Here is a 55,811-nt window from a genome sequence, read left to right on the forward strand (position 1 = left end):
ATCGTCCGATAGTGCACGCAGAGTGGTCTGCTTGTCTGCCGCAGCAACGCGCGTATCTCGGCGCGCCACAAAAGTTTCGACTGGCTATCACTCGACGTGCAGTACATCTCCTCGTCACCGTCCCCGCGATCCACGCGGAGGAACGACCATAGCCGGCTGCGGGCCTCGCTCTCTTCGTCCGGTGACTCGTGCCATAGCAGACCGTCGGCTGCCGTATCGAGTGGCCATGTAATCGACATGAAACTGGCCTCCTTGCACGTTGGGGCTAGCGCGCCGTGGTACACCTCGTTGAAAATCGCAACGGCCGCGCTCACCGGACAATCGTTTTTCGAAGGCCCGGTTTGGCCGGTTTCGCCGTGCCTGGCGGGATAGAAAAGGGGATACGTCCACGCGATCCGGTCCACCGAATGGGCAGAAAATTCAACACCAACGCGCGTTAAAGACTTCAACTCGGCATCGTCGTCGAGCGGCACGTTCGTTACCAGCGTGTTGTCGTCATCCCGGCGAGCAGCCAGAAACACTTTGATGCCGTGTGATGTAAGCCACGTGATAGCCTTTTTGAAATCCGCGAAATCTTGCGTGTCGTTGGCGTAATGACACGACTCGGCTTTGGCCTGCTCCAGCCCGCCTAGCCCAACGTCCTTACCGCAACTGCTGTATTCCTCATTCCTGGACTGCGAGAGAATCACGTCGATGAAAAGACCGCGCGGCGGATTGTCCTTGAAATAACTCAGGAGCCAGGTATAAAAAGGGTAACGGGCGGGCCAGCCTTCGCCGTGCGCCATGAGCGCTTCACGGTCGATGACGAGCACCGTGATCTCCCTTTCATTCCACTTGGCCCAATCCGCGGCCACGTTATTTCTACGATCGGAATCAAAAAGATAGCCTGAGAACGGCGCCGCGTAGCGTGCCATGGTCTGTGCGCCCATTTCCTCAATTAAACGTGACGGCACCACGACGGCAAGCAGGAGACCTAACACAACGGATAGCGCCGCGCGCCCAAACAAATGTATCCAGTCGATTCCCTCCCGCTTCTTGTCTTTCGGATCAGGATCGTTCTCGTGCGTCGCCATCGTCCGGCCCGAAGTGTCATTGAAACGAAACAACAAAAAGGAGTCTAGAAAACCATTAACCCTTCCGTTAGTTTATTTTTCACCGGGTAAACGCGAGGCGACGCGGTCATTCGTTTCTTTAGCCTCAATTTCTTACGTATGAACAAAGGCGGACGCGAGACGTGCTTATAATTTTTTTCGTCTGGATGACTAAGATTTTGCCATTTCTTCAAGGCGGCTTTGGAAAGTCCCACTCAGGGAACTTCAGCCGTTATTTAGCAGTTCGCCGCCATCGCGCGCATTGCACAGCTATGCGAACGCCGCCCGGAACTTTCGCTCCGCGTGAATTCGACTTTCGGGAATGGATTAAGACCTGGCGGATAACGACTATTGATGAGTCGCGATCCGCTTTACGCGGCAAGAGATGGCGCCAGGCCCAGAAGAAATTGTCCGTTGGGCCCGACCGGGAATGCGTCATGCCAACAACGCCAACTGCTCAAAACGCTCACGGCAACGCAATCGGCACTGGCCTTGTCAGCAGATCCACATAAAGACCAAAAAACCGGTTGTTATCAAACTGGGTGACATAAGTGATCTTCTGCGGCGAAGCTCCTGCCGCCGGCTGGTCCGGATATACCTTCACATGCCCCTGATCTTCACCGCTCGTCGTATCGATATCCAGATACGCACTCTTTGTTTGCGTAGCGTAAGCGGGATCAAGAAAATACGCGATCGTCAACGTATCGAACAGATCGGTATTACTTGCGAACGCCCCGGCATTGGCAATCCCATACGCCTTCGTCACCGCCGTCTGCTTGCTCGGATTATTGACGATCTGGTCATACACGCTTTGTGTCAGCGGCACCGTATTCGTCACATCGAGCGGAATCACGGCCTGTGGAATCGACGTCTGCAATACCGTGCGCACAGCCAGCGGATCAAACCACCAGTTGAGTTCTCCCACGGCATTCGCATTGCCCGGCACCGCCATTGCGCCGCCCATGTAGACGATCCGCTTGATCAGCGGCACGATCTCCGGCGCCTTCATGATCGCCGTGGCAAGGTTAGTGGGCGGCCCGACCTCCAGAATAGTGACCTGGTTCGGATAGCGCTTGATGGTCTGAATCATGAAATCCGCCGCGCCCTGTGCCTGCAGTTTCGTCGACGCCGCGAACCCGTCCGGCGGCGCAACGAGTTGAGACTGCTGAGTCGGCTCGGGCCGGCTCCACGCGCCGAAGTAGCCGTTCGGATTGGCGGCCTGCTGCGCGCGAATACTCGCTACGTCGTATTGCAACGGATAACGGGCGCCGCCGTACACACCCACGACGTTCTGCACGCCCATCCGCTCCACTGCCTTGAGCGCATCGGACTCTTCCTGCAGCAACCAGTCGTTGCCGGTAACGACGGTGAGGCCGAGCAGATTGACCTTGCCCTGCCCCATCAACTGCGTGGTCATGGCGAAAAGCTGGCCGTCGTCGCCCATCGTGTTGAAGTCTGAATCGATGATGACCTTCGGCGCATTGGCGAGAGGATCAGTGGTCGATATGCTGCCTCCGCACGCAGCCAGTCCCAGCGACATCATCAGCATGCCTACGTATTGTGATTTCATGTTCGTCCATTGGAGAGCGTGATTAACAAGGGAACACCATCGTGAGATGGTGCCGATAAATCAACGTCGAGCCACCAAAAGTGGCAATCCGGAGCGCCTCATGTCACAAACGGCATCCGTGTCAGGCTGCGCTGTCGACTTCCGCACGTGTCGGTATCGAAGGCTGCGCACCCGCGCGCGTCACGGAAATCGACGCCGCGCGTTGCGCGAGGCTGATCGCGCTTTCCAGCGGCTGCCGTGAGGCGAGTTGCGCGGCAAAGACGCCGATAAAAGTGTCGCCGGCCGCCGTCGTATCGACCGCTTGCACCTGCGGCGCGGGGAAATGCATGCCCTCGCCGCCTTCCACCAGCAGATACGCGCCCTGCGCGCCGAGCGTGACGATCACATTGCGCGCCCCGCCCTGTTGCAACTCCGTCGCCGCGCGTCGCGCGCCGCTTTGCGATTCGACCGGCAGGCCGGCCAGAATGGCCGCCTCGACCTCGTTGGGCACGAGATAGTCGACCAGCGGCAGCCATTCCGCCGGCAACGGCCCCGTCGCCGGCGCCGGGTTCAGCACGGTGATCTTGCCGAGCCGTCGAGCGAGCGCGAGCGTTGCGTGAACAGAATCCCACGGCGTTTCCAGTTGGCACACCACGACATCGCAAGCCTTGACGGCAGCTTCATGGCGAGCCACGCTTTCCGGCGTGAGTTCGCCGTTGCTGCCGGCGACCACGACAATCGTGTTCTGCCCGTCATCGGACACCGTCACCATGGCGACACCGGTCGGCTGGCCCGGGTGGATCTCCACGCCGCTGCAGTCGATCCCTTCAGCTTCCAGATCCTTGACCCGCTGCGCACCGTTCGCGTCTTTGCCGACGCATCCGACCATGGCCACCTGCGCGCCGATGCGCGCGGCCGCAACCGCCTGGTTGCCGCCCTTGCCGCCGGCGACCTGCGAGAACTCATGTCCGCCAATCGTCTCACCGGGGCGCGGCAAATGCGGCGCGCGCGCGACGAGATCCGTATTGATGCTGCCCACTACCAGCACCCGGCCTTGCTTCGTTTCTTTTGACACTTTAATTTTCTCCTGTCGACCAGAGTTAGCGCTTTAGCGCTTACTCTGGTCCCATGCAACGCGGTCGACCAGAGTTAGCGCTTTAGCGCTTACTCTGGTCCCATGCAACGCGGTCGACCAGAGTTGGCGCTTCAGCGCTTACTCTGGTCCCATGCAACGCGGTCGACCAGAGTTAGTGCTTTAGCACTTACTCCGGCCCCATGCAAAGCAGTCGACCAGAGTTAGCCCTTCAGCACTTCCTCCGGTCCCATGCAAAGCTGCTGACCATCCACGCGACGTTCACAATTACCCGGCGCGACGACGCCGGCTTCGATAAGTATCCAGCACGACAGCCACGACAATCACCGCTCCCGTGATGATGCGCTTGGTCGGCTCGGTCGCGCCGATCTGCGCAAGACCGGCAGCCAGCACGGAAATGATCAACACGCCGAAGAATGTGCTCGTCACCGAACCGCGCCCGCCCATCAGACTCGTTCCGCCGATCACCACCGCCGCGATCACCTGCAATTCAATACCCTGCCCGGCATTCGGATCCGCGGCCTCGAGCCGTGAAATCTGAAACAGCGAAGCCAGGCCGGCGAGCAGTCCCATCATCGCGAACACCGCGATCTTGTAAGGCCGCGGATTGACGCCCGCGAGCCGCACCGCTTCCTCGTTCGTGCCGATACCGACCAGATAGCGTCCGAAGACGGTACGCGTCAACACGAACTGCGCGGCGACCATCACCACAATGGCGATGATGAAAGCCGGCGAGATGCCGAACGCCACCGGGTTGGAGAGAAAATCGAAGGCATCGCCGATATAAGCCGTGCGCGAGTTGGTCAACTGATACGCGAGACCGCGCGCGGCTTCCAGCACGCCGAGCGACACGATGAACGACGGAATCCGCCACGCCACGGTGATCGCGCCGGTCACACAGCCGGTCAGCGTCGCGCCCGCCATACCGAGCAAGGCCGCGGGCAGCGCCGGCCAATGCCATTGCAGGGCCGCGACGCTCGTGAGCGCCGCACCGAGCGCCAGCACCGAGCCGACCGACAGATCGATGCCGGCAATGATCAGCACGAACGTCATGCCGATCGACATGACGACGAGATCGGGAATCTGGTTGGCGATCGTGCTGAACGTGTCGTAGGTCAGAAAGTGCGAACTCAGCAGCGAGAACAGCACGATCATCCCGAGGAGCGCGCCGAGCAATCCAAGGTAGTTCGACAATCCGAGTCGCGTGCCAAGTGGCTTTGCGTTTTTGGGTGGTTCGTTCTGCAGTGTAGGCAGACTGGTTTCAACGGTCATGCTCAATACTCCACTAATTTACTTTCGTCGGGCGCCTTCGCGTCGGGTTCGATCGGCTCGTGCAACATGTCATCGCGCTTGGCGTAGCCTGCGAATGCCGCCGCCAGCAGCGCGTCCTGAGTCCAGTTGCCGCGCTCGAACAGGCCCGTCATGTGTCCCGCCGACATCACCGCGATCCGGTCGCAAATCGCCATCAATTCGCGCAGGTCGCTCGATACCACCACCAGCGCCCGGCCTTCGCGGGCCAACGCGCCCATCAATGCATAGATATCGAACTTCGCGCCGACGTCGATGCCGCGCGTCGGCTCATCGAACAGCAGCACCGTGCAATCGCGCGCAAGCCACCGGCCGATCACCACCTTCTGCTGATTGCCGCCCGACAACTCGGACACCGGCTGCGACGGCCCGGAACTGCGAATGCGCATCGCGTCGATCTGCTGGTGCGCCAAAGCCGCTTCGCGACGGCCGTCCACCACGCCCTTGCTCGACACCGAACGCAAGTGGCCCAGCGAAATGTTGGCGGCAATCGGCTGGGTCAACAACAGGCCCTCGCCTTTGCGATCTTCCGTGATCAGCGCGATGCCGTGCTTCACGGCGTCAGACGGCGAAGCGATCGCCACAGGCTCAAGCGCGCCGCCTTCGCGACCAATCGACACCGTGCCCGCGTCCGCGCGGTCCGCGCCATAGATGAGCCGCATCAACTCCGTGCGCCCGGCGCCGATCAGTCCGCTGATGCCAAAAATCTCGCCGGCCTTGACCTCGAAGGACACGTCGCGCACCACCGGCTCGCGCGTCATGCCGCTGACCTTGAAGGCCACCTCGCCGATGCGCCGCTCGCCGAGATCGATCCTGTCGCCGATATCGCGGCCGACCATCAGGGTCACGAGACGGTCGGTGGTGAGATTGGCCATCTCGTCGACATGCACCAGCCGGCCGTCGCGCAACACGGCAGCGCGTCTCGCAATACGCTTCAACTCTTCCAACCGGTGCGAGATGTACACCAGCGCGACGCCGCGCGCCTTCAACCGCTCGACCTGCTCGAACAGCAGATCGACTTCGCGGCCGGTCAGCATCGCGGTGGGTTCGTCGAGAATCAGCACGCGGCAATCGCCGATCAGATTGCGCGCGATCTCGACCATCTGTTGATGCCCGATGCCGAGCGTGCCGACCAGCGTGTCGGGATCAATTGCGTCGAGGCCGACTTGCGCCATGGCATGCCGTGCATCCTCGCGCAGCTTGGCGCGGTCGATCCAGCCGAACATGCCGCGCCGCGGCAGACGGTTCAGAAAAAGGTTCTCGGCCACTGAGAGCGTGGGCAGCAGGTTCAGCTCCTGCATGACCATGCGCACGCCGAGCGCCTCGGCGTCCTTGCGGCTGGCCGGCGTATAGGCCACGCCGCCCAGGGTCATCGAACCCGCGGTCGGCGTGACGAGGCCGCCGATAATCTTGGATAAGGTGCTCTTGCCCGCGCCGTTTTCGCCGGTCAGCGCCAGCACTTCGCCCGCGTGCAATTCGAGCGAAACATCGGCGAGCACGGGCTCGACGTAGGTCTTGCCGACGCCGTGCACGCGCAGCACGGGGGCGGCGTCAGCAAGGGATGAAATTGGAGTGGACATCAGATTGATTCAGGCTGGACAGAAATCAGACGGCGTGGCCCCTTAACGGAGCGGGCCACACCTTGCACCTGTCTTACTTGGTGACCAGATCGACCGGCGTTTCGACGACGCCGGACAATTCAGACTGCTTCTTGTGTTCGGAAAGCGCCTTCAAAGCCGTGTCGATGCCGAACACTGCCTGCTTGGCGGCGTATTGATTAGCGGTGGCGAGCACGCGGCCGTCCTTGAGCATCGGCTTGATCGCGTTAATGTCGTCATAGCCGACCACCTGCACCTTGCCCGCCTTGCCGGCCGCGCGCACGGCCGACACGGCGCCGATCGCCATGTTGTCGTTGCCGCACAGCAAGGCCTTGACGTCCGGATTCGCGTTGAGGATCTGGCTCGCGACGGCGTTGCCCTTGTCGATTTCCCACTCGCCGGATTGCAGCGCGACGACCTTCATGCCGCCCGACTGCATGGCCTGCTTGAAGCCCGCCGTACGTTGCTGCGCGTTAGTCGTGGTCGTGACACCTTCGATAATGCCGACGTTGTCGCCCGCCTTCAGGTGCTTGGCCAGGTAGTCGCCGACCTTCTGTGCGCCCTTTGCGTTATCCGGCCCGACGAACGGGATGTTCAGGTCTTTCGACTTGAGCACGTCGTTGTCCAGCTTGTTGTCGATATTGACCACGATGATGCCGGCATCGACCGCTTTCTTCAGGACCGGCACCAGCGCCTTGGAGTCAGCCGGCGCGATCACCAGCGCGTCGACCTTCGAAACGATCATCTGTTCGACGATGCGGATCTGGTTCGCGGTGTCAGTCTCGTCCTTGATGCCGTTGGTGACGAGATCGAACTTCGCCGGATTCTGCTTCTGATAATCCTTGGCGCCCGTTTCCATGGTCAGGAAGAACTCGTTGGCGAGCGACTTCATTACCAGCGCGACTTTCGGTTTATGGGCGGCCTGAGCAAAGGCTGCCGGCATCGGCAAAATCGATACAGCGAGGAAAGCTGCGCCGGCTGCGATGGCGCGACGGCGCGCCGGTAGAAAATGGCGAATCATTGATGTCTCCGTATCGCTCGTTCGGTCTACTGAGAGCCGTTGAGTCGTGTGATGGGTAGGAACGCCGCACTTGCCGCCACTGGCTGACCCATCAGGGTCGTCCCGTATGCTGGGCAAGTATGGCCAGCTCCAATCCTATCCTCGCGAACTGCGTTATGCTATGTCAAATTTCAAAACTTATCGTTTCAAAAATGGAACACGTGGATTGGGACGACTTGCGCATTCTGGTGGCGATCGCCCGCGAAGGCACCATGCGCTCGGCCGCCGCGGCGTGCGACCTGAGCGCGCCGACCCTGTCGCGCCGCCTGACCGAGCTTGAGCGGCGGCTGGGCGAGCCGTTGATCGACCGCGTGCCGTCGGGTTGTACCGTGACGGCGTTCGGCGCCAAGGTGCTGGCCTGGGCGGAGCAGATGGAGGACCTGGCGCACCAGATCGAACGCGCCGCGGACGTGAACGGCGGCGCACCCGCGCATGGCACGGTGCGGATCAACGCCGTCGAATGGCCGTCGTACATTCTGCTGAAGCTGCTCGGCTCGTTTCAGGACCGGCTGCCCGGACTCGCGATCGAAGTCCTGACTTCGCGGCGTCCTTATAGCCTTGCGCGGCGCGAGGCGGACATCGCTTTGTGGTCCGAGTGCCCCGAAGAGGGTGACCTCTATGTTCGCCGGATCGGCAGGATCCGCTTCGGGCTGTTCGGCTCGCGCGACTACTATCTGCGCCACAAGGCCGCGATCGTGAAGAAGGAGTGGGACAAGCTCTCGTTCGTCGGCTACGACGACCGTCAACCCGATCACCCGGCGACGCAATGGCTGAAGGCCCTGCCCGGCGCTCCGGCGCCGTCGCTGCGCAGCAGCTACGGCATGGGTGTGTTCGACGGCGTGCTGGGCGGCTCAGGACTCGGCATACTCGCCCAGCTAGCCGGCGACACGACCAGCGATCTCGTCTGCGTGGAGAAGCACATCAAGGCGCTCGATCAGGACGTGTGGATGGTGCTGCATCCGGCGCTGCGCGACAGTGAGCGTATCCGGACCGTGGCGAACCTGATTGCCGAGATTTTCCGCTGACGCCGCATGACGAACGAACGCTGACGTATCGGCCGGTGACGGCTAACCTGCGCGAAACTGAGCGCGATCGCATCTCGTAGTACGGCGACGCCGATTGATGCAACAGGAGTCGCGGAAGTCACGGAGCTGCCTCGCCGTTGCGTGTCGAAAGGCACGCTCCCGAGCGGCGAGCGGAGAAGCCCATCCGAACCTGCGTATGTCGCACACAGCAACAACGATTTCGCGGATGATGGAACCCGCCGCATCCAGCATCCATCGCATGCACAACGTCCAGCACGCCGGCGATCCGCGCCCGGCGGACACCGAAACCGACTTCCCGGTCGTGGACCTCGAGGTCGCATAACCAGCACGGGCAGCTCAGGCTCGTCCGTTTTCAGGAGATACGCCATGTCCCGCACCGTCGCCGAGAAGCGCGCCGCGTTCAAAGCCCTGCACACGTCCGGTTGTTTCGTCCTGCCCAATCCATGGGATGCCGGCAGCGCGCGCTATCTGCATTCGCTCGGCTTCCAGGCGCTTGCCACGACCAGTTCCGGCTTTGCCTGGTCCACCGGACACGCCGACAACAGCTTGCCGCGCGACGCGATCCTCGCGCATCTGCGCAAGATCGTCGAAGCGACCGACCTGCCCGTCAACGCGGACTTCGAGAACGGCTTCGGCAGCACGCCGAACGAGGTCGCGGAAAGTGTCAGGCTCGCCATCGAAACCGGCGTGGCCGGCCTGTCGATCGAAGACGCCACGGGCGACGCAGCCGCGCCGCTTTTCTCCATCGAAGTCGCCGTCGAACGGATCAGCGCCGCGCGCCGCGCCATCGACGAAAACGGCGGCGATACGCTGCTGGTCGGCCGCGCGGAGAACTTCTTCGCCGGCTCGCCCGATCTCGACGACGCGATTGCGCGACTCAAGGCCTATTCGGAGGCCGGCGCCGACTGTCTGTACGCGCCGGGCATTCAGACGCGCGAACAGATCGAGGCGGTGGTCGCCGCCGTGGCGCCGAAGCCCGTCAATCTGCTGATCGGTTCCACGTCGGCGTTCACGCTGCAGGACGTGGCCGCGCTCGGCGTGCGGCGCATCAGCGTCGGCGGCGCGCTGGCCCGCGCGGCGTGGGGCGGTTTCATGCAGGCCGCGCAGTCGCTCGCTCAGGGCCGCTTCGACGGCTTCGCCGGCGCGGCGCCGGGCTCGCAACTCAACAAGCTGTTTGAGAACCGCAGGTGAGTTGAGGTGTCGTGAGGTGGCGAAAAGGGCATGCGGGCGATCGACAACGCGGCGGCCCGCACCGGGCTGCGACGCCGCCATGGTTCGCTGACGAACGTACGCAGTTCGCGTAGCCATGAGAGACTGATGTCTAGCGTGCGTTGAGTCTGCCGACGCCCGCAGCTCGGGCATGTCAGCTATGGAACTTCGTCCTTTCAGAGTGCTTGCCGCACTCCTCGTCTCAAGCGTCGGCTTCTGCCCGGTGGCATCGCACGCCTACGCGCTCGACGCACAATTCGACTGCCAGGCGCGTCCCCACGCGTTCATTACGGAACTCATCGACGACAAGTACATCGAGTCCAATCCCATGCGGGTCGATAAGAACTCCGTCAACGCGTTTCGTCCCGTGCACGGCAGCGACATGACCGTGTTCGGTTTTCGCGTGTACGCCGTGCTCGGCTATGAGCCGGACGACGGGATGTTCAAGAAAGGCCGCGGCCAGGCGCTCGCGGGCCCGTTATACGGCGTCGTGTTGTCCGCGCCGAGCGAGTCGGTCGAAACACGCGTGCGCGCGTCCGGAAGCACCGCCAAGGTGCACTCGGTCATTCCACTGCTGCTGACCGCGGTAATTTGCACCAATTGACGGTAGACAGGCGGCCGAGCGCTGTGGTGCTATGCTTTTCGCTCCTCATCGCCCACGTCGCCAAGGTCTTCACGCCGATGCCCTCGTCCGTCCGCAACTCGCTCATCTGGATCTTCGACGCGTTCGAGCGCGATCCGACTTACATCAGCAAGCGGATGTTCGGCAGCGACGCCGCTTATATCGATGGGCTTTTATGCCTGATTGCGGCGGATCGCGACAAGCCGTGGAATGGACTGCTGGTGTGCACGTCGCACGAGCGTCACGCCGCGCTCATTGATGAGATGCCGGCTTTGCGGCCGCATCCGGTGCTCGGCAAATGGCTCTACATAACGCAGGACGATCCTGCATTCGAAACCGTCGCCGAACAATTGACGGCGCTGGTGCTCGCCCGCGATTCACGTATAGGCGTCGAGCCGAAGCCGCGTGCACGCGGCAAGAAATCCAAGCTGCCGAAAGCGTAGCGCGTCACACCGTTCGATTGGACAGCTCACGCGCGCGGCCGCGACGGCGAGATTCTTGTTCTGATCGAGCGCCCGTTGGATCAGGCCATCGAGCACTGGATCATGTAACTGGCTCCGCCATTGCACGGCGCCCTGATCGACCACTTCAGTGGCAGAATCAGCGGCACCGCAGCATGGTTCGGGAGACTTCGTCATGGGCTACGAAACGCACGTCGAACATCAGGCCGGCGCAACCAGCGGATCGGACACCGCACCGGACATTCCCGGCCAGATCGTGCTGGTCTTTCAGGGCGGCGGCGCCCTCGGCGCTTACCAGGCGGGCGTGTACCAAGCCCTTCATGACGGCAAAGTCGAGCCTCACTGGGTTATCGGCACTTCGATCGGCGCGATAAACGGCGCGATCATCGCCGGCAATCTGCCTGAGAACCGCATGGCGCGCTTAACTCAGTTCTGGAACGGCGTGGCACGTCAGGGCATCGGAGCGGCGGACTGGCTGCCGGGACTCGCGAACTGGCTGCGTGATTTCACCACGGTCACTCAAGGCGTGCCGTCGTTTTTCACGCCACGGCTGCAGTCGTGGGCGGGCCTTCAGACACGCGTTCGCTCCGATCAGGCCGCGTTCTATTCGACCGGACCGCTGCGCGAAACCCTGGCTTCGCTAGTCGATTTCGACTACCTGAACCAGAAGAGGACGCGGCTGACCGTCGGCACGGTCAATGTCCGCAGTGGACGCATGCGCTACTTCACGAATCGCGATGCGCTGCTGGACGTCGAACACGTGATGGCTTCCGCCGCTTTTCCGCCCGGCTTCCCGGCGGTGCAACTGGAAGGCGAATCGTACTGGGACGGCGGCATCTATTCGAATACGCCGCTCGAAGCCGTGCTCGACGACCGGCCGCGGCGCGACTCGGTGATTTTTTCGGTGCAGTTGTGGCCTTCGAGCGGTCCGGAACCCGAGTCGATCTTGCAGGTCATGAGCCGGCAACGCGACATTCAGTATTCGAGCCGCGCGGAGAGTCATCTCGATCGGCAGAAGCAGATTCACCGCTTGCGTCACGTGATCCGCGAGCTCGGCCAGCATCTACCTGAAGAGACACTGAATGATCCGGAGGTGCGCGATCTGCTCGGCTGGGGCTGCGGTACGACGATGCGCGTGCTGGAACTCGACGCACCGGCATTCGATAACGACGACCTGAACAGGGACATCGATTTCTCTTCGGCCGGCATCAAACGGCGCTGGCTCGCGGGTTACGAAGACACGCTCCGCATGCTGAAGCGCGCGCCCTGGCGGGAAGCACTGGACCCGATGGAAGGCCTCTCGGTCTTTCGCATGGCATCGGCGGAAAGCCAGCAATAAATCGCGTCAGCGCCGCAAGCAGCCACACGCAACCTCGGGCGCGGCGTAGGCCGTGCGCGCCTGCTCACTCACCGCAAATCCTATTTGTACCTGGCACGCAAGACTGTTTGTCCATGGCGGGTATTCGAGATCGGCGCCGATGCGCCTAGATTTCATACCTATCGGAGCCACTCGCCCGATCAGCATTTGATCCCAAGTTACTTATCCGGAGATTCAGCCATGAGCACATCACAAAAAGTCGTTGTCGTTACGGGCGCATCGCAAGGCATCGGCGCCGAACTGGTCAACGCGTTTCGCAAGCTCGACTACCGCGTGGTTGCAACCGCACGTTCGGTCAAGCCCTCGGAAGATCCGAACGTCCTGACCGTGGCAGGCGACATCGGCGACCCGGCCACCGCGCAGCGCGTGATCCGTGAAGCCATCGCCCGTTTTGGCCGCATCGACACACTCGTCAATAACGCCGGCATCTTCGTTGCCAAGCCCTTCACCAGCTATACGGCCGAAGACTACGCAAAGGTCACCGCGGTGAACCTCAACGGCTTCTTCTTCATCACGCAGCTCGCCATCGCCGAGATGGAAAAGAACGGCAGCGGCCATGTTGTCAGCATTTCGACGAGTCTCGTCGACCACGCCATCGACGGCGTGCCGTCGGTGCTGGCCTCGCTGACCAAGGGCGGCCTGAACGCGGCCACCAAATCCCTCGCTATCGAATACGCGAAGAAGGGCATTCGCGCGAACGCCGTCTCGCCGGGCATCATCAAATCGCCGATGCATGCGGAAGAAACTCATGCGGCGCTCGGCGCACTGCATCCTGTCGGACATATGGGCGAAATGAGCGATATCGTGAACGCTGTCCTGTTCCTGGACTCGGCGCCGTTCGTGACGGGCGAAATCCTGCACGTCGACGGCGGCCAGAGCGCAGGCCACTGATCGCGCCGGGGCGCCGCTAACCGGCGCGCTCCACGTCAACCGAGGATTACGGAGAACGCCATGCCTATCGTCACAATTCAGGTGACCCGCGAAGGTTCCAGCCCCGGCAACAATGCAGTCACGGCCGACGAAAAAGCCAGGCTGATCGCAGGCGTCAGTCAGGTGCTGCTGGACGTGCTGAACAAGCCGCTCGCGGCGACCTTCGTGGTCATTGAGGAAGTGGACACCGAGAACTGGGGCTGGGGCGGCTTGCCGGTCGAGGCCTATCGCAAGCAGTTGGCCCAGAAGCCGGGTTGAGCGTCGGAACGGGGTCGCTCAACCCGTTGAGTCGTCTAGTTTCAGTGCGCGAACTGCCGCAGTTGCTCGATGCTCTGCTTCAGTTCGCGCTCCAGTTGGGCCATTAGTTCCGCTGCGGGCAACGACCTTGCCAGCGCGGCGGCCTGGCCTGCCCACTGCGCGCCGTAGCCGAACTCCCCTTTCGCCTTCGCTGCCGCATTCAACGCCTTGCCGGCATCGTAGGCGATCGGATAGGCGGGCGGACTGGGTGAACGCGCGTCGGCGCCAAGCGCCGTGAAGCTGTTCGCCATGCTTCTCGCCGGCCGCCCGGAGATCGCCGCCGTGAAAGTCGTACGGCGAGCCGCCTCGCCGAGCAACGCGCGACGATAACCCTCGTCGATCGACGTTTCCGGACACGCCACGAAGGCCGTGCCAAGCTGCGCGGCCTGAGCGCCGAGCGCGAGCGCCGCCGCAATGCCGGCGCCGTCCATGATGCCGCCGGCGGCGATCACCGGCAGCCGGCATTCCCTGACCAGCAAACGCGTCAGGGCGAACGTGCCCAAGCGGTCGTCGAATGCATCCGGGTCGAAGACACCGCGATGCCCGCCGGCCTCGATACCTTGCGCCACGATCGCATCCACACCCGCCGCTTCAACCTTCGCGGCCTCCTCCAGATTGGTCGCACTGGCGAGCAGCGTGATGCCCGCCTGCTTCAACTCGGCGATGACATCGGCGGACGGCAAGCCGAAGTGAAAACTGACGATCGCCGGCTTCTCCTCCAGAAAAACCGCCAGCATGGCAGGGTCCGCAAGGAAGCTCGTGTAGATCTCCGACAGCTTCGCCGGTGGCGTCGCTCCGTACTTTTCGAAATGCGGCGCAAGCCAGCGCAACCATTGCTGCTCGAGCGCCGCGTCCGCTTGCGCAGGCTGATGACAGAACACGTTGATGTTGAACGGCTTGCCCGTCAGCGCGCGGGTCTCCCTGATCACCTTGCGCGCGCCGTCGGCGTTCATCGCTCCGACGCCTAACGAGCCCAGGCCGCCTGCGTTGCAAACGGCCGCGGCCAGTGCGGGCGTGCTGACACCCGCCATCGGCGCCTGAATGATCGGCTTGTCGATGCCCAGCAAGGGCAGCAAGGCACGCTTGCCTGTCTGATTGGTCATGTCGCTTCCTCATCGAGTCTCACTACAATATAGTCCTGATATTCCGTACGAACCCCTGTTCCGCGCCGAACGCGGCCGGGCCGCTGCGTTCGCATTGCGGCCGTTCCATGCGGCGTTCCGCCTCGCACCAGACCGCCATCAGGCACTTCGCCGAGAGACCATGCAGCGTCAATTTGAAGATGTCCTTCTGGGCAGTATCGAACTGTTCTGCCTGGCGGCTGAACTGGAGAGTTTCACCGAGGCCGCGAACGCCGCGAGCGTCACACCGGCCGCCGTCAGCCGTACGGTCGCGCGTCTGGAGGAGCGCCTCGGCGTGCGATTGTTCGTGCGGACCACCCGGCAGATCCGGCTGACTGATGCGGGACGGCGGTACTTCGAACAATGTCGTCTGGCGCTGGCCCAGCTCGCCGAAGCCGAGCGTGAAGCGACCGGACAGCAAACCGCACCGACCGGCGTGCTGCGCATCAGCATGCCGACGCCGTATGGACACTACCGCGTGCTGCCCTTGCTGGCCGAGTTTCGCCGACGCTATCCGGGCGTCACCGTCGAAACGCATCTCAGCAATCGCAACATCGACTTCGGCGAGGAAGGCTTCGACCTGGCCATTCGCGGCGCGGCGCCCGGAGACTCCGGGCTGATTGCGCGCACGATCGAGGACGCCGAACTGGTGGTCGTCGCCTCGCCGGCCTATCTGCGTGGCGCCGCCAAACTGAAAACGCCGGACGACCTCGTCCATCACGACTGTGTCCAGTACGCGTTGCCGAGCACCGGCCGCAATCTCCCGTGGCTGTTCAAATACGAAAACGAGGTTGTCGAGACGATGACGAGCGGCGGATACACGTCGTCGGGCGACGTGCTTGCCGGGGCCACGCTCGCGCGTCACGGGGCGGGCATTTTTCAAACCTACCGGTTTATCGTGGAGAAAGACCTCGCGGCGGGAACGCTCAAGGAACTGCTCATTCCCTATGGCGGCTGTTCGCGGCCGTTCGTGCTGCTTTATCCGCATGCGCGGCACTTGTCGTCGCGCGTGCGCAGTTTCGTCGACTTCCTGATGGAAAAGCTGGGATCGTAGGCGCACGGATCGTCGCGCGACGCTCGCCTCGACAACCCGTCACACGCGCAGCGGAAAGATGAACTTCGCCGCCAGCAGGCCGACCGCTCCGCCGAGCAGCGTCTCCCACGCGCGCGCGCCAAGAAACGAAATGGAGTGCACGCCGCCAATCGCCAGTGTCACGATCAAGGTGAAGGCGAACGCCCCGCAAGCGACGTCGTAGCGCTCGGGCAACGCCATCGCGTAGACGATCATGGCGGCCGCGACGGCGGCCCAGGCGAGCAGCGGCACATGCTCGACGAGCGGCAGGCAGGCCAGGCCCAGCGGAACGCCGACCAGGGTGCCGATGATCCGTCGGCGCACCCGCTGCGCCGTGCCGCTCGCCGAACCCGCCACCACGTAGGTGCTTGCCGTGATGGCCCAGGCGGACTCCTTGAGTCCGATCGTTTCGTTCAATACGTTCCGAGCGCGGCGGCGATGCCGTACGCGGTGACGAGCCGCAGTCCCTTGATCCGGCGATGGGTGCCGGGATCGAGCTGATCCAGCCATGTCGTCGCGAGGCTGAGGACGCCGCGCCGACGCTCGCCCGCGGGTTCGCCTCGAACGCCATCGCTCGCCGCGCGGCTTTGCGCATCGGCGCCGACTCGCTTGTCGTCCTCCGGGATCATCTTTCGCTTCACGCGTGGTGCGCGTGGGATTTGGGCTACCTCGTAGTCTAGTCGATCGGAACGCCCGGACCGCTCGGAAATCGTTGTCAGCGGCTGCGCCGCCAGCCCAGTCAGTCAAGCGCGCGCCTAGGCCGGCAGCCGCCTGCCGTCTCGGACAATAAAAATCGCATGCGATTTAATCTTATGCGCTTGACAAGGCGAAACTTCTCGTCCACTATTCGACGCATGCGATTACATCGCATACGATTTAAAGCAACTTCACAGCTCTGTCCTTCAAGGAATTCATCATGACCAAGATCGAAAATGTCCTGCTCACCGGCAAAACCCACACCACGTTCAGCGGCCGCGGCGGTCGCGTCAACCTCAATCTGTCGGCAGCCAAAGGCGCCGGTGCGGACATCGCGTTCCCGGCTGTAGAGGCGCATCCGACTGCGGAACAGCTGTTTGCGGGCGCCTGGTCGGCCTGTTACATCTCCGCGATCGGCCTCGTAGCCCAAGCGAAGAAAGTGACGCTGCCGTCCGATCTGTCCGTGGAAATCGAGGTGGATCTGGGCATGACCGGCGACGCGTATTTCCTCCAGGCCCGCTTTAACGTCAGCGTGCCGGGCGTGGCGCGCGAAGTCGCCGAGGCCATCGCGCATGAAGCCCACGAAATCTGCCCGTATTCGAAAGCCACGCGCGGAAACATCGACGTCGTCGTCAACGTCGCCTGACTTTCCAACACTGAACCGGCATCTCTGGGCGCGATCCGGCAAGGCTAGCGCCCCTCATCGAACATTTTTAAGTGGAGTTTCACCATGAAAACCAAACTCGTTGCTGCACTGCTCCTCGCACTTTCTGCTTCCGCCGCCGCGCCCGCGTTCGCCAGCGGCTATGGGCCGGCTCCCTTCTACCGGCCTTCGATCGGCGCCCCGGCGTCGCAACGTGGCCAGAGCGCGCAAACCGTCGCCGCGAGCAACGACGATGCAGCCGGCTCGCAAGCGGCGTATGGCGGTGTCGTCTCCGGTCAGTCGGAATCCGGCAGCCGTGCCGTCGTCGCTCCCCACGACAATCTTTACGCACGCCATTGAGGCGCGCTGCCGGCCGCGCCAACGTCCCGGCCGGCTACGCATGCCTATAGAGGCGTGATGGATTTTGCCTGCCGGTCGGCTAGCCAGGCCGAACTCTGGCATGCTTGTGGGATCGCATCCGATAGACGGCGAGCCAACCACTGACGAAAGGGATTGGACTGAAATGACGACGCAAACCGAAACCGCCATCCTGGCCGGCGGCTGCTTCTGGGGCATGCAGGATCTACTGCGCCGCTACCCCGGCGTGCTGTCCACGCGCGTGGGCTACACGGGCGGCGACGTGCCCAACGCCACTTACCGCAACCACGGCACACACGCAGAAGCGCTCGAGATCGTGTTCGACCCGAGCCAGATCAGCTATCGCAAGATCCTCGAATTTTTCTTCCAGATTCACGATCCGACGACGAAGAACCGCCAGGGCAACGACGTCGGCATGAGCTACCGCTCGGCCATCTTCTATCTCGACGATGAGCAGAAGCGGGTGGCTGAGAACACCATCGCCGATGTCGAGGCGTCCGATCTCTGGCCCGGCAAGGTGGTCACCGAAGTCGCTCCGGCCGGCCCGTTCTGGGAGGCCGAGCCGGAACATCAGGACTATCTGGAGCGCATTCCCAACGGCTACACGTGTCACTTCATTCGCCCGAACTGGAAGCTGCCCGAGCGCGGCTGAAGCTTGAAATCAGCGCTAAACGGTCGAGTATTTTCGTGGCGCAAAAAACAAGAAGCCCGCAGACATCGTCCGCGGGCTTCTTCGTTTGGCAACGCGTCTCGTGATGGGCGCATGGATCGCACGATCCGCCGCTCATTCCCCGTTCTGAACCGCTTTGACGAGATTGTTGCGCAGCGTCACGATCGCCTTCTGGACTTTCGAGAACTCGTCCGGCGCGAGGCCGGTTGCCTCGACGAGGTCCATGTTCAGACCTTTTTCGCGCAAGCGCCGGCCACTTTTCGTGAGACCTACCCGCACCTGACGCTCGTCTTCGGGGTCCCGCTGTCTTTCCACGTAGCCTGCCGCCTCCAGCTTCTTCAGGATCGGAGTGAGCGTGTTGGACTCGAGGAACAGCTTCTCGCCCAGACTGCTGACAGTCTGGTTGTCCTCCTCCCACAGCGCAATGATCGTGATGTATTGCGTGTACGTCAGCCCAAGCTCTTCGAGAATCGGCTTGTAGGCCTTGCCGAATGCCAGGTTCGCGGAATAGACCGCAAAGCTCAGGAAGTCGGAGAGCTTCACATCCGTGGAAGCGGGTTGGTCGGTGGATTTCATCTGCGTCCTCGTTAGGTAGAGGCTCACGCCTCGCTAGCGACATTATACATCGCATGCGATTATATCGCAGTCGCTCGAAACATCGGACATGGCGTCGAACATGGCGGAGGAGGACTGACGATCGGCTTCAGCGTCCGCTTCGGCGCGAGTAAGCTACCAGCGCGGACCATCATGACCCTGAAATCGGCCGCTGCGCCGGGCACCTGAAGGTCCACGCAAGATTTCCATAGGAGAACGTCTTGAAGCGGATCGTGGTGATCGGCGCAGGTTTCGCCGGACTGTGGAGTGCGGTGGGCGCGGCGCGCAAACTCGACGAACTGCGCGTGCCCGCCGCTCAGGTGGAAGTCGTCGTCATCAACGGGACGCCGTATCACAGTATCCGGGTGCGGAACTACGAACAGAATCTGGACGAGACGCGCGTGCCGCTCGCCGATGTTCTCGGGCCGATCGGTGTGCGGCTCGTCGAAGGCTCGGTATCCAGCATCGATTCGGCCAACGGCCGCATCACCGTTCAGACCCAAGGGCTGGCGCAGACGCTTGACTACGACCGGCTGGTCATCGCGGCGGGCAGCCAACTCGTCCACCCCGATATTCCCGGTTTGACCGAGCATGCGTTCGACGTCGATACGTTCTCAGGCGCAACGAAACTCGCGGCGCACTTGCGCGGCTTGCCGACGCTCGCGAGCGCGGCGAGTCCGTTTACGGCCGTGGTGGTTGGGGCCGGCTTGACGGGCATCGAACTGGCGGCCGAACTGCCGGCGCGCTTGCGCGGCATCGCGGGCGACGCGCATCGAGACGCTGTGCATGTCGTACTGGCCGATCGCTCGGCGAAGATCAGCCAGGCGATGGGCGGCGCGCAGCCTGTCATCGAGCGTGCCATGAACGCCCTTGGCGTCGAGATGCTTGCGGGCGTATCCCTCCAGTCGGTGGACGCCGACGGCGTGGAGCTCACGAATGGCAGGCGCATCGATGCGGCCACGGTGGTCTGGTGCGGCGGCATGCGCGCGAACGCGTTGACCGCGCAAATCCCCGTGACACTCGATCCTTTTGGACGCCTTCCGGTAGATGCCTTCATGCGCGTGGAAAACGTCCCGCATGTATTCGCTGCCGGTGACTGCGCGCGCGTGTTGATCGACGGCGCGCGGCCATCGGTCATGTCATGCCAGCACAGCCGGCCGATGGGGCGCTACGCCGGTCACAACGTCGTCTGCGATCTGCTCGGTGGCGAGATGCTGCCGCTTCATATCGACTGGTACACGACCATTCTCGATCTCGGTCCCTGGGGCGCCGTGTACACGGAGGGCTGGGACCGGCATCTCGTGTCCGAAGGCGACGCCGCCAAAGCGACCAAGCAGGCTATCAACTGCATACGTATCTATCCGCCGCGCACGGGTCTTCGAGACGACATCCTGCAAGCCGCCGCGCCTGTCGTGCAGACACCGCCGCCAACCATCGCGGCTCGTTGAATGTGCGGAGTTGGCGTGCAACGCCGACGAAGGTGACCGGTACGGCGGGGACACGTGGCCGCGAAACTAACGGCTCAATGTTCAGGCGGCACCGGTGGCTTCGAGTTGCGCTTCGATGGCCGCCTTATCTATCACCGACCAGACCTGCTCGATCTTTCCATTGCGGAATTGATAGAACACGTTCTCCGTGAAGGAAACGCGTTTCCCGTTGACGGCGAGGCCGAGGAACGTGCCCTTCGGCGTACAGGCGAAGCCGAGCCGGCTGGCGATATAAGGCGGATCGGAAATCAACAACTGGATGTTGAAATAAAGGTCGGGAATTTCGCGGAAGTCTCTCTCCAGCATCTCGCGATAGCCGGATAAGCCGATGCGCTGACCGTTGTACTGCGCGTTGTCGTCGACATACTGCCCGAGGTTCGGCCAGTCCTGTTTGTTCAGGCAGCCGATGTAATCCCGGTAGAGGGTGTAGAGGTCAGGCGTATCCACGGCAATGGCTCCGTCCTTGTACAAGGTCCGTGCTGCGAGGCAGGAAGAATTTAAATTCTACCGCCGTGGATAGAACGGTGCGGAAGCCGCAGCGGTAGCACAGCGTCAGGCTGCCGCGCCGACTCGCGCCCGCTGCGTATCGACCGCCTCCAGCACCGCTTGCACGACCCGCTCGACGCTCGGCCAGTTCCGCGCATGTTCGCCCGCCGCATACTGCTCAGGCGACACACTGCGATACGGCGGCGGATAACCCCAGATAGCATCGTGCCTGTCGGGTTTGGTGATGCTTCCGCCGATCACGGCGACGGTCGGACGGAGAAACGCGGCCGCGACGTGCATCAGCATCGTCGAGTTCGTCAGCACGACGTTGGCCTCTTCGGTGAGAGCGAACATGACGCGCATCGGCACCTCGCCTGCGAGCGAGCGGACCGGCACGCCCGAACCCCCCGCGGCAATCGCCTCGGCGGCGCGCGCCTGATCCGCTTTGCTGCCGACGATCACGATATCGCACGCGTCGCCGGCTTGTTCCAATGTCTGCGCGATCCGCGAGAGCGCGGCGCCGACCTGGCGCGCGTCCCATGCTTTGGTCGGCACGCCGGCCCCAACGCCGACGATCAACCGCACGGTGCGACGCCCCGGCACGTTGCCCGCACTCCAGATTTGCGCGGCGGTGGCGCGCTCGTCGTTGGTGAGGAACAATTGCGGGCGCGCTTGCGGCAGCGCCGTTGCGCCAAGCAGCTCGCCCTGCGCGAGCGCGGCGCGGCCGCATTGCCGGGCGGCGAATTCGATAAACGCCTGGCACCCGCTCCAGCCGCCGCGATAGCCGCGCACGCCGATGCGATAGCGCACGCCCGCGCGCATCATCAACAGCGCGCCCATGTAGCTGCCGAGCACGTCGATACCCACATCGATGCCGCCGCGCGCGCGCAGTGCGGCGACCTGCGGAGACTTCCACAGAAAACGCAGCACGTTGCCGTGCGAGCGGTCCTCGACCAGCTTGTTGTTCCAGGGCGCGTCGATCTCCACGATCTCGTCGACGAAGGGATTGTTCTCAAGTATCGGACGCCCCCAACTTCCTATGCCGGCGATCAGGCGCGTCGTCGGAAAACGCTTGCGCAGCGCTTCGAAGAGCGGCGTGGTAGTGAGCAGTTCGCCGAAATCGTTCGGGCGCAGCACGAGAATCTCGCGCGGCGTGTCGCGAGCCGGATCGAACCGCGGCGGGTGGAAGCGGCCCATCAACCAGACCGGCGCTTCGATCAGCAGATTTTTCCAACCCATTGCTTCTCCAATGCGGCAAGCGGTGGCCGCCCTCGTCGCGTCTCGGTTCGCGCCGGCGGGCGCGCCGGGCGCAGGTGCGCCACGGGCGCCGCCCGGATATCACGCCGATTGTGCATGGTTGCCGCACTGCGCTCTGTGGCCGGGCGTACAGAGCCGTGGACTGTGTGAATCCTGATCGCGGGGCACGAATGACGCTTCACGCCGGCACCCGGGCACGTCACGTGCTTCCGCATACGGGGCTATGAAGCTGACCGCTAAACAGACAACAAGGAGCCGAAAATGAAAGCAAAAACACTGATCTGCGCGACCGCTCTCGCCGCGATCTGCGCCTCGCAAGGCGCCTACGCGCAGATTGCCGGACTGCAACCGCTCGGCGGCACGGTCGAGCAAACCAATGCGCTGCTGAAGGGCTGGAGCGTGCGGCGCGCGCTGGTCGACGAGCCGGTCTACAACGATCTGAACGACAAGATCGGCAGCATCTACGACGTGATCATTTCCCCGGACCGCAAGGCGACGTATGCGATCGTGTCGGTGGGCGGCTTCCTCGGCATGGGCAAGCACTATGTGGCGATCCCGGTGGATCACTTCGAGATCCGCGACGGCAACCTGTTCCTCGCCGGTGCGACGAAAGATGCGTTGAAGTCGGTGCCTGAGTTCGAATACAACAAACTCGAAAAAGCCACCAAGCCGCGCAAGGTCAAGGCGGAATAATCGACGTGACATGCGCCGATGCGAGCATGGAACCACTCTCGCTCGCAGCAGCTTTGCGACGGCTCGCACGGACGGCTCGCGCGGCTACTGATTCGCGGCGGTGACAAGCTGCAGCGGCGTTTCGATCACACTCGACAATTGGCTCTGCTTTCTTTGTTCGGTCACCGCCTTCAAGGCCACGTCGACGCCGAACACGGCTTGCCGTGCGGCGAACTGATTGACCGTGGCGAGCACGCGGCCGTCGGCGATCAACGGCTTGATCGCATCGATATCGTTGTAGCCGGTCACGTACACACCGCCGGTTCGGCCCGCGTCGCGAACCGCGTCGACCGCGCCCATGGCCATGTTGTCGTTGCCGCACAGCAGCCCGCGAATCTGCGGATGATCGCCGAGCATTTTCGAAGCGGCGTCGCGGCCCTTCCCATATTCCCAGTCGCCGGCCTGAACCGCGACGATGTTGATCCCCGCGGCGTTCATTGCGTCCCGGCAACCGTCCGTGCGTTGCTGTGCATTGCGATCGGTTGAACTGCCTTCGATAATGCCCACCTGATCGCCCGTCGTGAGCCGCTGCGCCAGATAGTTGCCCACTTGCTGCGCGCCCTTGCGATTGTTCGGACCGACGAAGGGCACGGAAATGCCGGCCGCGTCCTGAAACGCCTCGTCGAGCGGATTGTCGATCGAAACCACGATGATGCCCGCCTTGATCGCGCGCGCGACGACCGCCGTCAGCGCCTTCGAATCGGTCGGAGCAAGAACGATGGCACTCATCTTCGCCTTGATCATGTCTTCGACCATGCGGATCTGCCCAGTCGTTTCGCTTTCCGTGGCCGTACCGCGCACCGTCAGATCGAATTGCGAGGCGTAGTGTTGCTGGTAGTTCTGCGCGGCGGTCGCCATCGCCACCGTGAACGGGTCGCCCAGCGACTTCAGCACGAGCGCGATCTTCAGCTTGCTGCCCGGCGTAACCGCTGCATCGGCCGCGCCGCCGATACCGGCCGCGGCCAGCGCGCCGGCAAACACCACGCGGCGACGCATCCCCCAGGAGGACATCCGTCGGGGCGTCTTCTGCATCATCGAATCTCTCCTTCTGGTCCGCGCTGACGAATCGAAGTGTTGCAGTCGGACGAAGTGCGGCTATGGCACTGCCCGCCGTTCATCGATCGCTCATCAGCGCGAGCAAACGCGCGGTGATTTCATCGAACAACGGCCGGCTGTCGACCGCCTCGCTCAGGCAATTGTCCTTCAACTCCACCAGCAGCGCCCGACTGTTCGCCGACGCCTGCGGCCACTCGCATCGTTCGAGCAACTCTTCGAGCAGACAACCGTAGGCTCTGACTTCGAGGCGCTGAAGCGCGAGGCCCATGCTCCGATCGCCCAAAGCATAGAACGACGCTGCGCCGAAGTCTCCCAGCAACGCACGCTCCTGACCGCCGTACAGGATATTGTGCGCGTACAGATCGCCATGCATGATGCCTTGCTCATGCAAATGACGCGCCGCCGACGCGATACCGTACGCAATGCCCAACGCTGAAGCCATATCGAAGCGTGTGTCGGCATCGTAAATATCGCGCGTGCAGGATTCGAGACTCGGCGGACCGGCGAGATTCGTGAATTGCGGATCGATCAGTTCCATCACGAGGCCGTGCGTGCCGGCGGGATGATCCTTCACTTTCCCCGCTACCGGAACCAGGTTTGCATGATCGCCCGCGCGAATGCAGGCTGCCATTTCGCAGTCGGGCAGACCGTCGCTAGTCACCGCGCCCTTGAACAGTTTCACCGCGACAGAGCGGGACGCGCCGTGCCGGCCCGCAAGCTCCGCGCGATAGATGACGCCGGAGGCGCCCTCGCCCAACGGCGTTTCGAGTTTCAAGTCGTGCCACGTAATCGCGGCGCGCGGCGTGTCGATCAGCGCTGCCGCTTCGAGCGCCTCGCTGAACGGATTGCCGGCGTATGCCAGCCAGGATAACCGTGGCAGACGCAGCAACCAGTCAGGCAGTCCATCGAGTTGATTCGCGGCGAGCCGCAACAATTCGAGCTGCGAGCAGGCGGCCAATTCCTCGGGAAGCGCTCGCAGACGATTGCCCGCCAGCATCAGCTTTTGCAGTTGCGTACAGCGGCCGAGTTCGGCTGGCAACGTTTCGATCTGGTTGTCCGTGAGGATCAACCAACGCAATTGCGGTGGCAGCGCTTTGCCGGATACCTGCCGGATGCGGTTGGCCTTGAAGCCGACCATGCTCAATTGCGAACACTGTCCCAGCACTTCGGGCAATTCGGTGAACGGGTTGTCGGAGCCGAAGACAATGCGCAGCTTGCGCAGACGCGGCAGATCGTCGGGCAGCGAGGTGAGCGCGTTGCCCGACAGGTCGAGAACTTCTAGCGTGTCGGCGAGGTCGAAAATCTCGCGCGGAAATTCGGTCAGGCCGCAAGCCAGTTTCAGCCGGCGCGTGCCCGCGAGCTGGCCGGCCCGCAGTTGATCAAGTGTCGTCGTCACAGTCGTGGAAGAGAGGTCCGGTTGCCGGTGCGCTTCGTATCGAAGGTATCAATTCTACTGAGTCGCGAGCCTCACGCGAAAATGCTTGAAAAGGGTTGTACAGTGATGCATCGTCCCGTCCAGAGCAATCAGCCGCCGGCCGACATCGGTCGCGAGGAATTGGACAGCAAGATTCGGAGCGCAGTCGGAAAGAGCGAGGCTCACACTGTCGGATATTCGGCGCGCCTCGCGCGCGTATTCGCAGACTCGCCTCGCGCGCCTCTGTGCCTCCAACCACTCAGGAACAAGCAAAGTGACATACGCCTACAAGTTGATGGACTCGCCCGTCGGCCAGTTAAAACTCGTTGCAAACGGCGAGCGCCTCGCCGCCATTCTGTGGGAGCACGACAAGCCGAACCGCGTGCGTCTTGGTGAGCTGATCGAAGGAAATGACCGGCCCGTGCTGATCGAGACCGAACGGCAACTGAACGGGTATTTCGCCGGCACGCGGCATGAATTCGACCTTCCGCTGACGTTCCAGGGAACGGACTTTCAGAAACAGGTGTGGGCCGCGTTGTTGACCATACCGTTCGGCCAGACGCGCAGCTACTCGGAAATCGCGACGCAGATCGGCAATGTCAACGCGGTGCGGGCGGTCGGCGCGGCGAACGGCAGAAATCCCATTTCCATCGTGGCGCCGTGCCATCGGGTGATCGGCGCGTCAGGTGATTTGACCGGGTTTGCGGGCGGCCTGGCGAACAAGATGCTGCTGCTGTCGCTCGAGGCCGGGCAGACTTCGTTCGAAGCGGAAGCGGACGGGCAAACGGACATGTTCGCGCTGGAAGAAAGGGCGACGGTTAAGACTCAGGTCAAGTCCGAAGCTCAGACGAAACCCGCGCGTCACGCGCCGAGCCGCGGCACGCAAGCGTCACTGTTCGGAAATTGACTGTGTGCATGGTCCGCGATGGCAGCGGACTCACTGCGTCGCGTTAAACGCTGCGTGATAGATCGTCTTACGGCCCGCATAAAGCATCTATCCTTAAGAAGCCCATTGGGCGTCAACAGGAGGACGACATGCGCATGCTTCTCAACATACGAATCCCGCACGAACCGTTCAATACCATGGTGCGTGATGGCACCGTCGGGCAAGTGATCGGGAAAATACTGGAAGAAACAAAACCGGAAGCCGTCTACTTCACCGAGCAGAGCGGAGCGCGCGGAGCAGTCGTCGTGGTGGATGTCGACAACGCGTCGGCGATTCCCGCGCTCGCGGAGCCGTGGTTTCTGAAATTCAACGCCGACTGTGAATTGCGCATTGCGATGTTGCCGGAAGACTTGATGAAAGCGGGACTGGAGACTCTCGGCTCGAAGTGGAAATAACGCTTGCCATCGGCGGTTCGCGACGTAGAACGCCGATGGCTGCACAAACAACAACCGGCAGCGCCGCGCTGTGATCAGCCCAGTTCGAACGAAGTCACGCCGAACACGCGTTCAATCGATAGGGCCGGTTGTTCCCGCGTGTACATCCGCGCGGTTTCGAACACGCTCGTCATGCCGTGCCGCTCGGCCAACGCAATCGCATCGACGTTGATCTCGGGTACATCGAAGAAAAACACTTCGCCCGCAATGCTCGACGTCAGCGCAGCGAACAGACGGGCGGCTATCTTGCCGTTATCGGCGAAGAGCGGACCGATCTTGTAGCCTGTCAAACAACGACGCAACACGCCGTAGCCCACCATCTGCCCGTCGTGCATCGCAACTCTCGCCATCGCGTCAGGCTGCGCAAGCCAGGCAGCGAGAAAGGGCTCGCGCGCGGCGGGAAAGCATTGCCGATCGTAGTCGTTCAACGATTCGAAGGGCAACGCCGAAGCATGCAGCAAGTCCACGTAAGACTCGCCCTGCGCGATGTCTTGCGCGACGCCCTGGAAGCGGATATTGCGATAGGCCAGCTGAAATCCGGACTTCCTGTAGTTCGCCTGTTGAGCGAGCACGCCGTCCAGACCGACATTGCGGTTTCGCAAATAGTCCATACCGTGCTGCCAGACGCGCATGCCGAAGCCTCGACCGCGGAACGCCGGTTTCACGATATAGAGACCGATAAAGCCGAAGTCCTCACCGTACGCGACAGCGGATAGACACGCCACCGGTTCGCCGCGCCATTCGCCGATGAAAAACCCGTCCGGGTCGGCCGCACGAAAACACTCGGCGTCGTGCAAGCCGGGGTTCCATCCTTCCTGCGCGGCCCATTCGACCGCCAACGCGACGTCCCCGGCCGACATCGTGCGCACGACGAAATCGCCTGATTCGCCTACGATGGTTTCGCCCATTGCTCCTCCAGCATCGACGCCGCGGCCGTGGCCGCGACCTGGCAACCGAGAACGATGTGCGCCTCGGCCGTGTCCTCGATGAAATCGTGGCTCACGCCGCCGATGCTCGGCACGAACATCATGCAAGCCGGCATGCAGCGGGCGATGACCTGCGCGTCGTGCGCGGCGCCGCTCGGCATGCGGATCCACTGGCCGGGCGCCACCGCTTCGGCGGCGCGGGCGAGATGATCCGCGAGCGCCGTGTGCATGGTCACCGGTTGCATCGGTTCGTCGATGGTCGTCAGCTCGACGCTCACCGAGCCGCGCGCGTTGAAGTCCCGCACCAGCTCGGCGAGCCTGTCTTCCATTGCCTGCAAACGCGCGGCGTTCGCGTCGCGGAATTGCAGGTACATCTCCGCTGCGCCAGGCACGACGCTCAGCGAGCCGGGGTCGAGGTCGATGCGGCCTACCGTCCAGACGGTATCGGCATCCGCGAGTTGCGCGAACGCTTCGTTCATCTGCGGGATAAAGGCGACCAGCGCCGCGCCGGCGTCGCGCCGGATCGCCATGGGCGTCGTGCCGGCATGATTGCGCTGTCCCGTGAAGCGCAGCCGCAATTCGCGCAACCCGACGATCGTGGTGACGACTCCGATGGACTTGGCCGCCGCTTCCAGCCGGCCGCCCTGCTCGATATGCGGTTCGAGATAAGCGACCTGCCGGCCCGGCTCGAAGCGCGCACGCGGCCGCCCGGCCAGACCCGCGGCGGCGAGCACGTCTTCGAGGCGCTGGCCTTGCCGATTCGTGGCGTCGCGAATCGTCTCGTCGACGTTGTCGCCCACAAAACTGCGGCTGCCGAGCAGGCCGGAAAACGTGCCTTCTTCATCGATCCACGATGCGACGTCCACCGCGAGGTGACGCGTCGCCTCGTTTTCCGCGAGCGCGCGCGCGATCTCCAGGCCGTAGATCACACCCATCGCGCCGTCGAGCCAGCCGCCGGTCGGCTGCGTGTCCGTATGCGAGCCGATCACGAGCGCGGGCCCGCTTTTGCGCGAGCGTCCGAACACGGTCCCCACGCCGTCGATCACGGCCTCGAGTCCCGCCTCCGTCATGCGCCCGGCCAGCCATTCGCGCGACGCCAGATCCACCGGCGAAAGCGCCAGCCGAACGACGCCTGGACCGGTGGCGCCGAAGCTGCGCAGTTGCTTGAGATCGCTCAGCAAGCGGTCCGGATCGATCCTCACCACGTTCTCGTCTCCTTCGAATATCGGTTCATGTTGCCCTGCTGTATCGACAGGTTACATCGCCTAAGCGTTTCCTAAGGTTGGCCCGTTACCATCCTTCGACATCGACGCGCCGGAGTGGCGCCGACGTCCATCGAGAAACACACCCTATGCAGACACTTGAAGCGTTCAACCAGGCGCTTTTCCTCATGATCGACGCGACGCTATCGACACCGGCCTGGTGCATCGACCTCGCGCGTTCGATCGCAGACTACCTCATCTATCTCGTGCCGCTCTGCCTGATCGCAATGTGGCTCTCCGGCGACGAGCGTCAGCGCGAGACCGCCCTGCGCGCGTGCTGCGTGACGCTCCTCGCGCTCGGCATCAATCAGCTCATCGGCCTGGCGTGGCCGCATCCCCGGCCGTTCGTGCTGGGCATCGGCCATACGTTTCTCGACCACGCACCGGACCCCTCGTTCCCCAGCGATCACGGGACGATCTTCGCGAGCATCGCGCTGACCTTGCTTCTCGGCGGCGTGAAACGGTACGGCTCGCTCATCGTTCTGTCCGGGCTCGCGGTTGCCTGGGCGCGCATCTTTGTCGGCGTTCACTTTCCGCTCGACATGGCGGGCGCGGTTGTCGTGGCAGGCGTGGCTTTTGTCCTGGTCACACCACCGTGGCGGCTTGCCGGCCCGAGCACGACGCGCGGACTCATCGCGCTGTATCGCAAGTTGCTGGCGTGGCCAATCGAACGCGGCTGGCTGTCGCTTTAGACGATGATTCGACGCGCAAGCGCGAGTTCACGCACGTTGTGGCAACTCGCCGTCCAATCGCGTCAGCGCCCCGAAAATCGCTCGGCGAGACGTCGTAAGCGCAGCGAAAACGCGCGGGTAGCGTGCGCTCAAAAGTTGGCGAAGAACGCCCGCGCCGCCACCATGCAGAACGACGCCACCAGTTCGCCGTGATACGCCCGCAGCACCGCTGACGCGCCGCCGTCGGCCGCGCCGCGGGCCACGGCCTGACTCGCGACCTCTGCCTTCGCGCCCGCGAATCCCTGCTTGACGCGCGCATACGGATCGTTGGGTCCGGCAACCGGCGAGTCCACATCCAGCACGGACGTGAGCTCCGCGGGCACGTTGGCGCTCTGCCAATACGCCTGCTCGATGCGCGCGTTGAAAAAGAACACCGTGGGATCCGACGCGCCGCCGCACATCAAAACAGGCGCACGCGGCAGCCAGTTGCGCAAGTCGTTGCGCTTGAACGCCTGGCGCAACGGATGCTGCGGGTTCGCTGCCGGTTTCATCGCAAGGCTCGGGTTGGGAAACGCGCCATCGGGATTGGCGGCGGCATCCTCCAGCAATGTCAGGCGATAGGCGTTGCGCACGAGGCTGGCATCGCCGAAGCCCGCGGCAAAGAGCGGTTTCAGGACCGGCGGCGTCAAAGGCGGCGAACCCGGTGGCGTGATCGATGCGTACTGCGGCGCGGGCGGCATGCTGCTGAAGAGATGCGCGGACGGCAGCTTGCCCGTGCTGAACAGCGTGTTGAGCGGCGTCAGGCTCGGGAGCAGCGTTTCGATACCCGGCGCGTAAGCCGCTGTGTAGAAGTCGCCGGGCTCGCGGTAGATATTCCCGTAAGCATGCTGATAACCCGTCACGATCAGCGTCGAGAAGAGCGTCGCGCCCAGGTTGACTTCGCCTTCGATGAGCGCGTCGGCGGTGGCGGCGAGCGCGTACGGCCCCGACCCCGGCGCGGACGCCGTCACCTTGACGCCGGCCGCCTGCAGCGCCCGATGCGTTGCCATTGCAACGAAGCCGCCTTGCGAATAGCCGGTGACAAACAACTTGCCGTTTTCGCGCGTGCCTGCTTCGGGCTGCATGTCGGCTAGCGCCGCGCGCGCCGCTCGCAGCGAGTCGATCACATCGGCGGATTGCTGGTCCGCGTTGAGATACGGGTGGTACGGGAGATCGGAGCCGGCATAGCCCGCATAGTTGGTCGCCACCACGATATAGCCTTGCGCCGCATACATGGCGGCCACGCTGATGCCCTCTCCAGCACCGTCCCCGTTGCCCGGGTCCGTTCGCGTGATATCGGCGAGGTTGTAGTTGCGATACGCGGTGGTGCCGTGCGCATAGAGCATGAGCGGCAGCGGTCCGCTGCATGCCGCCGAACTTCCTGACGGGATCATCAACGCGCCGCTCGCCTGGGTGGGCTCGCCCGCGCCGCCGATGGTCCGGTAGCGAAAGCTCACGATCTCGACGCCGCATGCGGGCGCACCGGCTATCCGCGCAAGCTGCCGGCCGCCCGCGCTCGACGCCAGCAACTTCGCAAACTCCGCGGCGCTCAGCTTCAACGTGACGCGATGATCGAGAAGCTGGCCGCGGGAACCGCACGCTTCGCCGCAGCGGGAATCGGCGGGCGCACCGGCGCACGCGCCCAACGCGCAACATGCCAGCAACCCGAGGGCCGCGTTTCGGATAGCTACCCACATGTGAGGCTCCGTCTTGTTGGTATGGCGACGAGTGGCGGCCTTGCAGAGTGACAGGAGTATAGGTAAACCGGCGGCCTCAGCCCGATTCGCCACTGGCGTGCGCCAACAACTCGTCGGCCCTCGACAGAAACAGCTTCAGCACCGGCGATGTATTCGACCTGCTATAGCCGATCACGAGATCGACGGTCGGCGTCTCTCCTTCCAATGGCCGGCTGACCACCGACCACGGCAGCAGGTTGGTCGCATACTCGGGCATCAGCGCGAGCCCGCGCGTGGAGGCGACCAGCGACATCGCCATGGCCAGGTTGTCGACGCCGTGCTCGGGCGCGACCGCGATGCCGTTTTCGTGCAGATAGCGCTGAATCACATCGTGCAGCACGCGCGCCTTGTTCGACGCCATGATGAAGGTTTCGCCGGCGAAGTCCTCGGGCCGGATCGCACTGCGCTCGGTGAGGCGATGATCGCTCGGCATGAGCACGATGAGCTTCTCGCTACTGACCACCCGATAGTCCAGATCGAAGCCAGGTTCGGCACGCAGAAACGCAAGGTCGAGCTTGCCGCGCGCAAGCGCGTCGGCGAGGTCCGGCGAATAGTGACTCGACACCGTGACCTCGATATTCGGCAGTTCGTCGCGCAACACCTGCATGGCGCGCGGCAGCCACGTCATTTCCTGGCCAGTCAGAAAGCCGAGCGCGAAAACCTGCCTGGAGGGCCGCGCGGCACGGCGCGCGGCTTCGGTGGCGGCGTCGACTTGCGACAGCGCGAGCCGCGCGTGGTCGAGGAACGCTTTGCCCGCGGCGGTCAACTCGACACCGCGCGCGCTGCGGCTGAACAACTCCGCGCCGACTTCGTCTTCCAGATCGCGAATCTGACGGCTCAGCGACGGTTGCGAGGTGTGCAGACGGCGTTCCGCCGCCACCGTCAGGCTGCCCGTTTCGGCGACGGCCACGAAGTACCGCAGATGTCGAAGCTCCATAAATCCTCTTACAGTATTCACCCGCATGGCATGCCTGACAGGCATGCCCGTCAGCCTACAAAGTCTTTTTCGTTTGCACAAGCCCCCACTACATTACCTCTCATGCAGCGCAGCGCGGGACCGCTTGACCGACACCACGGCTTTCGACGCGCACCCGCACTCCATGCCTTTCATCTATATCGACGAGGAACCGGAAATGAACCAGACTGCCGCTTCGAACGACGCCACCACGACCCGCCATACCCATCAGACCGCGCCGACCCGTTATGTCGACGCGAACGGCATCCGCTTCGCCTATCGCCGTTTCGGCAAGTCGGGCGGCGTGCCGCTGGTGTTCAACATTCATTTCACCGGGACGATGGACCACTGGGACCCGGCCGTGACCGACGGCCTCGCGCAGGATCGCGAAGTCATTCTGTTCAACAACGCCGGCATTTCGAGCACGTCCGGCGAGGTGCCGGAGTCGATCGAAGAGATGGCCGCCAACGCCGCCGCGTTCATCAAGGCGCTCGGCCTCGAGCAGGTCGACGTGCTCGGCTTCTCGATGGGCGGCCTGATCGCGCAGACGCTGGCGATTGCCGAACCGGCGCTGGTGCGCCGCGTGATCCTGATCGGCACCGGCCCGCGCAGCGGCGAGGCGATGCAATCGCTGACGCCCGAAGCTCAGGAGATTTTCAGCGCAGCGTATGCGCGACCGGATGATCTGTGGCTGCGTGTGCACTTTGCGCCTTCCGATGCGAGCCAGACCGCAGGCCGCCGCTTCCTGCAGCGCTTCCGCCAGCGTAGCGAAGGACGCGACCCTGAGGCCAATGAGAAGGTCGCGCCGGCCCAACTCGCGGCGCTCGCCAAATGGGGCGCGCCGCGCGAAAAACCGTTCGACTACCTGAAGGCCCTCCGGCAGCCGACGCTCGTCGTCAACGGCGACCACGACGTGATCATCTATTCGATCAACTCGTGGATTCTTCAGCAGAACCTGCCGAACGCGCAGTTGATCATCTATCCCGATGCCAACCACGGTTCGCTGTACCAGTATCCGGAGCGTTTTGTGGCCCACGTCGCGCAGTTCCTGGCTGACAGCGGGTCCGCGGTCTGAGCCTCACCACCTTGATCGCCTCGCGCTCGAATCAACTCGAAGGAGTTTCACCATGAACGACCTCACAGGAAAAACCGCGCTCGTCACGGGCGCCTCACGCGGCATTGGCCGCGCCAGTGCCCTCGCGCTCGCCAGGGCCGGCGCCCAGGTGCTGGTCCACTACAGCAGCGGCGAGAAAGAGGCGGATGCCGTGGTCGCAGAAATTCGCGCGGCCGGCGGCAATGCGCAGAAAGTCGCCGCTAATCTGCGCGCGGCGGATGGCCCGCATACGCTCGCCAGACAGGTGCGCGCCGTGATCGGTCATCGGCTGGATATTCTGGTGGCCAACGCCGGGATTTCGAAGGGAGTCAGCATCGAGGACACGACCGTCGAGGACTTCGACGATCTGTTCGCCGTGAACGTGCGCGCGCCTTACTTCCTCGTGCAGCAGTTGCTGCCGGTGATGTGCAAGGGCAGCAGCGTGGTGCTGCTGTCGTCGCTCGCGGCGCGCGCCGCGGTCGGCACGCTGTCGGCCTACGCGGCTACCAAAGGCTCGGTCGATACGCTCGTCAAGCATTTCGCCGCCGCGCTCGGTGAACGTGGCATTCGTGTGAATGCAGTCGCGCCGGGTGTGGTTGAAACCGATATGTCGAACTTCACGAGGACCGACACGGGACGCGCGGCGACGCTGGGTATGCAGGCGCTCAAGCGCGTGGCGCAACCGGATGACATCGGCGGCGCCGTGGCTTTTCTCGCCTCGGATGCCGCCCGGTGGGTCACAGGCGAAACGTTGCATGTCGACGGCGGTTCGAAGCTCTGAATCCGTGCACGCGATTCGGTTCGCGATCGCGCCGGGAAGACTTTCCGGAATGCCGCCCATGCGTGGCGGCATTCAGTGAGCTTCGCCGGCGCGATCCGGTGCGCGTCTCAAGCGGCAAGCGAGCCGCTTACTTCCATAACGTGCGGCCGAAAAACGTCAGCGTGCGGTCCCAGGCCAGTTGCGACCACACCGGATCGAACTGCGTCCTCGGAATACGGCCCGGGCCGACCGCCGTTTCGTTCGCGAACGCATGGTGCGCGAGATAGCGGTGAAACTCGACATCGACATTCGCGTCCTTCAGTTTGGTTTCTAGCGCGTCCACCGTTTCAGGGACGAAGAAGTCGTCTTGCAGCGCCCAGTGACCGATCAGCGGCGCCTTGATTTTCGAGGCGTCGATATATTCCAGCGGCGGGTAGCCATACCAGACGACGCCGGCCGACACTTCGGGAACATTGCAAAGCGCGAGCAAGGTCAGCGCGCCGCCCATGCAAAAACCCGTCACGCCGACATTCGTCGCATGCTGCTTCAGATACTGGACGGCGCCGCGCACATCCTGCGTGGCGGCGTCGCCGAAATCGAGGCCGTCGAGCAGATGGTGGGCTTCTTCCTCTTCCACCGTCGTTTTGCCTCGGAAGAGATCGGGCACCAGCGCCAGATAGCCGGCCTGCGCGAGCCGGTCAGCCACGCCGCGAATCTGTTCGTTGACGCCCCACCACTCCTGAATCACCACGATGGCGGGCGCACCCTCCAGCTTCTGCGGCTTGGCGAGATAGCCCTGGATCTGCTGCCCGTCGGGCCGGCTAAAGGTGATCATCGAACCTGCTGTCTGTGTCATCAGTCGCTCCTCGAAGTAGACGAAAGCGCTAGCATAGTCCCAGCGTGGCAGGTTCTGCTCGCCCGCTGCCGCGTCCGGCCGGCCGGTACGAACAGCGCGCCGCGCAGCGAAGGATTTGCTGGCCGGCACCAGCTTGACGTGATCGAGTTGCAACGCCATGAAAAGCCGCGCCGCGTCGTCAATGGAATCCGCGGCCATCAAAAATCCGCGGCGGCGAGTCGCGCTTCAAGTCTGGAAATAGCGCGGCCGGTCGAGGTCGGCGATCAAGCCCGGCTGCTTCGGCTCCCACTCCAGCAGCTTGCGCGTCTGTTCGCTCGAAGTCGGAGCATCCAACCTGGCAAACAACGCGAACCAGCCGAAATGGTCCGCTGCCTCATCGGCAGTTTGCGCGACGACCGGCACGTTCAGGCGCCGGCCGATCACTGTGGCGATCTCCTTGAGTGGCACGCCTTCCTCGGCAACAGCGTGATACCGGCTGCCGGCCTCGCCACGTTCGAGCGCGAGCCGGTAGACGCGGGCGGCGTCGAGCCGGTGCACCGCCGGCCAGCGGTTGAGACCTTCGCCGATGTAGGCTGAGACGCCTTTTTCACGCGCCAGGCCGATGAGATGCGGAACGAAAGCATGGTCGCCGTCACCATGCACCGACGGCGGCAGACGAACCACCGACGCGCGCACGCCGCGCGCCGCCAGCAACGCTGCCGTTGCCTCCGAGACGCGAGGATAGGCATCGGAGCGCGGCACTGGCGCATCGTCCTCGGTCGCGAGGCGGCCGGACGCCAGCAACGCGACCCCGGACGTCACGAGCAGCGGACGCTCCGAGCCGACGAGCACGGAGCCGAGCGCTTCGATCGCGCGCCGGTCCAGTTCGCAGTTCTCCGCGAATCGGGAGAAGTCGTGATTGAAGGCCGTATGAATCACGCCGTCGGCAGCGGCGGCTCCGGCTTTGAGGCTATCGAGGTCCTCGAGCGAACCGCGTTGGACCTCCGCGCCGGTCCTGGCCAGAGACTCGGCTGCGGCATCCGAGCGTACGAGGCCGAGCACCGAATGTCCGGCGGCAATGAGTTCGGCAACCACGGCGGAGCCGACGAATCCGGTCGCTCCGGTAACAAAGACGCGCATCGTAAGACCCTCCGGTTGAAAACGAAGGTCGACTATCGGCGCGTTTCCTTCAGAGATGAAGTAGTGACGTGTTAGGGGTATACGCACTAACAGGATCAGCCATTCAGATGTCAGGCAAGCATCTTGCTGAACTTACCCACGATAAATCGAACATCTTCAATGTCCGGAGCGCGGGATGCGTCAGTTGAACCGCTTTGCCTTATTCATGCTGCTGCCGCTCGCCGCGTGCGCGGCGGGGCCGTCGAGTCCCACCGATACCGGCTTTGGCCCATCGCCGGTATTGCCGGCGCCAGAATCGTCGCTGATGACCACGGTCAATATCGCGCCCGTTCAGCCAGCGGCCGCCGACTTCCTCCCGACCGCGCCAAACGGGTTTGTGGTGACGAAATTCGCCCGCGACCTGACTCACCCACGCTGGCTTTACACGTTGCCGAACGGCGACGTGCTCGTAGCGGAAAGCAATGCACCCGAGCAGCACGACGAAGGCAGCGGCATATTCGGCTGGGTCAGAAAACAGGTGATGAAACGCGCGGGAGCGGGCACGCCGAGCCCCGACCGCATAGTGCTATTGCGCGATACCACTGGCAGCGGCGTCGCCGATCAGCAGACCGTGTTCCTCAGTGGCCTGCACTCGCCGTTCGGCATGGCGCTGATCGGCGATCAACTTTATGTCGCCGATACGGACGCCATTCTGCGATTCGACTACACGCCCGGCGCGACGAGGATCGCAACACCTGGCGTGAAGGTGGCTGATCTGCCGGCTGGGCCGATCAATCATCACTGGACCAAAAACATTTTGGCCGACCGTTCGGGCAAGCATCTCTACGTGACGGTGGGATCGAACAGCAACGCGGGAGAAAACGGCGTTGACGCCGAAGCCGACCGTGCACGGATTCTCGAATTCGACGTGGCGTCGGGCCAGATGCGGCCCTTCGCGACAGGGCTGCGCAATCCCAATGGACTATCCTGGCAGCCCGACAGCGGCGCGCTGTGGACCGCGGTCAACGAGCGCGACGACCTGGGCAACAACCTCGTGCCCGATTACATGACTGCCGTGAAAGACGGCGCGTTTTACGGGTTTCCCTACAGCTATTACGGCCAGCATGTCGACACGCGCGTCAAACCTCAGCGCCCCGACCTGGTCGCCACGGCCATCGCACCGGACTATGCGCTCGGCAACCATACGGCATCGCTCGGACTGGTTTTTTACGGCCGGACGCTGTTCCCCGCGCATTATCACGGCGGTGCTTTCGTCGGTCAGCATGGCTCGTGGAATCGCAAGCCATATAGCGGCTACAAGGTGGTGTTCATTCCATTCGTCAAAGGCCAACCTTCAGGCGCTCCGGAAGATTTCCTGAGCGGCTTTCTGACCGCCAACGGTCACGCCGTGGGTCGGCCGGTCGGTGTCGCGGTGGATACGCGCGGGGCGCTGCTGGTGGCGGACGACGTCGGCGATGCGGTCTGGCGTGTGACGCCGCGAACCGATAGCGGCGCGGCAGTCGGCACGCGGCCGGCGCAATAGCAGCGAATCCGCCGATCGCTTATCGGCGGCACAACGGCGATCATTCCAGTCCCGCGAATTAGAACCGCTCCAGCACGCCAAGCTGCACACCCTTGACGGGCGCGCCGGGATACGCGACCGGCAGCCCGGTCACGTTGACGCCGCGCAGGGTGAAGCTGCCACTGTCGTGATTCGCCAGATAGGCCCCGCTGAAATAGAACAGCAAACTCCGTGAAAAGTTGTATTCGAACGCCACGCTGAACTGGTCGGCGCTCGCACCGGCGCCGGTATAGTCGCGCACATGCGCATAGCCGAGCGACGCCCGAGCAATTGGAGAAAAACTGTACTGCGCGGACAGCGAGCCGCCCGCGCCGTGATAGAGCGGCGTGCCGCCATCGCCGTTAAAGAACGCGAGCCACACACGCACCTTGTCGATCGCGTAGGTCGCGCCGCCGAGATTTGCCCGCAGCGAGCCTGCGCCGTGTGTCTGTTGTCGCGCGTATAGCAACCTGAAGTTGTCGAGTTGATAGGCGGCGGTCACATAGTAGCCGTCGATGCCGTTGCCGTCTTTCTCCGACGGATCGCGCGTGGCCGTCATCACCGTCGCGCTGAAGCCGCCGACGACCGGCGACTGGTACTCGATCGCGTTGCTTGCGTAGGGCGTGATCTTCGACAGGTTGTTCAGTCCGGACGCGATCGTGCCGGCGCCGAACGCATCGAGGTCGCCCTTGAACGGGATGTAGATAGGCGAATATTGCCGGCCGAAACGCACCTCACCCCAGGCGTTGCGCGCGCCGATCCACGCCTGACGATTGAATAGAACACCGGGAGTCTGAAGCGTGCCGTCGACGGAGCTAAAACCGTTTTCCAGCGTGAAGATGATATCGGTGCCGTTGCCGAGCGGCTCGCTGCCCCGCAAGCCGACCCGCGAACCGCGATACGCACCCGAGTCCAGACGCGGAGTCCACCCGGACCCTGGGTCGGTTATTTCGAGGCTGGTGTCCAGCACGCCGTACAGCGTGACGGAGCCCGCGCCGCCGTTGGAGGCCGCCACGCTCTGCAGGCAAAATAGCAGCGCCGCGCCTGCCACGCCTGCGCGCCAGCCCAAGTAACGGCTCCAGGCGGCTACCCGCGCCACCAGATCCCACGTTCGTCGCGGCTTGTCGAGTTGAGTTTTCGCGGCACCGACCAGATGCAGTCCTCCATGGGCACGTCGAACATATGTTCCGGAATGAGGACGCTCACCGCCGCATCGCGAGTGGAATGTGAAGAGGTGTTGAACGGTCCAGCAGCGAACATAACAGACCTGCGCCGGATTGCAATTTTCAGCGCAGCGAATTCAGAGCGCTCAGGTACGCTTGGGACCGTATAACGTTCAAACGATGGCTGCAACTCCACGCGCTTCTTTCGCTGCCGGCCTATGCACTCGCAACGGCGTGGCTCCCTCACCGGGACCTTGCTGCTGCAAGTTGAACTGGCTGATCGACACCTGCAGCAGCCTCGCCTGCTCGGTCAACGTCTGTGCCACCGCCGCGGCCTGCTCGACCAGCGCCGCGTTTTGCTGCGTCACGCTATCCATCTGCGTGACGGCGTCGCCAACCTGATCGATGCCGGCGCTTTGTTCGGCGGCCGCCGCCGCGATATCGCGCATGACGCCCGACACTTTGGCAATGGCCTCGCGCGCGGAGTGAATCGTCGCGCCGGTTTGCCCGACGAACTCGGCGCCGGTCCCGACCTTGTCCACCGCCCGGCTGATCAGCGTGCGAATTTCCTTCGCTGCCGCCGCGCTGCGCTGCGCGAGCGTGCGCACCTCGCCGGCCACGACCGCGAAACCACGCCCCGCATCGCCGGCCCGCGCCGCTTCGACCGCCGCGTTCAGCGCGAGAATATTGGTCTGAAACGCGATGCCTTCGATGACCGAGATGATCTCCACCATCTTGTGCGATTCCGTCGATATCTCCTGCATCGTCGATACCGCTCGCGCCGCCATCTCCCCGCCGCGATTGACGATCTGCTCCGCGCCGGCGGTCAGCTCGCTCGCTGTCCGCGCGTTCTCCGCCGTTTGCCGGACCATCGCCGTCATTTGCTCCATGCTCGCCGCGGTTTCCTCAAGCGATGCCGCCTGATTCTCCGTGCGCGCCGACAGATCCGTGTTGCCGCCGGCAATCTCGCGCGCGCCCGTCGCCACTTTGTCGGCCGCGCCCTTGATCTGTTCGATCGTGTAGGCGAGCGCGTCGCGCATAAGGTGCATGGTGTGCAGCAGGCTCGACTCGTCGCCGTGACGGAGGTTGATGGGAATGGCGAGGTTGCCCTGGGTGATTTCGCCGGCCACTTGCGCAACGTAGACCGGATCGCCGCCGATCGTGCGCCGGATGCTGCGATTGGTCAGCGAGACAAGCGCGGACAGCAGCAGCGCCACGACCGCAAAGATTGCGCCGACGAAATACAGCGACTCCTTGAACGCGGCGTCGATATCATCCACGTAAGCGCCCGTGGCGATGATCCAGTCCCACGGCGCATAACGCACCACGTAGCCGATCTTGCCGACAGCAGCCGAGGACGGGTCTTGCGGGTGCGGGAAAACATAATCGACGAAGCCGCCGTTCGGCTTCTGCGCGACGGCGGCGAACGTCACGTAGTGGTGACGGCCGTCGGCATCCGCAGTACCGGCGAGATCCTTGCCGTTCAACGCAGGCTTCATTGCATGCATGACCATGCGCGGCGTCGAATCGATGACGAGAAAATAGCCGTCCTCGCCGTAGCGTATGCCGCGCAGCCGTTCGAGCGCCTGCCGGCGGGCGTCCGCCTCGCCAAGCGCGCCGCTCTTCGCCAGCGCCGCATATTCCGTCACGATGCTGAGTCCCACATGCGCGACGTTCACGAGATCGTTTTTGCGCTCCTCGATGCGCGTCTGCCGCGACAGCCACGCCGCCGACACCGACACGGCGAGAAGTGCCACGAGGCTGACGGCCAGCGGCAGCCAGAGCTTTTGTGTGAAACTGAATCGGACCATGCACGCGCCCCACGTCGGTATCGAATGATCGAGCCGGGCCGCGTCATGGCAACAGGTGCCGATATGCCATCGGCGCGCCGTTGCTTGAGTGCGACCACCCGATTCATTTATCGGCAAGCGCGCGCATCTTTTGTGTAGAGACAAACCCTTTACGGGGAGCGAGTGAGCCTGAGCTATCACAATGCCTTCGGCTCGCGGTTGCCTCAGTGCTTCTCATACTCGTCATGCCGGCGCCACCACACACCCGTTTCGTTACGTCCTTTGGGCGCGCGGTCGAGCCACTGATACATGCCCCAGAGTGCGTCCACGCCGCGTCCGTAAGTGGAATACGTGTGATACACGGCGCCGTCTTCGAGCACGAACGCGCTCATGCCGGGCCGGTCGAGCGAATACGTGGGCGCGTCGGTTCCGCAGGCAGTCGCGAACTCGACCACGGGGGCCGGCGCGGGTGTCGCATCCATCGCATGGCCGCCGCGCTGGTAATTGTATTCGACGCTTCCCTCGCGCTGCTGCTGCTCGGTGAACGAGACATTGCTGTCGAAGTTAAAATCGCTGCCCGCCGACGACGCCCACGGGAATGTCCATCCCATGCGCCGCCTGTACGCCTGCAGCTTCGCGAGCGGCGCCCGCGATACCGCCGTCATGGCGACGTCGTGATTCGCCAGATGCACCACGGAACCATTGAACCCGTCCGCGACCGCCGAACACGACGGACAGCCCGCGGCGTAGTCGGGGCCGAACATGAAGTGATAGACGAGCAACTGTGAGCGTCCCCGGAAGAGATCGGCCAGCGAGGCGCTGCCTTCATCGGTCTCGAACCGGTATGGCTTGTCGATTCGAACCCAGGGCAACGCTTGCCGCTGCCGGGCCAGTTCGTCGCTCTGCCGCGTGAGCGCCTTTTCCGCTTCGAGCAATTCGAGCCGCGCGGCCAGCCATTCTTCCCGTGTGCCGATGCTGTGTTTCGTCGTCATGCTTGCCTCCTTGCTTCGCTATGCGAAGTGCTATGGGTGGGTCGTGCTAGATTAGCCCCGGGCTTCGAACGATGGGAGTGACAAGTGTGGCGTGATTCACCTCGACCATGGACTCGCTAGTCACGGCGGCGGCGCGCGCGCTCGCCCCGGGTGATCCGCTCGGCGCGCTGAATCGCGTCGCCTTGCGCGACGACGCGCCCGCGCTCGCGCTGCGCGGCATCGCCATGGCGCAGCTCGGCGATCTGGTCCGGGCGAAGGCGCTCTTGCGAAGCGCCGCGCGTGCCTTCGGTGCACGAGAGCCGGTGGCCCGCGCGCGCTGTGTCGTCGCCGAGGCCGAGATCGCACTCGCCTCGCGTGATCTGAACTGGCCCACGAAGGCACTGGAATCTGCACGCGCCACGCTCGAAGCGCACGGCGACCGGCTCAACGGCGCGCATGCGCGCTATCTCGCGGTGCGGCGCCTGCTGCTGATCGGGCGTCTCGACGAGGCCGAACGCGCGTTCGCCGGACTCGATCCCACGCCGTTCCCACCCGCTTTGAGAACCGCACACGAACTGGTGGTGGCCGGTGTCGCGCTGCGCCGCCTTCAGACCAAAGCGGCACGCGCCGCACTGGAGCGAGCCCGGCGCGCAGCCGGTCTCGCGGGTATCCCTGCTCTGACGGCGGAGGTCGACCACGCCGCGCTCGTTCTGAACGCACCCGCGGCGCGACTGCTCGCGCGCGGCGACGAATGTCCGTTGCTGCTCGACGAGGTGGAAGCGCTGCTGGCATCGAAAGCATTGATCGTGGACGCGTGCCGTCACGTGGTGCGCGACTCGGGGACGGTGATCTCGCTCGCCAGCCGACCGGTGTTGTTCGTGCTCGCCCGCGCACTGGCCGAAGCGTGGCCCGAGGACGTACCGCGCGAGGTGCTGGTTGCGCGAGCCTTCAAGGCCAAGGCCGCCGACGAATCGCATCGCGCGCGCCTGCGGGTCGAACTCGGGCGGCTGCGTTCGGTGCTTCGCACCGTGGCCGGCGTGAGCGCGACGCGGTGCGGGTTCGCGCTGGTGCCGCGACACGCGCAAGAGGTGGTCGTGCTGGCGCGGCCTGTCGAAGACAAACATGCACCCGTGCTGGCCTTGCTCGCGGACGGAGAGTCGTGGTCAAGCTCGGCCCTCGCGCTTGCGCTCGGCGCGAGCCAGCGCACCGTGCAGCGGAGCCTCGATACGCTCGCGGCGCAAGACAAGGTGCAGTCGCTGGGCCGAGGTCGCGCGCGTCGCTGGATGACGCCGCCCATGCCTGGATTCACGACGACCTTGTTACTCCCCGCCCCGTTGCCGATTGATTAGGATGGCAACACGAAAACCACGAGGGACAAGTCATGAAACGATCAGCCGCCGAAATCATCACCGAGTACGGACCTTTTGAAGGCATAGAGCGCGTGCATGGCGTGACGTACGACGGCCAGCATGTCTGGTTCGCGACGGGCGACGCGTTGAACGCGCTCGATCCGGAGAGCGGCAAGCAGGTCCGCTCGATCGATGTCGCTGCGCACGCGGGTACGGCCTTCGACGGCGAGCATCTGTTCCAGATTGCCGAGGACCGTATCCAGAAGATCGATCCCAAGACCGGCCGCGTGCTCGCCACGATTCCCGCGCCGGGCGGCGGTACGGACTCGGGACTCGCGTGGGCCGAAGGCACGCTGTGGGTCGGACAGTATCGGGAGCGCAAGATCCATCAAGTCGATCCGCAGACGGGGGCGATTCTGCGCACCATCGAGTCCAATCGCTTCGTGACCGGCGTCACGTGGGTCGACGGTGAACTGTGGCATGGCACCTGGGAGGGCGACGAAAGCGAATTGCGGCGCGTCGATCCGCGCACCGGCGAAGTTCAGGAGCGACTGGAGATGCCGTCCGGCGTCAGCGTGTCGGGACTCGAATCCGACGGCGGCGATCGGTTTTTTTGCGGCGGCGGGAGCAGCGGCAAGGTGCGGGCGGTGCGGCGACCTAAGTGAAGTTGTGGGGTGGTGCCGATTGCAAAAGCAAGCCGCAACCGGCACTTGCATCGGTCTATTTGCGCTCGCGTCCCGGCAAGTCCTGCAGCAGATCCATGAACGCCCGCACCTTCGCGCTCAGCAAGCGCCGCGAGTGGTACAGCGCCCAGATCTCGACCGCCGGTCCATCCGCCACACCCCAACAAACGAGCCGTCCCGCCGTCACGTCCTGGTCGACCAGCAATTTAGGCAACATCGCTGCGCCCACCCCATCGAGCACCGCGTCGCGCACCATCAGCAGCGATGAGAGCCGCAGCACCGGCGTCGGCGCGAGCGATCTCAGACCGCTTTCCGTGCGCACGCTCCACGTCGCATTCGCCGACGCCGCAGCCAGCACGACCGCAGGCACCGCCAACGCGGCCGCCTCGCCGGCAGCCCATGGAGGTATCGACATCGTGGGTGCAGCGACCAGGAGCAGTTCGTCGCCGAGAATGCGCCGGCCCACGAGCTGCTGGTCAGGCGCGGGATTGATGCGGATAACCATGTCGTAGCCATCCTCCACCGGATCGACAACGCGGTCTTCCGCAACCACTTCGAGTTCGACCTGCGGATAGGCCAACGCAAAACGCGTCGCGATCCGCACCAGCACCACGTGCGCGAACACGACCGGCGCGCTGATCCGCAATCGTCCGCGCGGCACCGGCGCACGCGACGCCACCGCCTCACCCGCCTCCTGAATCTCCGCCATCAAACCCCGCGTGCGCTCGTGCAGCACGAGACCCTCTTCGGTCAGCCGCAATGTGCGCGAGCCTCGCTCGATCAGCCGCACGCCAAGCGCTTCTTCCAGTTCCGCCACGCGTCGCGACAGCGTGGCCTTCGGACGGTCGAGCGCCCGACCGGCCGGGCCGAAGCCGCCGTGCACCGCAACCGCATTGAAATCCGCCAATGACGTCAAATCCATGATCGTTCCAAATATGAGACGAGGTGTCTGGATTTTTGCACTTTCGCCATGAAAACGGAACATCTATTGTGTGTCTACGGGCTGACTTCCAGCCCAGCCAACCCCAAGGAGAAAGTCATGGCAATCCTCGTAACCGGTAGTACAGGCGTCGTCGGCAAGCAGGTTCTCGAACATCTTCTGGCGAGCGGCGGCACGCAAGTTCGTGCGCTGACTCGCACGCCGGAAAAAGCGCAATTCCCGGGTGGCGTCACTGCGGTCCAGGGCGACCTGTCCGACCTGGACGGCTTGCGCCGTGCGATGAACGGCGTCAGCACGCTGTTCCTGCTCGCGCCCAATGCCCCGGATGAACTGACACAGGCGCTGCAGGCCCTGAGCGTGGCGCGCGAAGCCGGCGTGAAGGGCGTGGTGTATCTGTCGGTGTTCAAGGGCGCCGAGTATGTCGACGTGCCGCACTTCACCAGCAAACACACGGTGGAGCGCATGATCGAGCACTGCGATCTGCCGGCCACCGTGTTGCGTCCCGCGTATTTCATCCAGAACGACGTGCGCCAGAAAGAGCCGCTGTTGACGCATGGTGTGTACGGCATGCCGATCGGTGCCAAAGGTATTTCGATGGTCGACGTGCGCGATATCGGCGAGGCCGCCGCGCGCGAGTTGCTGCGCCGCGAGCGGGCCGCAAGCCGTCTGCCGCGCGAGACGTATGAACTGGTCGGGCCTGATGCGATCACGTCGGAGACCGTGGCGTCGATCTGGGCCGAAGCGCTGGGACGCACCGTGCGCTACGGCGGCGACGATCTCGACGTGCTTGAACAGCGTTTGAAGGCAGCCGCGCCGGGCTGGCTCGTGTACGACATGCGTTTGATGATGAGCCGCTATCAGCAGGACGGCGCGGTCGCATCGCAAGCGCAAATCGATCATCTCGCGACGCTGCTTGGACGGCAGCCGCGGTCTTATCGGGACTTCGCGGTGGAGATGGCGGCGGCCTGGGCGAAGAGCTAACGACTGACCGTAGCGACGCGCGGCCATCCACTATCGATTGATGCACGCGGCAAGCCGAATGCTGGTACGCGATATAGGACAAAAAACGGCCATGCTTCATGGCCGACAAAACGCCCCCTCTCCACACCATGCCTTTGCGTTTGCCGCGCGCCGCGTACTCGATTTGTTCATGAAGGTTCAGATTCGACGGGCGTGGCCTGCCTGAAAACCGGGAGTCGCTTCGTGGGAAGAAAAGGACCCGTCGAAGTGAGACTTCGAGAAAAGATCCTCCTATGGCGCATCGTTGGAGTACAGCCCTTTAAACTTGATGCCGCCGATAAAAAAACCGAAGCCGGCGCTGCTTTGCAGCCCTCCGTTATCGCCGGCCATTACCAGCAGCGCCGGTGCGCTTCGAATCGCTACCCCGATAAAGTCCGGTTTGACGATTCCCATAAGTAGAAGATCACGATTGATGCCCAGCATCATCAGTGAGCCGGTGCCGCCGAACAGATAGCCAGCTGCACCTTCAAGATAGACCGTCCCACCTTCGAGGCTCTTGGGGTCGCCCAGGTCGTTTCCCTTGAATGTCTCGGTCAGGAACAGTGCACCGACACTATCAAAACCGGCGGTTGATCCTGAACCGCCCAAATCATCTTTCTTGATGATGATTTTCGGGAGCGCAAGCTTCGGTAGGCGAAGTAATGAGGTGATTTCGCGCGAGAAAGTCGGCCCAAACCCGGTGTAAAGATATTGGCAAGAATGGCCGGAGGTGTCATCAAGTACGAACATCCCGCTTTCTGCATTAAAGGAACCGTAGCCAACCCCCGCGCCAGCACTTGTATTGAATTTCCATTTGCTCTTTCTCAGAATCTTCAATGGGCTCTCCAATTGTCGAAAGGCTCTCCGCGCAAACCTGTAACGACAAAAACTGCTGAAAGCGCTACAACGAATAGCGGCCATCGCCACAGATCGACAATACTGTCAATCATGGCCGACCCGTCCGGATCATCGGCGCTATATCGGACAAGGACACTCTCCCCAACCTCGAAGGACTGCGTTGTACCAGTTGGCCGCTCGTAACGCCGCCCATCTTTTGCAATGAATGCTATTTGCGGATGGTGCCCACCAGCATTCAGGCGAATTACCTCGCCGGTTGTCACGACGGACGAAAGACGAAACTCAATGGTTGAGTACACGTATACGGCAGCGCCGGTTGCCAGGCAAAGCCCTATCGCGAGTGCGACATAGTTACGCGAACGTTTCATCTTTCCAGGTTTTCCTTAATATCGAAACTCGCGGTCACGGTGCCAGCGCTTACACCAAGACTGCTTTGCAGCTTGTACTCCTGCTTCACTCGCGAGAAAGACAGGCTGACGTGTTCGTGATAGTTGTTATCGAATACGATCGGCTCGACAGACGTAATAACTACGTCGCCCATCTTGATTACAAGGAAGTCAAGCGGCACGCCTCCAGACTTTCGTACCGTAAGGACGACCTCTGGAATGTGTCTGCCCGTCAAGCAATAGCGCATGAGATTGGGACTTGCCCGGTCGATCTGGTGGACAAACTGGAGATCGTTAATAGTTGCCTTGCCGGCGCCTCCGCCCGAGCCAGACATCATTGAAGACTGTTGCGCCATTTTCCAGCGCCAACTGCTTACTTCGATTTGCCCGGCATACACTGCGTCTTGTGACTCGCCGGCAATGCCGTTCATCTTGATGAAAATATCCGCCACGTAAAGTCCTTTTATTATTAGCGATGCCCGAACATACCGAACTGCATCGCGGCCAGAAACCCGAGCGGGTCGGAATTTCGCTTAACGCCGCGTCATCATCAGTGAGGCCAGGAAAACGTCGCTATCGGACGTGTCCGAAAAATCGAGGCTAATTGAGCGTGCGCCAGTGGGTCGAACGTAGATAATGTGCGACATACTTCATACCCTGAAACCGACCGCGGACGGCATGTCGGCGAGACGAAGTTAACGCGGTCGAGCGCGTCCCTCGGGACCAGCAATTAGATTGATTGCAAAATTTTTTAAATTCACGAACAAAAAACATCCCTCAAGTTCTGGATTTCTCTGCCGCTTACACGGCATGCGCCGTGTGCCACATCATTCACGCTGCATAAACAACTCTAAATTTTGAGCCAGCACAAACCACACTCCCTTCAATCCGTAATGAAAAAGTTCATCGCACTCTTTGCCATTGCCGGCACGCTATTAACGTCGGGCTGCGCGACTGTTTCCCCCATGTCGCCGACCACATCGACGAGTTCGGTCGACACCACGAAAAACTCGTACGCGTTAATGACGGTGACGCTCAAGAACGCCTATCACACAAGTTATCAGCCGAGTCCTATCGTCGTGAATATGGAGCGCGGCGCGGCCGACTCGCGCGAAGACCGTTTGAATTTCAAGTTCGACGACCAGGCCACCACGACGAGCGACACCGGTAATCACTATTTCATTCGTCTTCCGCTGGCGCCGGGCAAATATGTGATGCGCGGCATTACCGGTCAAAGCGGCATATTCCCGTTCCACGGCATGTTCTTTACGCCGCTTCACGAAGTGGTCGACATCAAACCAAATTCGATCGTGTATCTCGGCCATATCGACGCCACGATCGTCGAACGTAAAGAGGGTGAATTGCGCGCGGGACCGGTTATTCCGCTGGTCGATCAGGCGGTTGCCGGTTTCAGCGGCGGAACGTGGGATATCAGCGTGAGCGACCAGTTCGACAACGACGTGACGGCATTCAAAAAAGACTTCCCGGCATTGACCAATGCGTCGATCGATCGTGAAGTGCTGCCCGCCTGGGATAAACAGAAAGCCACCGACTGGTGGAATAAGCACTGATTTCAAGCTGTCGATCCGAACGGCGCGCGCAGCGCAACCCGCTTGCCTGCGCTCGCTTCCAAACAAGCCGATAATCGCATGACCGACAGGATGGAGACGCCAAGGTCATGCGCAATCTCGACGAGAACACAATCACCGAAGCCGTTCTGGCGCGTCACGCGCACGCTGGCGACGAGCGGCTGAAAACCATCGTCACGAGCCTCGTACAGCATCTGCATGCCTTCGCACGCGAGGTGAATCTTACCGAGAGCGAATGGGAACAAGGCATTCGTTTCCTCACCGACGTCGGCCACATTACTGACGACAAACGCCAGGAATTCATCCTGCTCTCGGACACGCTCGGCTTGTCGATGCTCGTCACGGCGATGGCGAACCGCAAGCCGCCGGGCTGCACGGAAGCGACGGTATTCGGGCCGTTTTTCGTCGAAGGCGCGCCCGCCTATCAAAACGGCGACGACGTGTCCAACGGCGCGCGCGGCGAACCGTGCTTCGTGTCGGGAACCGTCAAGGGCGCGGACGGCGAAGCGGTGGCCAATGCCCGCATCGAAGTCTGGCAAGCCGACGCGGACGGTTTCTATGACGTGCAACACGCCGGCGACGACACGCATCGCGCCAGAGGCGTGCTCCATAGTCTCGCCGACGGACGCTATCACTTCCGTTCGATCGTCGCCGAGCCTTATCCGATTCCACACGACGGACCAGTCGGGCGCATGCTCGCCGCGCTCGGCCGGCATCCATGGCGTCCGGCGCATCTGCATTTCATGATCATGGCGCCGGGCTACGAGCGCCTCGTGACCCACGTGTTCCGCGAAGGCGACCAGTATCTCGATTCGGACGCGGTATTCGGCGTTCGCTCATCGCTCGTCGCACAGTGGCAGCGCCATGAGGCAGGCACGGCGCCGGACGGTACGTCCATGACTATGCCGTTCAGCACGCTCGAATTCGATTTTGTGCTGAACCCATCCGCGTGACGCGGGTCACTCTCTTATCGCAGCAGCCATCCCTTACCGAGCTTTACTCCTATGGAAAAACGAGCACTCATCATCGGCGCAAGCGGCATTGTCGGCGGCAATCTTGCGGACCAGCTGCTTTCGAACGGCTGGCACGTCGCCGGACTTTCGCGCGGGCGCACGCCGGTGTCGCCGGCGATCGAATCGATTACGGCGGATCTGCAATCGGCCGAGTCCGTCAGCGAAGCACTCGCGGGCAAAGCATTCAGTCATGTGTTCCTGACCGCGTGGTCGCGGCAGGCGACTGAGAAAGACAACATTCGCGTGAACGGCGCGATGGTGCGCCACGTCATGGACGCCGTGGGTCCATCGGGCACGCTCGAACATGCCGCGCTCGTGACAGGACTGAAGCATTACCTCGGCCCGTTCGAAGCGTATGCGACCGGTGCCGTGCCCATCACACCGTTTCGCGAGGAACAGGGGCGCCAGCCGGTCGATAATTTCTACTACGAGCAGGAAGACCGTCTATTCGACGCCGCGCAGCGCTACGATTTCAGTTGGAGCGTGCATCGTCCGCACACGATCATCGGCTTCGCGCTCGGCAACGCAATGAACATGGGCGTGACGCTCGCCGTCTACGCGACCTTGTGCAAGCAGACCGGTCAGCCGTTCATCTTCCCCGGCTCTGAAGCGCAATGGAACAGCCTCACCGACATGACCGACGCGCGCCTGCTCGCGCGTCACCTGGAGTGGGCCGCGACCTCCGCGAAAGCGCGCAATGAAGACTTCAACGTGGTCAACGGCGACGTGTTCCGATGGAAATGGATGTGGTCGCAAATCGCCGGCTACTTCGGGATCGAAGCCGTACCGTTCGATGGCGAAACACGTCCGCTCGAAGGCCGCATGCAGGACGCCGGCAAGGCATGGGCCGATATCGCCGCGCGCTTCGATCTGAAGGAGGCCGATATCGGCAAGCTCGCCTCGTGGTGGCACACCGACGCTGACCTCGGCCGGCCGATGGAAGTGCTCACGGATATGACAAAGAGCCGGCTGGCAGGCTTCCTCGACTACCAGAGCACGTCCGACTCGTTCTTCGCGCTGTTCGAGCGCCTGAAGGCCGAGCGCATCATTCCCAGCGATACGCGCACGTGGCTAGCGGCCTCGATTGAACAGAGGTGACGCATGGCTCGCGGCGGCGAGTTCCGAGGCCGCCGCAAGCAGTGTCGAGCCGAGGCTGGCCATGCGTTTTTCGTCGAGCCGCACGAGCGGCCCGGCAATACTGATCACGCCCATCGCGGAATAGCCGCGCCGCTGCACGGGGGCGGCCATTGCCGTCATGCCGGGGGCGAAGACCTCGTTGATCGTCGCGTAGCCTTTTTCACGCGCGGCGTGCACGAACTTCAGCAGGCCGCTGATCGTGGTCGGCGCGTTGGGACCGTATTGCTTCGGTTGTCCGAAACCTTGCCGCGAAACGAGTTCGAGCGCGCGTTCGTCGGTCATGGTCATCATCCATGCATGGCCCGTGGCGCTGCACGAAAGGATCGTGTCCATGCCCATGTCCGGGTCGTAGCGCAAGCCCTTTAATGCGCCTTGCGCTTTCGCGACCCACGTCAGCCGGTCGCCGTCCACGATTGCCAGCCGCACCAGTTCGCCGGATGTCTCGGCGAGCCGGTCGAGCATCGTCTGCGCGATGTCGACGATGCCGGACGTCGCGAGAAACCCGAGCCCCAAACCGACGAGCTTGGTAGTGAGCACGTAATCGCCATGCTCGCGCAACTGCCGCACATAACCGCATTGCTTCAGATCGACGAGCAGCCGATGGCATGCGCTGCGCGGAATATCGAGCTCGTCCGCGATCATGGCGAGCGGCGTGCCCTCCATTTGCGCGGCGAGAAATTCGAGTACCGCGAGGGTGCGTTCCGTGACGCCTGGCATGCCGGTCTCCATCTTTTATGAGGTATTCGCGCAGCCAGTCTTGCACATTATGAGATGAAATTCCACCCTGGAACGACATCCCACCTAGGGGTGCTAACCTTGGTTTCAAGGCGGCGTGAAGCACACAGCGCGCGAGCGCCCCAAGTTCATCGATCAGACAAGAGAGCGGGAAACGGTCAGCAGCGCTCATCGCTAGCGACCTGCATCCCGTGCGGCGACGGTTAAGGAGACAACATGATCCAGGACACACAACAAGGCACGCATGCTGCGATGCGCACGCGAGCGGTCACGGCCGCGGCCGTCGGCACCGCGCTCGAGTGGTTCGACTTCACGCTTTACGGCGCACTGGCCGCCACGGTTTTACCCAAGCTGTTTTTCCCGTCGATGGATTCGACCTCTGCCCTGCTCGCCTCGCTCGCGACCTTCGGCGTGGGACTTGCGGCGCGGCCGCTCGGCGCAATCATCTGCGGCCATCTGGGGGACAAGCTCGGGCGACGCAACCTCATGCTAGGCACCGTCACGGTCATGGGCCTCGCCTCGATGCTGATGGGCCTGCTGCCGACCTACGCGAGCATCGGCGTCTGGGCGCCGGTCTTGCTGGTGCTGTTGCGCATTCTGCAAGGCTTCGCGCTGGGCGGCGAGTCGACCGGCGCGCAATTGATGGCGATCGAACACGCCAGCGCCGACCGGCGCGGCAAGTACTCCGGGCTGCTCGGTCTGTGTTCGCCGCTCAGTCAGATCATGGCCAACGGCGTGCTGCTTCTGCTGTCATCGACGATGTCGGCGCAGGCATTCGACTCGTACGGCTGGCGCATTCCTTTCATACTGAGCTTCATCCTGGTGGTGGTCGGCGTGTATATCCGCTTGCGAGTCAGCGAGACGCCCGCCTTCGTCGCGCTGCGTAAAACGGAAGTCGCACGCGTGGGCAGCCCGCTGCGCGATGCATTGCGCCTGCACTGGAGAACCGTGCTGCGCTGGATGCTGTTCTTCTGCGGACCCGCGGCGATCTTCTACCTGATCGTGGTGTTCTCGCTCAGCTACATCACGAAGACGCTCGCCATCCCTAAACAAACCGGCTTTCTGCTGCTGATGGGCGCAAATGTCTGCGCGATCGTCGGGGCGCTTGCCGGCGGCATGCTGAGCGACAAGATCGGCCGCAAGAAGGCGCTTGCGATCGGTTCAATCGCAACCTTGCTGATGCTCTTCGTGTACTTCCAGATTCTCGATACCAAAAGCTTTGTGCCGATGCTCGCGGCAATGGGCTTCTTCCTCGGCTTCACGCAGTTTCAAAGCGGCATTCAGCCGGTCGCGTTCGCCGAAGCGTTTCCGACCAATGTGCGCTACTCCGGCTCCGCGCTCGCCTATACCGGCGCGAATCTGGTGGCGGGCGGTCCGATGCCGGTGCTGGCGGTATGGCTCTTCTCCGTGTGCAACGGCTCGCCGTGGGGCGTCGTTGCCGTGTGCGTGGTCTTCAACGTGATTTCGCTCGTGATGATCCTGACGGCGCGCGAAACCCTAGGCATCGACATGAACCGCACCGACTCGACGGCGGCCGTCACGGGCGAAGCGGACTTCGCGACGGCGAGTGTGAGCAACAGCCACCGCACGTAATACGCGCGGCGCTGCGGCGTCACGCTGAATCACCGAAAATTTGCAAACAGGCGATCGAACAATGACTGAACTCGTATATGTACTGAATGGCTCGAACCTCAACATGCTCGGCAAGCGTGAGCCGCATCTGTATGGGACGACTACTCTGGCGCAAATCCAGCAGCAGGTCGAGGCGCTCGCAGTCCGGCTGGAGCTTCAATGCGAGTTCCGCCAGACCAACAGCGAGGCCACCATGGTCGACTGGCTGCAGGAAGCGTTCGAGCGCGATGCCGCGGTGATCATCAACCCGGCGGGCTTTTCGTTCGCGTCGGTGCCGGTCTTCGACGCGGTCAAGCTGATCGAGCGACCGTTGATCGAACTGCACATCACCAACATCCACAAGCGCGATGAAACGTATCGCCATTCGCTGATTTCGCGCGCGGCCACCGGCGTGATTTGCGGACTCGGCGCGAACGGCTATCTCGTCGCGCTGCAAGCAATGGCGATGGCGCTCGGCAAAAGTCCGAGTTTCGCCTGACGCCGAGACTGCTTCGTGCGTGGGGCCGCCGCCCGGCCCGCACGCGACTCAAGCGCCTCTTGCTGCCTCATCCACTCACCATGCCGTGCCACCCGCGCACGGCATTTTTCTGTCCTGACGTCCCAGCGAATAGTTTTGATTAAGGGGAAACCCGTATAATCCGTTGCAAGAGGTCAGACAACTAGAGGACACCGTCGTCAAGACCCTGACCCGCGCCGGCCGCGCAGCGTCCGCCTTGAAACGCCTTGCCCTCAGATCCGTGAATCCGACCGCCACTGCCCTGCCGTTCCGCAACGCCCTGTTCGCCATGCTCGGCATCGGCCTCGTCAACATGCTGGTCGCACTCGATCAGACGGTCGTCAGCACCGCGCTGCCTTCAATCGTCGCCGAGCTGCATGGCTTCGAGTACTACGCTTGGATCGCCAGCGCGTATCTGCTGGCGTCGGTGGTCACCGTGCCGGTATTCGGGCGGCTCGGCGACTACTTCGGCCGCAAGCGTTTCGTGATCGCCGCGGTGATCACGTTCACGGTGGCGTCGGTGCTCTGCGGCGTCGCGAACGACATGCTGTTTCTCGTGATCGCGCGCGGCTTGCAAGGCGTCGGCGGCGGGATGATGGTCGGCACCGCGTTCGCCTCGATTCCTGATCTGTTTCCCGATCCGCGCGCGCGCGTGCGCTGGCAAGTGGTGATGGCCGCCGCGTACGGCATCGGCACGGCGGCGGGACCGTCGCTCGGCGGCTGGATGAGCGAACACTGGGGCTGGCGCTCGACCTTTCTGATCAATCTGCCGGTGGGCGCGGCGGCGCTGTATTTCATCTGGGCACATCTGCCGGCCTTCCGGCGTCCGCATGAAGGCGAAGTCAAAATCGACTGGCTCGGTGCGGCGCTGGTCGCGGCGGTGCTCGGCGGCCTGCAGGCTTTTATCGAAGCCGTGCCGAAGAACGGCCTGACCGCCGGCAATCTCACGCTTGTCGCTTGCGTGATCGTGGGCGCAATCGCGCTACTGATCTGCGAAAAGCGCGCCACCCACCCGATCATTCCGCTCGACCTGTTCAACGACCCGCAACTCGTCACGCTGTTTACGCTCGGCATGCTGTCCGGCTTCGTGATGTTCTCGCTGATTTTCTTCGCGCCGCTGCTGCTGCAAGGCGGCTTCGGATTGTCGCCGCAACAGGCCGGACTGCTGGCGACGCCCATCGCCGCCTGTATCGCGCTCGGCAGTCTGCTGAATACGCGCATCGTGATTCACATGAAGAAGCCAACGCAAATTTTGTCGATCGGTTTTGCGCTGCTGCTGTTCGCCGCCATCGCGCTGGCGTTTGCGAATCCGGACACACCGCACGTCTGGATCGAATTGCCGATGGCCGCGGTCGGCATCGGCCTCGGCTTCATCCTCAACAATCTGAATGTGTTCGGCCAGGAAATTGCCGGGCGCGAGCGCTTCGGCATCACGACCGCGCTGCTGCAATCCACGCGCATGGTGGGTGGGATGCTCGGCACGAGCATTGTCGCGACGGTGGTGCGGCATCATTACCGCGACGTGGTCACGCGCACGATGAGCGTGATCGGCGAGCCCGCCGCGTCGCAATGGCGGCCTCGCTTCGTCGACCTGCGCATTCTCATCGACGAAGCGTCGCGTCTGAAGTTGATCGCGGATATGAAGCCATCAGGGCTCAATACGCTCGCGTTGATCGACACGGCGCGCGATGCGCTGGTGCAGTCGATTCACATCGGCGTGTGGCTGACGGCGGTCGCCGCGCTGGCGGCCGCGTTGCTGGTGCAGCGGATATCTCACGTGGTGTTTCGCAAGAGTTGAAGGCGGCGACGGGTCTCGGCGCAGACCGCGTGAGGACCCTATCGGTCGCCGTAGTTGCGTGGGAATCTCAGCGGTCGGTTCGAACCGTTGAGACAAACGCCGCGCGAACATCGCGGCGTTGGATTGGCGCAAATCCAGCGTCTGCTTACTGCGCGCCGAGCTTTTTGATCAGCGCATCGAGTTGCGCGATTTCTTCTTCCGTCAAATCGGTCAGCGGTGCGCGTACCGGGCCGGCGTCGTGGCCTACCAGTTTCGCGCCCGCCTTCACAATGCTCACCGCGTAACCCGCGCGACGATTCCGGATTGCCAGATACGGCAAAAAGAACTCATCGAGCAGCCTGCCTTGCGTTGCATGATCATTGGCAGCGACCGCGCGGTAAAACTCCATCGCCGTCTTCGGAATGAAGTTGAACACCGCCGATGAATACACCGGCACACCCAGCGCCTTATACGCCGCCGCATAAACTTCCGCGGTCGGCAGGCCGCCGAGATACGAGAAACGGTCGCCCAGGCGCCGGCGAATCGTTACCATCGCTTCGATTTCACCCACGCCATCCTTGAAGCCGATCAGGTTCGGACAGCGGTCCGCGAGACGTTCGAGCATGTCCGCGTTCAGCTTCGAATTCGCCCGGTTGTAGACGATCACGCCGATGTTCGGCACGGCCTTGCACACCTGCTCGACGTGCG

Annotated in this window: 57 protein-coding genes (2 of these 57 cut by a window edge); 28 read left to right on the plus strand and 29 right to left on the minus strand. The window is 63.0% G+C overall.

The genetic code is table 11. The features are described from left to right. The 6 genes from B0G73_RS05070 to B0G73_RS05095 form a co-directional block, all read right to left on the minus strand. On the minus strand, window positions 1–1,073 hold the 5' portion of the coding sequence (locus B0G73_RS05070) for a CHASE2 domain-containing protein (RefSeq protein ID WP_106279142.1). The gene continues 598 nt to the left of window position 1, outside the view; the window shows 1,073 of its 1,671 coding nt (coding positions 1–1,073); its start codon is at window positions 1,071–1,073; its stop codon lies beyond the left edge, outside the window. Window positions 1,074–1,557: 484 nt separating this feature from the next. Next, window positions 1,558–2,661 carry a nucleoside hydrolase gene (locus B0G73_RS05075; protein WP_106278513.1) on the minus strand — a complete coding sequence of 368 codons (1,104 nt, stop codon included), beginning with the start codon at window positions 2,659–2,661 and terminating at the stop codon, window positions 1,558–1,560. A 121-nt stretch (window positions 2,662–2,782) separates the two neighbouring features. Then, window positions 2,783–3,715 carry a ribokinase gene (gene rbsK / locus B0G73_RS05080; RefSeq protein ID WP_106278515.1) on the minus strand — a complete coding sequence of 311 codons (933 nt, stop codon included), beginning with the start codon at window positions 3,713–3,715 and terminating at the stop codon, window positions 2,783–2,785. Between the two features lie 285 nt (window positions 3,716–4,000). After that, window positions 4,001–5,005 carry an ABC transporter permease gene (locus B0G73_RS05085; RefSeq protein ID WP_106278517.1) on the minus strand — a complete coding sequence of 335 codons (1,005 nt, stop codon included), beginning with the start codon at window positions 5,003–5,005 and terminating at the stop codon, window positions 4,001–4,003. A 2-nt stretch (window positions 5,006–5,007) separates the two neighbouring features. Beyond that, window positions 5,008–6,621 carry a sugar ABC transporter ATP-binding protein gene (locus tag B0G73_RS05090; protein WP_106278519.1) on the minus strand — a complete coding sequence of 538 codons (1,614 nt, stop codon included), beginning with the start codon at window positions 6,619–6,621 and terminating at the stop codon, window positions 5,008–5,010. Window positions 6,622–6,694: 73 nt separating this feature from the next. After that, window positions 6,695–7,660: a sugar ABC transporter substrate-binding protein gene (locus B0G73_RS05095; protein WP_106278520.1), complete on the minus strand. Its 966-nt coding sequence runs from the start codon at window positions 7,658–7,660 to the stop codon at window positions 6,695–6,697. A 191-nt stretch (window positions 7,661–7,851) separates the two neighbouring features. Here B0G73_RS05095 and B0G73_RS05100 point away from each other — a divergent pair, with 191 nt between their 5' ends. From B0G73_RS05100 to B0G73_RS05135, 7 genes are all read left to right on the plus strand, one after another. Then, complete coding sequence (locus B0G73_RS05100; protein WP_106278522.1) at window positions 7,852–8,724, plus strand: LysR family transcriptional regulator; 873 nt, start codon at window positions 7,852–7,854, stop codon at window positions 8,722–8,724. Window positions 8,725–9,111: 387 nt separating this feature from the next. Next, on the plus strand, window positions 9,112–9,936 hold the full coding sequence (locus tag B0G73_RS05105; RefSeq protein WP_106278524.1) for an oxaloacetate decarboxylase: 825 nt from the start codon (window positions 9,112–9,114) through the stop codon (window positions 9,934–9,936). Window positions 9,937–10,114: 178 nt separating this feature from the next. Further along, window positions 10,115–10,558, plus strand: coding sequence for a hypothetical protein (locus tag B0G73_RS05110; protein WP_106278526.1), 444 nt, complete (start codon window positions 10,115–10,117; stop codon window positions 10,556–10,558). Between the two features lie 77 nt (window positions 10,559–10,635). Then, the gene (locus tag B0G73_RS05115; protein ID WP_106279144.1) at window positions 10,636–11,019 is read left to right on the plus strand and encodes a hypothetical protein; all 384 of its coding nucleotides are present in this window, start codon (window positions 10,636–10,638) and stop codon (window positions 11,017–11,019) included. Window positions 11,020–11,212: 193 nt separating this feature from the next. After that, window positions 11,213–12,376, plus strand: coding sequence for a patatin-like phospholipase family protein (locus tag B0G73_RS05125; RefSeq protein ID WP_106278530.1), 1,164 nt, complete (start codon window positions 11,213–11,215; stop codon window positions 12,374–12,376). A 219-nt stretch (window positions 12,377–12,595) separates the two neighbouring features. Next, entirely contained in the window at window positions 12,596–13,306 is a 711-nt protein-coding gene (locus B0G73_RS05130; RefSeq protein WP_106278532.1) for an SDR family NAD(P)-dependent oxidoreductase, read from the plus strand. 60 nt (window positions 13,307–13,366) lie between these two features. Then, complete coding sequence (locus B0G73_RS05135) at window positions 13,367–13,603, plus strand: 4-oxalocrotonate tautomerase family protein (RefSeq protein WP_106278534.1); 237 nt, start codon at window positions 13,367–13,369, stop codon at window positions 13,601–13,603. Between the two features lie 41 nt (window positions 13,604–13,644). Here the strand turns inward: B0G73_RS05135 and B0G73_RS05140 are convergent, their stop codons facing one another. After that, window positions 13,645–14,745, minus strand: a complete 1,101-nt coding sequence (locus B0G73_RS05140; protein WP_106278536.1) for a nitronate monooxygenase family protein — start codon at window positions 14,743–14,745, stop codon at window positions 13,645–13,647. Between the two features lie 160 nt (window positions 14,746–14,905). Here B0G73_RS05140 and B0G73_RS05145 point away from each other — a divergent pair, with 160 nt between their 5' ends. Further along, window positions 14,906–15,817, plus strand: a complete 912-nt coding sequence (locus B0G73_RS05145; RefSeq protein WP_106278538.1) for a LysR family transcriptional regulator — start codon at window positions 14,906–14,908, stop codon at window positions 15,815–15,817. A 39-nt stretch (window positions 15,818–15,856) separates the two neighbouring features. On the opposite strand, the gene B0G73_RS05150 is transcribed toward B0G73_RS05145, so the two are convergent. Together B0G73_RS05150 and B0G73_RS41095 are read right to left on the minus strand one after the other, a co-directional pair. Next, a complete protein-coding gene (locus B0G73_RS05150) occupies window positions 15,857–16,252 on the minus strand; it encodes an FUSC family protein (RefSeq protein ID WP_258193181.1) in 396 nt (131 codons plus the stop codon). Beyond that, the gene (locus tag B0G73_RS41095) at window positions 16,249–16,464 is read right to left on the minus strand and encodes a hypothetical protein (RefSeq protein ID WP_258193182.1); all 216 of its coding nucleotides are present in this window, start codon (window positions 16,462–16,464) and stop codon (window positions 16,249–16,251) included. The genes B0G73_RS05150 and B0G73_RS41095 overlap by 4 nt, the downstream gene beginning before the upstream one ends. Window positions 16,465–16,751: 287 nt before the next feature. On the opposite strand from B0G73_RS41095, the gene B0G73_RS05155 reads away from it, so the two are divergent. From B0G73_RS05155 to msrA, 3 genes are all read left to right on the plus strand, one after another. Next, on the plus strand, window positions 16,752–17,177 hold the full coding sequence (locus B0G73_RS05155) for an Ohr family peroxiredoxin (RefSeq protein ID WP_106278540.1): 426 nt from the start codon (window positions 16,752–16,754) through the stop codon (window positions 17,175–17,177). 84 nt (window positions 17,178–17,261) lie between these two features. Beyond that, window positions 17,262–17,534, plus strand: coding sequence for a hypothetical protein (locus B0G73_RS05160; protein ID WP_106278542.1), 273 nt, complete (start codon window positions 17,262–17,264; stop codon window positions 17,532–17,534). Between the two features lie 163 nt (window positions 17,535–17,697). Beyond that, entirely contained in the window at window positions 17,698–18,204 is a 507-nt protein-coding gene (gene msrA / locus B0G73_RS05165; RefSeq protein ID WP_106278544.1) for a peptide-methionine (S)-S-oxide reductase MsrA, read from the plus strand. A 132-nt stretch (window positions 18,205–18,336) separates the two neighbouring features. Here the strand turns inward: msrA and B0G73_RS05170 are convergent, their stop codons facing one another. Continuing rightward, window positions 18,337–18,798: a MarR family winged helix-turn-helix transcriptional regulator gene (locus B0G73_RS05170; RefSeq protein ID WP_106278546.1), complete on the minus strand. Its 462-nt coding sequence runs from the start codon at window positions 18,796–18,798 to the stop codon at window positions 18,337–18,339. 239 nt (window positions 18,799–19,037) lie between these two features. On the opposite strand from B0G73_RS05170, the gene B0G73_RS05175 reads away from it, so the two are divergent. Further along, a complete protein-coding gene (locus B0G73_RS05175; RefSeq protein ID WP_106278548.1) occupies window positions 19,038–20,264 on the plus strand; it encodes an NAD(P)/FAD-dependent oxidoreductase in 1,227 nt (408 codons plus the stop codon). Between the two features lie 81 nt (window positions 20,265–20,345). On the opposite strand, the gene B0G73_RS05180 is transcribed toward B0G73_RS05175, so the two are convergent. Both B0G73_RS05180 and B0G73_RS05185 read right to left on the minus strand, forming a co-directional pair. After that, complete coding sequence (locus B0G73_RS05180) at window positions 20,346–20,750, minus strand: ester cyclase (RefSeq protein WP_106279146.1); 405 nt, start codon at window positions 20,748–20,750, stop codon at window positions 20,346–20,348. Window positions 20,751–20,855: 105 nt separating this feature from the next. Beyond that, window positions 20,856–22,028: a glycosyltransferase family 9 protein gene (locus B0G73_RS05185; protein WP_106278550.1), complete on the minus strand. Its 1,173-nt coding sequence runs from the start codon at window positions 22,026–22,028 to the stop codon at window positions 20,856–20,858. 279 nt (window positions 22,029–22,307) lie between these two features. Here B0G73_RS05185 and B0G73_RS05190 point away from each other — a divergent pair, with 279 nt between their 5' ends. Next, window positions 22,308–22,739 carry a PRC-barrel domain-containing protein gene (locus B0G73_RS05190; protein ID WP_106278552.1) on the plus strand — a complete coding sequence of 144 codons (432 nt, stop codon included), beginning with the start codon at window positions 22,308–22,310 and terminating at the stop codon, window positions 22,737–22,739. 84 nt (window positions 22,740–22,823) lie between these two features. Here the strand turns inward: B0G73_RS05190 and B0G73_RS05195 are convergent, their stop codons facing one another. Together B0G73_RS05195 and B0G73_RS05200 are read right to left on the minus strand one after the other, a co-directional pair. Continuing rightward, entirely contained in the window at window positions 22,824–23,813 is a 990-nt protein-coding gene (locus B0G73_RS05195; RefSeq protein WP_106278554.1) for a substrate-binding domain-containing protein, read from the minus strand. 79 nt (window positions 23,814–23,892) lie between these two features. Continuing rightward, window positions 23,893–25,230: a leucine-rich repeat-containing protein kinase family protein gene (locus tag B0G73_RS05200; RefSeq protein WP_106278556.1), complete on the minus strand. Its 1,338-nt coding sequence runs from the start codon at window positions 25,228–25,230 to the stop codon at window positions 23,893–23,895. A 292-nt stretch (window positions 25,231–25,522) separates the two neighbouring features. On the opposite strand from B0G73_RS05200, the gene B0G73_RS05210 reads away from it, so the two are divergent. Together B0G73_RS05210 and B0G73_RS05215 are read left to right on the plus strand one after the other, a co-directional pair. After that, the gene (locus B0G73_RS05210; protein WP_106278560.1) at window positions 25,523–26,155 is read left to right on the plus strand and encodes a methylated-DNA--[protein]-cysteine S-methyltransferase; all 633 of its coding nucleotides are present in this window, start codon (window positions 25,523–25,525) and stop codon (window positions 26,153–26,155) included. A 128-nt stretch (window positions 26,156–26,283) separates the two neighbouring features. Further along, window positions 26,284–26,589, plus strand: a complete 306-nt coding sequence (locus tag B0G73_RS05215; RefSeq protein ID WP_106278562.1) for a panthothenate synthetase — start codon at window positions 26,284–26,286, stop codon at window positions 26,587–26,589. A 74-nt stretch (window positions 26,590–26,663) separates the two neighbouring features. Here B0G73_RS05215 and B0G73_RS05220 read toward each other — a convergent pair whose 3' ends face one another. Both B0G73_RS05220 and B0G73_RS05225 read right to left on the minus strand, forming a co-directional pair. Beyond that, window positions 26,664–27,536, minus strand: coding sequence for a GNAT family N-acetyltransferase (locus B0G73_RS05220; RefSeq protein WP_106278564.1), 873 nt, complete (start codon window positions 27,534–27,536; stop codon window positions 26,664–26,666). Continuing rightward, window positions 27,518–28,759, minus strand: a complete 1,242-nt coding sequence (locus tag B0G73_RS05225; protein ID WP_106278566.1) for a Zn-dependent hydrolase — start codon at window positions 28,757–28,759, stop codon at window positions 27,518–27,520. The genes B0G73_RS05220 and B0G73_RS05225 overlap by 19 nt, the downstream gene beginning before the upstream one ends. 146 nt (window positions 28,760–28,905) lie before the next feature. Between B0G73_RS05225 and B0G73_RS05230 the strand changes: the two genes are divergently transcribed. After that, on the plus strand, window positions 28,906–29,508 hold the full coding sequence (locus B0G73_RS05230) for a phosphatase PAP2 family protein (protein ID WP_106278568.1): 603 nt from the start codon (window positions 28,906–28,908) through the stop codon (window positions 29,506–29,508). Window positions 29,509–29,636: 128 nt separating this feature from the next. On the opposite strand, the gene B0G73_RS05235 is transcribed toward B0G73_RS05230, so the two are convergent. Next, window positions 29,637–31,223 (minus strand): S9 family peptidase, encoded by a 1,587-nt coding sequence (locus B0G73_RS05235; protein WP_106278570.1) that lies wholly within the window; start codon window positions 31,221–31,223, stop codon window positions 29,637–29,639. A gap of 76 nt (window positions 31,224–31,299) precedes the next feature. Further along, complete coding sequence (locus B0G73_RS05240; protein ID WP_106278572.1) at window positions 31,300–32,199, minus strand: LysR substrate-binding domain-containing protein; 900 nt, start codon at window positions 32,197–32,199, stop codon at window positions 31,300–31,302. Between the two features lie 196 nt (window positions 32,200–32,395). Between B0G73_RS05240 and B0G73_RS05245 the strand changes: the two genes are divergently transcribed. Next, on the plus strand, window positions 32,396–33,292 hold the full coding sequence (locus B0G73_RS05245; RefSeq protein WP_106279148.1) for an alpha/beta fold hydrolase: 897 nt from the start codon (window positions 32,396–32,398) through the stop codon (window positions 33,290–33,292). Between the two features lie 52 nt (window positions 33,293–33,344). After that, window positions 33,345–34,091, plus strand: coding sequence for an SDR family NAD(P)-dependent oxidoreductase (locus B0G73_RS05250; protein WP_106278574.1), 747 nt, complete (start codon window positions 33,345–33,347; stop codon window positions 34,089–34,091). 127 nt (window positions 34,092–34,218) lie between these two features. On the opposite strand, the gene B0G73_RS05255 is transcribed toward B0G73_RS05250, so the two are convergent. Further along, a complete protein-coding gene (locus B0G73_RS05255) occupies window positions 34,219–34,926 on the minus strand; it encodes a dienelactone hydrolase family protein (protein ID WP_106279150.1) in 708 nt (235 codons plus the stop codon). Window positions 34,927–35,151: 225 nt separating this feature from the next. Then, window positions 35,152–36,045, minus strand: coding sequence for an SDR family oxidoreductase (locus tag B0G73_RS05260; RefSeq protein WP_106278576.1), 894 nt, complete (start codon window positions 36,043–36,045; stop codon window positions 35,152–35,154). A 175-nt stretch (window positions 36,046–36,220) separates the two neighbouring features. On the opposite strand from B0G73_RS05260, the gene B0G73_RS05265 reads away from it, so the two are divergent. After that, window positions 36,221–37,567, plus strand: coding sequence for a sorbosone dehydrogenase family protein (locus tag B0G73_RS05265; RefSeq protein ID WP_106278578.1), 1,347 nt, complete (start codon window positions 36,221–36,223; stop codon window positions 37,565–37,567). 58 nt (window positions 37,568–37,625) lie between these two features. On the opposite strand, the gene B0G73_RS05270 is transcribed toward B0G73_RS05265, so the two are convergent. From B0G73_RS05270 to B0G73_RS05280, 3 genes are all read right to left on the minus strand, one after another. Next, window positions 37,626–38,654 (minus strand): porin, encoded by a 1,029-nt coding sequence (locus tag B0G73_RS05270; RefSeq protein WP_258193184.1) that lies wholly within the window; start codon window positions 38,652–38,654, stop codon window positions 37,626–37,628. A 267-nt stretch (window positions 38,655–38,921) separates the two neighbouring features. Then, window positions 38,922–40,559, minus strand: coding sequence for a methyl-accepting chemotaxis protein (locus B0G73_RS05275; protein ID WP_106278581.1), 1,638 nt, complete (start codon window positions 40,557–40,559; stop codon window positions 38,922–38,924). Window positions 40,560–40,762: 203 nt separating this feature from the next. After that, complete coding sequence (locus tag B0G73_RS05280) at window positions 40,763–41,530, minus strand: DUF899 domain-containing protein (protein WP_106278583.1); 768 nt, start codon at window positions 41,528–41,530, stop codon at window positions 40,763–40,765. Window positions 41,531–41,637: 107 nt separating this feature from the next. On the opposite strand from B0G73_RS05280, the gene B0G73_RS05285 reads away from it, so the two are divergent. Together B0G73_RS05285 and B0G73_RS05290 are read left to right on the plus strand one after the other, a co-directional pair. Next, window positions 41,638–42,858 (plus strand): helix-turn-helix domain-containing protein, encoded by a 1,221-nt coding sequence (locus B0G73_RS05285; protein WP_106278584.1) that lies wholly within the window; start codon window positions 41,638–41,640, stop codon window positions 42,856–42,858. A gap of 32 nt (window positions 42,859–42,890) precedes the next feature. Continuing rightward, on the plus strand, window positions 42,891–43,523 hold the full coding sequence (locus tag B0G73_RS05290) for a DUF5074 domain-containing protein (RefSeq protein ID WP_106278586.1): 633 nt from the start codon (window positions 42,891–42,893) through the stop codon (window positions 43,521–43,523). Between the two features lie 55 nt (window positions 43,524–43,578). Here the strand turns inward: B0G73_RS05290 and B0G73_RS05295 are convergent, their stop codons facing one another. Next, a complete protein-coding gene (locus B0G73_RS05295; RefSeq protein WP_106278588.1) occupies window positions 43,579–44,463 on the minus strand; it encodes a LysR family transcriptional regulator in 885 nt (294 codons plus the stop codon). 117 nt (window positions 44,464–44,580) lie between these two features. Here B0G73_RS05295 and B0G73_RS05300 point away from each other — a divergent pair, with 117 nt between their 5' ends. Then, window positions 44,581–45,462 carry an NmrA/HSCARG family protein gene (locus tag B0G73_RS05300; protein WP_106278590.1) on the plus strand — a complete coding sequence of 294 codons (882 nt, stop codon included), beginning with the start codon at window positions 44,581–44,583 and terminating at the stop codon, window positions 45,460–45,462. Window positions 45,463–45,732: 270 nt separating this feature from the next. Here the strand turns inward: B0G73_RS05300 and B0G73_RS05305 are convergent, their stop codons facing one another. From B0G73_RS05305 to B0G73_RS05310, 3 genes are read right to left on the minus strand one after another with little or no spacing between them, the layout of a single operon-like run. Then, window positions 45,733–46,317 (minus strand): hypothetical protein, encoded by a 585-nt coding sequence (locus tag B0G73_RS05305; RefSeq protein WP_106278592.1) that lies wholly within the window; start codon window positions 46,315–46,317, stop codon window positions 45,733–45,735. Beyond that, a complete protein-coding gene (locus tag B0G73_RS39985) occupies window positions 46,314–46,706 on the minus strand; it encodes a DUF3592 domain-containing protein (RefSeq protein ID WP_146144152.1) in 393 nt (130 codons plus the stop codon). Before B0G73_RS39985 ends, B0G73_RS05305 begins: the two co-directional genes overlap by 4 nt. Next, window positions 46,703–47,155: a type VI secretion system tube protein Hcp gene (locus tag B0G73_RS05310; RefSeq protein ID WP_106279152.1), complete on the minus strand. Its 453-nt coding sequence runs from the start codon at window positions 47,153–47,155 to the stop codon at window positions 46,703–46,705. The genes B0G73_RS39985 and B0G73_RS05310 overlap by 4 nt, the downstream gene beginning before the upstream one ends. Window positions 47,156–47,617: 462 nt before the next feature. Between B0G73_RS05310 and B0G73_RS05315 the strand changes: the two genes are divergently transcribed. The 3 genes from B0G73_RS05315 to B0G73_RS05325 all read left to right on the plus strand — a co-directional run bounded on the left by B0G73_RS05315 (window position 47,618) and on the right by B0G73_RS05325 (window position 50,424). Continuing rightward, a complete protein-coding gene (locus B0G73_RS05315; protein WP_106278594.1) occupies window positions 47,618–48,295 on the plus strand; it encodes a hypothetical protein in 678 nt (225 codons plus the stop codon). A 107-nt stretch (window positions 48,296–48,402) separates the two neighbouring features. Further along, window positions 48,403–49,266, plus strand: coding sequence for an intradiol ring-cleavage dioxygenase (locus B0G73_RS05320; RefSeq protein ID WP_106278596.1), 864 nt, complete (start codon window positions 48,403–48,405; stop codon window positions 49,264–49,266). Between the two features lie 51 nt (window positions 49,267–49,317). Beyond that, window positions 49,318–50,424 carry an SDR family oxidoreductase gene (locus B0G73_RS05325; protein ID WP_106278598.1) on the plus strand — a complete coding sequence of 369 codons (1,107 nt, stop codon included), beginning with the start codon at window positions 49,318–49,320 and terminating at the stop codon, window positions 50,422–50,424. On the opposite strand, the gene B0G73_RS05330 is transcribed toward B0G73_RS05325, so the two are convergent. Further along, window positions 50,398–51,180 (minus strand): IclR family transcriptional regulator, encoded by a 783-nt coding sequence (locus B0G73_RS05330; RefSeq protein WP_106278600.1) that lies wholly within the window; start codon window positions 51,178–51,180, stop codon window positions 50,398–50,400. The two genes, B0G73_RS05325 and B0G73_RS05330, sit on opposite strands and share 27 nt — an antisense overlap. Before the next feature lie 234 nt (window positions 51,181–51,414). Here B0G73_RS05330 and B0G73_RS05335 point away from each other — a divergent pair, with 234 nt between their 5' ends. The 3 genes from B0G73_RS05335 to B0G73_RS05345 all read left to right on the plus strand — a co-directional run bounded on the left by B0G73_RS05335 (window position 51,415) and on the right by B0G73_RS05345 (window position 55,124). Continuing rightward, window positions 51,415–52,791, plus strand: coding sequence for an MFS transporter (locus tag B0G73_RS05335; RefSeq protein WP_106278602.1), 1,377 nt, complete (start codon window positions 51,415–51,417; stop codon window positions 52,789–52,791). A 61-nt stretch (window positions 52,792–52,852) separates the two neighbouring features. Then, a complete protein-coding gene (locus tag B0G73_RS05340) occupies window positions 52,853–53,308 on the plus strand; it encodes a type II 3-dehydroquinate dehydratase (RefSeq protein WP_106278604.1) in 456 nt (151 codons plus the stop codon). A 307-nt stretch (window positions 53,309–53,615) separates the two neighbouring features. Continuing rightward, window positions 53,616–55,124 carry an MFS transporter gene (locus B0G73_RS05345; protein ID WP_106279154.1) on the plus strand — a complete coding sequence of 503 codons (1,509 nt, stop codon included), beginning with the start codon at window positions 53,616–53,618 and terminating at the stop codon, window positions 55,122–55,124. Between the two features lie 145 nt (window positions 55,125–55,269). Here B0G73_RS05345 and kdgD read toward each other — a convergent pair whose 3' ends face one another. Then, window positions 55,270–55,811: the 3' portion of a 5-dehydro-4-deoxyglucarate dehydratase gene (gene kdgD / locus B0G73_RS05350; protein ID WP_106278606.1), read on the minus strand. 376 nt of this gene lie beyond the right edge of the window; the window shows 542 of its 918 coding nt (coding positions 377–918); its start codon lies off the right edge, out of view; it ends in the stop codon at window positions 55,270–55,272.

Origin of the sequence: Paraburkholderia sp. BL25I1N1 (assembly GCF_003002025.1) — a bacterium.
Lineage (GTDB): Bacteria > Pseudomonadota > Gammaproteobacteria > Burkholderiales > Burkholderiaceae > Paraburkholderia.

Excerpts from the sequence above, each read along its gene's own strand:
- B0G73_RS05085 (WP_106278517.1), bottom strand. The coding sequence starts at position 5,005 with ATGACCGTTGAAACCAGTCTGCCTACACTGCAGAACGAACCACCCAAA.
- B0G73_RS05100 (WP_106278522.1), top strand. The coding sequence starts at position 7,852 with ATGGAACACGTGGATTGGGACGACTTGCGCATTCTGGTGGCGATCGCC.
- B0G73_RS41095 (WP_258193182.1), bottom strand. The coding sequence starts at position 16,464 with ATGATCCCGGAGGACGACAAGCGAGTCGGCGCCGATGCGCAAAGCCGC.
- B0G73_RS05345 (WP_106279154.1), top strand. The coding sequence starts at position 53,616 with ATGCTCGGCATCGGCCTCGTCAACATGCTGGTCGCACTCGATCAGACG.
- B0G73_RS05325 (WP_106278598.1), top strand. The coding sequence starts at position 49,318 with ATGGAAAAACGAGCACTCATCATCGGCGCAAGCGGCATTGTCGGCGGC.
- B0G73_RS05255 (WP_106279150.1), bottom strand. The coding sequence starts at position 34,926 with ATGACACAGACAGCAGGTTCGATGATCACCTTTAGCCGGCCCGACGGG.
- B0G73_RS05195 (WP_106278554.1), bottom strand. The coding sequence starts at position 23,813 with ATGATGCAGAAGACGCCCCGACGGATGTCCTCCTGGGGGATGCGTCGC.
- B0G73_RS05320 (WP_106278596.1), top strand. The coding sequence starts at position 48,403 with ATGCGCAATCTCGACGAGAACACAATCACCGAAGCCGTTCTGGCGCGT.
- B0G73_RS05075 (WP_106278513.1), bottom strand. The coding sequence starts at position 2,661 with ATGAAATCACAATACGTAGGCATGCTGATGATGTCGCTGGGACTGGCT.
- B0G73_RS05155 (WP_106278540.1), top strand. The coding sequence starts at position 16,752 with ATGACCAAGATCGAAAATGTCCTGCTCACCGGCAAAACCCACACCACG.
- B0G73_RS05125 (WP_106278530.1), top strand. The coding sequence starts at position 11,213 with ATGGGCTACGAAACGCACGTCGAACATCAGGCCGGCGCAACCAGCGGA.
- B0G73_RS05310 (WP_106279152.1), bottom strand. The coding sequence starts at position 47,155 with ATGAACGGCATTGCCGGCGAGTCACAAGACGCAGTGTATGCCGGGCAA.
- B0G73_RS39985 (WP_146144152.1), bottom strand. The coding sequence starts at position 46,706 with ATGAAACGTTCGCGTAACTATGTCGCACTCGCGATAGGGCTTTGCCTG.
- B0G73_RS05145 (WP_106278538.1), top strand. The coding sequence starts at position 14,906 with ATGCAGCGTCAATTTGAAGATGTCCTTCTGGGCAGTATCGAACTGTTC.
- B0G73_RS05185 (WP_106278550.1), bottom strand. The coding sequence starts at position 22,028 with ATGGGTTGGAAAAATCTGCTGATCGAAGCGCCGGTCTGGTTGATGGGC.
- B0G73_RS05160 (WP_106278542.1), top strand. The coding sequence starts at position 17,262 with ATGAAAACCAAACTCGTTGCTGCACTGCTCCTCGCACTTTCTGCTTCC.
- B0G73_RS05215 (WP_106278562.1), top strand. The coding sequence starts at position 26,284 with ATGCGCATGCTTCTCAACATACGAATCCCGCACGAACCGTTCAATACC.
- B0G73_RS05110 (WP_106278526.1), top strand. The coding sequence starts at position 10,115 with ATGGAACTTCGTCCTTTCAGAGTGCTTGCCGCACTCCTCGTCTCAAGC.
- B0G73_RS05260 (WP_106278576.1), bottom strand. The coding sequence starts at position 36,045 with ATGCGCGTCTTTGTTACCGGAGCGACCGGATTCGTCGGCTCCGCCGTG.
- B0G73_RS05285 (WP_106278584.1), top strand. The coding sequence starts at position 41,638 with ATGGACTCGCTAGTCACGGCGGCGGCGCGCGCGCTCGCCCCGGGTGAT.
- B0G73_RS05170 (WP_106278546.1), bottom strand. The coding sequence starts at position 18,798 with ATGAAATCCACCGACCAACCCGCTTCCACGGATGTGAAGCTCTCCGAC.
- B0G73_RS05095 (WP_106278520.1), bottom strand. The coding sequence starts at position 7,660 with ATGATTCGCCATTTTCTACCGGCGCGCCGTCGCGCCATCGCAGCCGGC.
- B0G73_RS05290 (WP_106278586.1), top strand. The coding sequence starts at position 42,891 with ATGAAACGATCAGCCGCCGAAATCATCACCGAGTACGGACCTTTTGAA.
- B0G73_RS05220 (WP_106278564.1), bottom strand. The coding sequence starts at position 27,536 with ATGGGCGAAACCATCGTAGGCGAATCAGGCGATTTCGTCGTGCGCACG.
- B0G73_RS05300 (WP_106278590.1), top strand. The coding sequence starts at position 44,581 with ATGGCAATCCTCGTAACCGGTAGTACAGGCGTCGTCGGCAAGCAGGTT.
- B0G73_RS05190 (WP_106278552.1), top strand. The coding sequence starts at position 22,308 with ATGAAAGCAAAAACACTGATCTGCGCGACCGCTCTCGCCGCGATCTGC.
- B0G73_RS05235 (WP_106278570.1), bottom strand. The coding sequence starts at position 31,223 with ATGTGGGTAGCTATCCGAAACGCGGCCCTCGGGTTGCTGGCATGTTGC.
- msrA (WP_106278544.1), top strand. The coding sequence starts at position 17,698 with ATGACGACGCAAACCGAAACCGCCATCCTGGCCGGCGGCTGCTTCTGG.
- B0G73_RS05335 (WP_106278602.1), top strand. The coding sequence starts at position 51,415 with ATGATCCAGGACACACAACAAGGCACGCATGCTGCGATGCGCACGCGA.
- B0G73_RS05340 (WP_106278604.1), top strand. The coding sequence starts at position 52,853 with ATGACTGAACTCGTATATGTACTGAATGGCTCGAACCTCAACATGCTC.
- B0G73_RS05250 (WP_106278574.1), top strand. The coding sequence starts at position 33,345 with ATGAACGACCTCACAGGAAAAACCGCGCTCGTCACGGGCGCCTCACGC.
- B0G73_RS05245 (WP_106279148.1), top strand. The coding sequence starts at position 32,396 with ATGAACCAGACTGCCGCTTCGAACGACGCCACCACGACCCGCCATACC.
- B0G73_RS05105 (WP_106278524.1), top strand. The coding sequence starts at position 9,112 with ATGTCCCGCACCGTCGCCGAGAAGCGCGCCGCGTTCAAAGCCCTGCAC.
- B0G73_RS05265 (WP_106278578.1), top strand. The coding sequence starts at position 36,221 with ATGCGTCAGTTGAACCGCTTTGCCTTATTCATGCTGCTGCCGCTCGCC.
- B0G73_RS05135 (WP_106278534.1), top strand. The coding sequence starts at position 13,367 with ATGCCTATCGTCACAATTCAGGTGACCCGCGAAGGTTCCAGCCCCGGC.
- B0G73_RS05090 (WP_106278519.1), bottom strand. The coding sequence starts at position 6,621 with ATGTCCACTCCAATTTCATCCCTTGCTGACGCCGCCCCCGTGCTGCGC.
- B0G73_RS05295 (WP_106278588.1), bottom strand. The coding sequence starts at position 44,463 with ATGGATTTGACGTCATTGGCGGATTTCAATGCGGTTGCGGTGCACGGC.
- B0G73_RS05230 (WP_106278568.1), top strand. The coding sequence starts at position 28,906 with ATGCAGACACTTGAAGCGTTCAACCAGGCGCTTTTCCTCATGATCGAC.
- B0G73_RS05130 (WP_106278532.1), top strand. The coding sequence starts at position 12,596 with ATGAGCACATCACAAAAAGTCGTTGTCGTTACGGGCGCATCGCAAGGC.
- B0G73_RS05115 (WP_106279144.1), top strand. The coding sequence starts at position 10,636 with ATGCCCTCGTCCGTCCGCAACTCGCTCATCTGGATCTTCGACGCGTTC.
- B0G73_RS05140 (WP_106278536.1), bottom strand. The coding sequence starts at position 14,745 with ATGACCAATCAGACAGGCAAGCGTGCCTTGCTGCCCTTGCTGGGCATC.
- B0G73_RS05315 (WP_106278594.1), top strand. The coding sequence starts at position 47,618 with ATGAAAAAGTTCATCGCACTCTTTGCCATTGCCGGCACGCTATTAACG.
- B0G73_RS05280 (WP_106278583.1), bottom strand. The coding sequence starts at position 41,530 with ATGACGACGAAACACAGCATCGGCACACGGGAAGAATGGCTGGCCGCG.
- B0G73_RS05240 (WP_106278572.1), bottom strand. The coding sequence starts at position 32,199 with ATGGAGCTTCGACATCTGCGGTACTTCGTGGCCGTCGCCGAAACGGGC.
- B0G73_RS05330 (WP_106278600.1), bottom strand. The coding sequence starts at position 51,180 with ATGCCAGGCGTCACGGAACGCACCCTCGCGGTACTCGAATTTCTCGCC.
- B0G73_RS05275 (WP_106278581.1), bottom strand. The coding sequence starts at position 40,559 with ATGGTCCGATTCAGTTTCACACAAAAGCTCTGGCTGCCGCTGGCCGTC.